This window comes from Treponema pedis, from assembly GCF_017161325.1.
Classification (GTDB): domain Bacteria; phylum Spirochaetota; class Spirochaetia; order Treponematales; family Treponemataceae; genus Treponema_B; species Treponema_B pedis.
Map to the genome: position 1 here is coordinate 57,672 of NZ_CP045670.1, position 57,671 is coordinate 115,342.

Consider the following 57,671-nt stretch of genomic DNA (forward strand, 5'->3'; position numbering starts at 1 on the left):
TAAAAGCCGAACTGTAATTTTGCGGTGAATATTTAATTATAATGTGTTTCTTTTTTGCAATCGGTACAACCTTATGAGGAATTTCGTTTTCAGTAAGCCAAGCTGAAATAAAACCGCATCGGTCCATTCCAAGTTTTAAAAATTCAATAAATGCGCCGGAATTTATTCTACCGATGTACCGAACAAAAGCGGCTGTTAAAGATTTTTCTTGAGTATTTTCGCTAAACATTTTAAACCTGTAAATCGATAATTAACAATTATCATAAATATAATATCCGCTTAAACACGCACTTTATCAAGCTGTCTTTTATCTACGGCTCAGCTGTTTTTAAAATCATAGTTAAAAGTTATAAATATGCGGCATGGATACCGCCAATTTTATACACTGTCTAGTTTGCTTGAAAATTTATTTTGCAAACCCGCATTATTATATGCCGTTTCTCAGCCTTGCAGATTATTTTTTAATCTCTAATGCCCGGTTACTAAAGAGTTTTACAGCTTTTCTATTTCCTCTTTAGTTAAACCGGTCGCTTGAATTATTTTTTGTACCGAATCGCCAAGCCGTTTTAGTATTTGAGCCGTTTCCAGTTTCGTTTGCCTCGCTCCGTCGGAAAAGCCTTCGCTTCTGCCTTGTGCTATACCTCTAGCAATTCCTGCCTGTATTCCAGCTCTTCGTGCGTCCATTTCAAATGCTTGTATATTCATATATTCACGCCTCCTCTCTTCATCGGTTTTAGTTTTGCTCACTTGTTCTTCCAACCGTTTTGTAAAATCCGTATCCGGACTTTTTCCATTCATATAGTTTAGAAACCCTTTCAGTTCAGTGTCTGCTTCTTTTTCAGCAGCCTTGCTGTTGACTATAATTTTGGTCGTTCCGTCTTGAAATATTTGACCTGTTTCACTGCATATTGGTTGAATTGTATAAAGCGGTAAGCCTTGATTTAGGTAGTCGAATGTGCAAAAAAAGATGATGAACGTATCCGGTAAGTCGTTGTAGTCGTTTCCTTTATTGAGTGAGCTTTCATCAATTGCACATTGATAGTAGCGCATTCTTACGGGAAGATTCTTTTGGTCGGTCGTCTGCATTTCGATGTCGTAAAGCTTACCCGTATCATCTTCTATCATTAAGTCGAGGCGGACGCTTTTTGAGCCGATTTTGTTGTCTACGGCTTTTTGGTGAATGATTTTTACGATGGTGCCGACCCTATTTTTTAGAATCATCGTTAAAAGTTCTTTACACAGTTCTTCGTCTTTCATTACCGTGCAGAACATAAAATCGTCCGCTATTGTCAGTTCGTCAAAGCTCTTACTCATCAGCCTGTCCCTCCTCACGGTTAAGTATAGCATAAGATACGGAGATTTAAAAGGGGGAGAGGCGAACCGTGTTGTAAGGGGAAGGTTCCCCTTAGACCCCTTCGGTTTTGTAGGGGGAAAGAGAGACACTTGTCAGACGCAAGTTTCCCTCTTTCCCCCTACGACCCCCTATCTCCTTTTCAACGCTGCCAAAGGGGTGTCCCCTTTGGAATCCCCGGTATTTAACCGTGTGATGTTCGATTAAAAAGGTACGTTACGTACCTTTTTGGGCTTCGAGTTTTCTTGCAGAAAACTCGCGCCGGGGCTGTTCCGGCGGACGTCCTGTCCGCTCCCGCTTAGGTTTTTCAGGCAAAGGCGCTGACGCGCTTTGCTTGTGTGTGAGGGGCGGTTTTGCCAATCGGTAAGGCGTGTTTGCTTTACCGATATCCTTTTCTCAATGTTCAATGTGTAATTTAATTACCAATTCCTTATTCCCTCTTTGCGTACTCTGCGTGCCTTGCGGTTTTGTTTTTAACCGCTAAGAGCGCAAAGTCCGCTAAGGTCTTTAAGGTGCTACTGTTTTCCTCTCCCCCTCGTTTCTCTTTGCGTGCTCTGCGAGCTTTGCGGTTGTATTTTAACCGCTAAGAGCGCAAAGTCCGCTAAGGTTTTCGGGGTACCGCTGTTTATAAGCCCCTATTCCCTCTTTGCGTGCTTTGCGGTTTTATTTTAATTGGTAATTAAATTACACATTGAACATTGAGAAAAGGATATCGGTAAAGCAAACACGCCTTACCGATTGGCAAAACCCTTATTCCCTCTTTCTCTCTGCGAGCTTTGCGGTTTTATTTAACTGCTAAGAGCGCAAAGGGTGCTAAGGCTTTTCAGGGTGTTGCCGTTTGTAAGCCACTCTGTTCTTCTTTGCGTGCTCTGCGAGCTTTGCGGTTTTATTTTAACCGCTAAGAGCGCAAAGACAGCTAAGGAGTTTCGGAGTGTCGTGTAAAATAAAACCGCAAAGCACGCAGAGCACGCAAAGAAGAAATAGAGAGCTTGCAAAGTTTTGCCAATCGGTAAGGCGTGTTTGCTTTACCGATATCCTTTTCTCAATGTTCAATGTGTAATTTAATTACCAATTACCCCTACTGATTGTCTTCCCATTTTATGGAGTAGTAAACATCTACATCGCCATTCTCGCTGCGGACTTCATATACAAAATCTTTTGTCTCATTTAAGTGTATCTCTTGGCTCTCAAACTTCAGACAATCCCTGTCATAGTCGTAAAAAATAGTTTTAGTTGTATCCGCAACAATGTCATCATCACTACTATGGTCTTCTTCCATTATCAAAAAGTAAATCGGCACCATCCTATCGCTGTCAAAAACTATGGCTTCTCCGCTTTTGTTTATGTTATATGTTGCTCCAGGTTTCTTAGGTTTCCACGAGTTATGATGGGTTAGAACATGTACCTCTCTATTATCAACTTTCAGTGTCCAATAATATTCGGCATCTGTAGTACCATCATGCTCTTCTATACTGATAATTTTATCAAAGGTAACCGTCAGTTTTCCTTTTACAAACTTTATGTCATTGCCTACCTTTTTATATCGCCAGTATTTGTTGCCGCTTTCAGGCGTTACCGTAAAGTTTTCTTTTTTAGCCTCAATTCCCGTTGCAAGTACTCTTCCGTCCGTGTAGCCGGCAGGCGTTATTTTTGCCGCAGGTTTATGAGTTAATGTGCCGGTTACCTCTATCTTTGTGCCGTCTGTAAGGTACACGTCGTTATTTTGGTCAACTTTTGCGCTGCCCGACATTTTAAAGGTACTGCCCGATGCTACGTGTACACCCTTGCCTTCGGTAGCGGTACAAGCTGTTATGGTGCCGCCTTGCATATTGAAGGTGCCGCCCGCTTCTACGTGTACGCCGCCGCCTGAGCCCGCCTTTCCGTTTTTAAGCGTTACTCCGTCTTTAAGGGTGAGCGTTTTGCCGTTGGGAATCTTAAAGATACCCGATTTTTGCGCTGCGTCGAGCGTAACGGTTCCCGATTTGGGCTTAACGGTGAGGTTTCTGCCGACGGTTATTTGCCCCGAATCAGCTCCGCCTGTTGCCGTTATATTTCCGCTTATGAGCAGAATAGAGGCGCCGTTCGGTTTTTCCGCTTCCGTTTTGAGTTTTTGCCAAGCGCCGCTGCCCCCTGCAATTTCAAGTTCGTTTGTAAACCTAACCGTTACGGTTTTATTTTCCTGTATGTTGGAAAGCGTTGCAGTAGTGCTGTTTGCAGGCGTTGCCGTTACACCGCTCCAGTTTTCAACTTCCCAGTCCGGATCGGGTGTTGCGGTAAAGGTAACGCTGCCGCCGTGCGTAACTTCAATGCTGCCGCTTGTTGTCGGAGCGTTTGAGCCGGCTTGAAGAGTTCCGCCAGCTCCGCCTTCTACGCTGAATGTTACGGTGTAGGTCTTCTTCTTAAACTTCACCGTTACGGTTTTATTTTCCTGTATGTTGGAAAGCGTTGCAGTAGTGCTGTTTGCAGGCGTTGCCGTTACACCGCTCCAGTTTTCAACTTCCCAGTCCGGATCGGGTGTTGCGGTAAAGGTAACGCTGCCGCCGTGCTGTACGGTAAAGTTTTGACCAGCGCCTCCGCTTGCTATTTTTTCGGAGCCGTTGTATGTACCTTGCAGCGTGCCTTGACCGCCGTCTACCTTAAACGTTACGACGTAGGTCTTTTTCTTAAACTTAACCTTTACGGTTTTATTTTCGGTTATGTTGTTAAGACTTGCGGTTGTCTCACCGGGATTACCGCCCGATATAGAACCGCTCGGAGAAACCGTCCAGCTTTCTACTTCGTAGCCTACACTCGGCATTGCGGTAAAGTTTACGGAAGCTCCATTCGAAACGGTTAAGGTTTCCATACTGCTTCCGCTTGCTATTTTTTCGGAGCCGTTGTATGTACCTTTGAGTGAGCCGCCCTGTCCGCCTTCTACGCTGAATGTAACGGTATGGTTTTTCTTTGTCAAATTTCCGCTGCTATCAACAAACCACTGTGTTGAGCCTTCAGGCGTTACCTTGAATTTGTCGTACTCCAAACCTACCGTCGAGCCGTCCAGCACCTGCCTGCCGTCCGTGTAGTATTGAGGCGTTATTTGAGCTGCGGGGTTTTCGGTAAGGTTGTCGTTTACGGTTATCTTGCTGTTTTCCGTCAGGTAAACATCATTATTTTGGTCAACCTTTGCGCTGCCCGACATCGTAAATGAAGGAGAAGTCGTGCCGGCTTTTATCAGGCAAACGCCTCTTCCCTTAGGAGTGCCGCCGGTAATCGAACAGCCTGAAACGGAACTGTTTTGTTTCATAGCAAATTTGCCGTTTCCAAACACATAGACTCCGCCGCCGCCTTCCTTTGCAGAACAATTTTGAATAAGAACGTTATCGAAAGCGTTATCTCCTCCCATAGTGAATTCCCCTCCGTTTGCAACGTAAACGCCGCCGCCGTTCTGGTTCGGAGCTTTACAGACGGTAATTTTTGAAACGCCTGTCAGCGTTACTTTTCCTTGACAATAAATGCCGCCGCCGGAATGGGAAGCTTCGCAGTTTGTTATAGTAACGTTCGTCATCGCCAGTGTTGCACCGCTATTAACAAATATACCGCCTCCGCTCGCTCCGGGACCGGCCTTGCCGTTTTGCAATGTCAAGTTTTCAAGAGTGAGTTTTTTACCCGAATCGACATTAAAGATACGCGACAGGTCATTTGCGTGGAGTACGGCGGTTCCCGATTGCGCTTTTATCGTAAGGTCTCTACTTATGCTTATTTCGCCGTTATCGCCCGGAGCACTCGTTGCCTTTATTGTTCCGTGTATAATAATGGTAGAAGGGCCGCTCGGCTTTTCCGCTTCTTCTTTTAACGTTTTCCAAGCATTGCCCTCGCTTCCGTTTATAGTTACCGTATCCGTAAGTTTAATGTAATAGGTTCTCACCTCACTGTCGGCAAAGCTATCCGCTGTCGCATAAAGAACAAGTTTATAAGTAGGCTCCTCAGAGCCTTCCCTTTGTAATGTTATATCAAGCGAAGAAGAGTTTCCAATAAGTGTTTCTTCACCGCCATTTAGTTTTTTAGTACCCTTTATTTTTGCACCGGGAGTATCCGATGTTGCTATAAGTGTTATGGTTTCGCCTGAACTTGTTCCGATTTCAAATGGAGTACTTTCGTTGTTTTCAAGAATTTCCTTACCGCCATACTTTAATTTAACCGGAGATGCCTTATTTAAAGGAGTGCCGACAGTAATTTCCGAGGAAGTTAAGCCCTTACTGTCTTTAAGGTATATCTTATACGATATTTTCTCTCCTCCTACTTGTACACTTGTTTTATAATATAAAACCCAGTTGCTTGTAGGCAGCTCTCCGCCGCCTTCAAGTTTTACCGTGTCGGAAGCGTTAATAAAAGAGTGGTCTTCAGGCTTGTTAAAACCGTTTTGTGTATCGTTTACCGAAAAATCATAATAACTGTCATCTATAAATATTTTTGAAAGGTCCTTGTGTAAAAGACCGCTTCCCGTATTTTTATTCATATCGGGTACTTCAATACAAATAACGTACTTACCATCTTTACTTTTGGCAAGTACCGCCTTGGGAGAAGGAGGCGGGGTGTTTGCTCTTAATGTAAAATCGTATGTTTTATTAAATTTTCTTCCGTCCGTGCTGTATAAGGTAATCGTAGGGCTTATCTCCTTACCCCATTCGTGTTTTTTTAAAAAGCCGCTTTTAAGGTTTAATTTTAAAGTGTTGCCGTCTATTTGGTTCAGGCTGTAATCGCTTAAACCGGCTCCTTCAGGTTGAGAAAAATAAACTATTTGTCTTGTTTCACCCGCAGAAGGCATTATAAATTCGAATTTTTTCGGATTTTGAAGAGTAAGGGTAATACTTAAGTCCGCTTCGGAGCTTATGCTGCGTAAAGCCCTGTTCGTCTATAAGAACGCTTGAGTCTATGTGCATAGAGCTTATATAGGCTTGGCTTGACCAATAGCTTAAATATTCTTCCAAACTTGCCTTATACTGTTTGCAAGCCGAAAAAAGAAAAAGCGTTCCCATAAATGCAAGAACCGCAGTTCTATTAAATAGTTTTGTTTTTTTCATTCGTTTACTCTCCTTATCCGCAAAATTGCGGGTTTTATTTGTAATAAAAGTATAGGAGCGAGGGTGTCGGCCTCTCTTTTCTCCTTTTGTTATTCTTTGCGAGCTTTGCGGTTTTGTTTTTAACCGCTCGGAGCGCAGAGGGCGCTAAGGATTTTTCGTGGTGCTGCCGTTTGTAAGCCCTTGTTCATCGTTCTTCTTTGTGTACTCTGCGTGCTCTGCGGTTTTGTTTTAACCGCTAAGAACGCAAAGACCGCTAAGGCTTTTCGTGGTGCCGCTGTTTGCAACCTCCTCTATTCCCTCTTTGCGTTCTTTGCGTGCTCTGCGGTTTGTTTTTATAACCGCTAAGAGCGCAAAGTACCGCTAAGATTTTCGGGGTGTCGTGTTTTACAAACCCTCATTCCTCTTTGCGTTGCTCTGCGTGCTCTGCGGTTTTGTTTTAACCGCTAAGAACGCAAAGACCGCTAAGGCTTTTCGTGGTGCCGCTGTTTGCAACCTCCTCTATTCCCTCTTTGCGTACTCTGCGAGCTTTGCGGTTGTATTTTAACCGCTAAGAGCGCAAAGACCGCTAAGATTTTGTTTTACGAACCCTTTGTTTTTCTTTGCGTTCTTTGCGTGCTCTGCGGTTTTGTTTAACCGGAATAATCGCCGGTTATCGATATCCATTTATCTCTTATGCAGTTTTTTACCGCTATTGTCCTTAAAGCGTTAAGTTTTTAAGGTGTCTTGCTCCGTAATCCTTTTAGGTCTCCTTTGCATGGGCTAAACTTTGCTCAACGCTTTGTACGGCTTCGCGGTTTTTTTGCATTAACTCATTATACATCAGTGTAAAACAAATTTACATAAAAAACACTGCAAAAAAGCAAAAAAGAACCTTGGTTACCTAAAAAAGAACTTTGGTTACCTTCAAAGTAACCTTGGTTACCCTACCGTTTTGCGGTCTTTTATAAAAGTTTAAAAAAATGTTCGTTTTTTATATTAAAACCTATTGACAGTGAACGCTATTTTTTGTATAACCGCTTATATGAAAAGACGGTATTTTCAAATTGTTCAGCTGATGAAAGAAAACGAAGATATTTCACAAAGAGATATTGCAAAAAATTTAAAGATTTCTTTAGCTTATGTAAATAAAATTCTTTTTGATATGGAGCAGGACGGGCTTTTATACACGGAAGGAGTCCCCGCTTTCGGGAAAAAGCGGCTTACTCAAAAAGCATTTGCGGTTTTTGCGGAATGCAAAGTGGATAATGCAATTATTATGGCCGCCGGCTTCGGTTCCCGCTTTGTTCCGCTTACATACGCTACTCCTAAAGGGCTTTTGGAAATCTTCGGTGAACGTATGATTGAGCGGCAAATTAAACAGCTTAAAGAAGCGGGTATAAACGATATTACGGTTGTTGTAGGCTACTTAAAAGATACGTTCGAATATTTAACCGATAAATACGGCGTTAAACTTCTTTTTAACCCCGATTTTAAATCTAAAAATAATCTTTCCACCCTTTACCATGCACGTAAATATTTAAAAAATACATATATCCTTTCAAGCGATAATTGGCTCCGTGAAAATATGTACCATTCTCATGAATACGATTCCTGGTACTCTTCCGTTAAAATTTTCGGTAAAACTAAGGAATGGGTATTACGTACGGGTTTACACGATAAAATCCTAACCGTAAAAGTAGGCGGGAAGGACAGTTGGGTTATGTACGGCCCTGTTTATTTTTCCAAAGAGTTTTCAAAAAAAATAGTGCCGCTTATCGAAGAAGCCTATAATTTGGAAGATACCGATGATTGGTATTGGGAAGACGTTTACAGGCGTAATTTAAAAACTCTTACAATGTTTGCAAATAAACAAAAAGCGGGACAGGTTTACGAATTCGAATCTCTTGATGAAATACGCCTGTTTGATTCCTCTTATCTTATTTCTTCTCATGATAAATGGCTTGAGCTCATTTCTTCCGTTTTTAAAAGGGGTGAACACAGTATTACTAATTTACAGCCTCTCCATTTCGGAATGACGAATAAATCGTTTTTGTTTCAAGTTGAAGGAGAAAAATATATTTTTAGAATCCCCGGTGAAGGCACGAATATGCTTATAAACCGTAAACATGAACATGCCGTTTACACTGCAATTGCTCCGTTAAAATTAAGCGATAAGATTATTTTTTTCGACTCCGAACGCGGCGTAAAAATTACAAAATTTATGGAAGGAGTACGCAATGCCGACCCCAATAACAGCTGCGATTTAAAACTTTGCATGCAGGCTGCGCGCACTCTTCATTCTTCAAATATAAAAGTCGAGCATGAGTTTAATTTTGAAGAACGTATAAATTATTACGAAAAACTTGCAAATGAAAAAAACGGAATTCTTTATAACGATTATCTTGAAGTGCGTGAAATGGTACGTGAAATTTCGGATTATTTAAAACGGCTCGAAAAATCCTTTGCCTTAACCCACATAGATTTGGTTCCGGATAATCTTTTAATTTCGGAAAACGAGGTTTATTTAATAGATTGGGAATATGCCGGTATGTGCGACCCTCTTGCCGATTTGGCTATGTTTTCAATTTATTCATATTACGAAAACGAACAAATAGAAAATTTAATGAATATTTATTTTGAACGCGAGCCTTCGGAAAACGAAAGGCTTAGGGTTTATTGTTATGTAGTATTAGGCGGTTTTTTATGGGCATTGTGGACAAGCTATAAACAGGCGCTGGGTATCGAATTCGGAGACTACGGTTTAAAGATGTACCGTTACGCAAAGGATTATTATAAAAAAAATTAAGCGGTTATTAAAGGAATAAAAATGAAAACGATGATTAAAAATAAGGAAATTGATTGGCTTATTACGGCAGTACCCCTTACCGTAATTATCGCCGTTGCGTTTTTTTTATTAAAACTGCCCGATTCTTCAATGAAAATAGTTGATTCTTTATGGTATGTATTTGTAAACAAATTCGGTTTTTTTTATATGCTGTTGGGGCTGGGGCTTGTAATTACGGCAATAGGTTTGGCATTTTCAAAATACGGTAAAATAAAATTGGGTAATATCGAAAAGCCTCGTTATTCTAATTTTGAATGGGGCTCTATGATTTTTACTTCCACAATGGCGGCGGATATTTTATATTGGTCGCTTATTGAATGGGCTTATTATTTTCGGGAAACTCCGTTCGGTATGAAAAATTTAACGTTTGCCGAAAAACAGGACTGGGCTTCCGCTTATCCTCTTTTTCACTGGGGAATAACGCCTTGGGCATTTTATATAGTACCTGCCGTAGCCTTTGGCTTTATGCTGCACGTACGCGGAAGGACAAAACAAAAACTTTCGGAAAGCTGCCGTCCTATTTTCGGGAAACATATAGATAGGGGGCTTGGGAAGCTGATTGACGTATTTTCGGTTATAGGGTTGCTTGCCGGAACGGCTACTACTTTTTCTTTGGCCACTCCTCTTTTATCGCTTGCGGTTTCAAGTCTTTTCGGTATCCCGGAAAGTAAAATTTTAACCCTTATAATTCTTTTAGTTATTGCGGCGGTTTATACGGCTGCAGTTTTGTTAGGTTTAAAAGGTATTTCCAGGCTTGCAAAAATATCAGTCATTTCTTTTTGTATTCTTTTAGGTTTGGTATTTATAGCTTCGCCTAAAATATACATTATAGAAACCGGTATTACGGGAATAGGTAAGGTCTTACAGAATTTTTTTTCCATGTCCACTTGGATGGACCCTTTAAGGATTTCAGGTTCGGAAGGTTCGGGCTTTCCTCAAAATTGGACGGTTTTTTACTGGGCTTATTGGATTGCATGGTTTGTTGCAACTCCGTTTTTTATCGGTACAATTTCTGAAGGAAGAACAATTAAAAATACGGTAATAGGCGGACTTCTTTGCGGTATTGCCGGTACTTATTGTTCGTTTATAATTTTAGGCAATTACGGACTTCATTTGCAGGTACAGGGTATTTTGGATTCCGCAGCGGCATTAAATAATGTTGAGCCTTCAAAGGTTATTTTGCAAATCCTTCAAACTCTTCCGTATTCCAAATTGGTATTGACTGTTTTAGTAGTTACTATGATTGCCTTTTATTCAAGTACATTTGACGCAATTACCCTTGTTATTGCTTCTTATTCTCAAACCAATCTTGAAAAAAATACGGAACCGAAAAAGGGCTTACGTGCATTTTGGTCTATAGTTTTTGTTTTATTGCCGGCAGCCTTAATTTTGACGGGCACAAGTTTAAACCAATTACAAAGTCTTTCGATTATTGCAGCCTTTCCTTTAGGAATAATTATTATTTTAATTACTCTAAGTCTTTTTAAAGAGTTAAAAAGCACGGAAAAAATATAGAAACTTTAAAAGCCTGCCGGTTAAACCGCAGTGATTTAACCGGCTTTTTAATTATTGAATATCTTCAAATATCGTTTGTTCCTGAACGTCTTTAGTTAAGGCTTCAAGCGCCCATTTAACCCGTGAATAGCGTAAGGCATGCTGTTCTTCTTTGGAAGTTGCAGGGTCGCCTAAGGGATAAGGTATGGAAATTGTAGGTACAATTTTGTTTGTTCCTACGGTAAGAGCTACGGGGACAAGGTTACACATTAGCACAATAGGAATACCTGCCCGTTCTATTTCTTTTACTATCGTTGCGCCGCAACGTGTACAAGTACCTCACGTAGAAACCATTATACAGCCTCCGACATTATCGGCTTTTAAATGCGGTATAATTTCCTCCGCCATACGTTTGGCTTCCGCCTGCGTGGTTCCTGTGCCCACCGTAGAATAAAAATAGTTATGCAGTCTTGCAAAAACCTTTTCTTTTTCCATTTCTTTTAAAACGTCCCAAGGCAAAACAACGTTAGGGTCCGCATCCGCCGCAGCAGGGTCAAAGCCTGCATGTATAGTTTTAAATTCTCCCGATTGTAATCTGTCCATTTGGCTGCAATCATATCTTCCCCAGCGGGTTGCAGAAGCGGATTGAATTCTATCCGGGTTGGTTACCGGAACAATACCGCCCGTGTTTAAAACGGCAATTGTTGCTGCGGATAAATCTTTTATAGGTGGTGCCGCAGGAACCCTGTCTTTTTTGCTTATAATCAATTCCGTTTGATATTCTTCACCATTTAATTTTTTTATAAGCATTTGAACACCGCGTACTGCCGCATTGGGCCCGTTTTTAAGAAATACTTGTTTTCTTATTCCGCGTGCAAAGTAGCCTTCGGCTTCGGCTCCGAGAGTTTCTTCACCCGATAAAATTTTATTTGCGTAAAGAGCCATAGCTTCGGTATCTTTTTTTACGGAGCCAGCTGAATGTCCGCCTTTAAAAATAGGCATATCCTTTTTAAACATTTCCACTCCGGGGTTTTCAATATGCATAGAGGTTATTACCGGCACCTTAAATTTTTCTTTAACCGCTTTGCAAACATTACCGCAGGCAACTCCGTAGCGTCCTGCCTGAAAGGCGGGGCCTGCAATAAAAATGTCGAAGTCCTTATTTTCCAAAAAACCTAAAATAGTGTTAATCGCTTTTTCCGTATTCGACCCCATATAATTATCGCCGCAAATAATTGTATGAGTTATTTCCGCTTTTAAGATTGAACCTATTGCCGCAGCGGGGCCGACTTTTCCCTCCCGTATTTCAGGAGGATAATCGGCCTTATCTTCTCCGCCTATCCCCGCAAAAAACTGATTTACATAATATATCGCTTTTTTCATAATAAATGCTCCTTTAGAATTCCTTCATAGTTTTAACCGACCAACCGCTTATGCCGTCTCCGCAAAACATTGCGTTATTTTCCATAAGTATTGAGCCGTCTTTCCGTACCGACGGGCCCAATACTTCATCATAAGCCCAGCCGCCTGAAAGTCCGTCCCTTCCCAAGGCTTCCAATTCTCCTATAACTTTTTCCGCAGGAGGCAGCTCTATTAAATCGCTTACATCTCCTGTAGATACCAAAGCATTTGCTTTTTCGTCCAAGACGACGAGGGGTTGACTTGCACCGTCCCTTCCTACACATTCGTTGGAAATACCTACGGTTTTAATACCGAGATTTTCCAATTCCACTATACACCTTATATAATCGGTATCGGGGTTTCCGTAACCTTCTTCGGTAACAATAGCCCCTTCGGCTCCTATCATTTTGGCAATTGACCCCATAATAAGGGCGGAACGTTCTTTTTGCTCAAGAGATACATTCAAGTTGCTTAAAATTACGCCTAAAAAGTTTATAGTTTTACCGTGTTCCTTATAAAGCTGTTTAATTATTTCAAAATTTTGAAAATCGTAAGTTGACCACTTGGACGAGCAAGGCATAAAGCTGCCTGAAATAATGCCTCCGTCAAAGATAACGTTGGGGTTTACCAAAGTGGGCACATAACGGTTTAAATCCCAGCCGTAAAATAAATCGTTATAGCCCATTTCTTCCATTTGGGATTGAGGCTGCATTACCAATACTACCCTTTTCAGTTTTTCGATTTCAGGGCTTCGGTTAAAAATAGGTTGGTAATCATAAATATCTTTTGTTTCAGGCGTTTGATTTTGTACGGTTTTTCCCAAGTATTCGGCAAAACGGTGAGCCGCATAACGTATAGCACGGTTTTTCTTTTGCTGCTCATGCCTTTCGTCCGCTTCATCGGTATCTATTACCAAACAGATATTTATTAAACTGCTGTACATGGAATACTTTGCGCCTTCTCCCCACATATCTATAAGTCCGTCTCCGAAACTGCCCCAGTGCATTCCCACTCCGAGTATGCTTACTCCTTTAAGAGCATGAACGGTTCCTTCTCCGGCACTTACCGTTTTTCCCGTTACACCCGGGAATAAGGGGCGTCCGTCAATTCTGCATCTTGGCTCCACAGCTTCCTTAATCGGGACAATTCTAACCTTTTCGCCGGGTCTGGCAATTTCAATATCGGCATTTGTTATGTGGCTGTCTTTTTTAATAAATGCTACAGCCTCATCTTTGTTGATTGTTAAAACCCCGTCTTTAAATGAGGTTTCCTTGCCGAAAACTGCATTTTTTACCTGAAAGTTACCTATTTCAAGTTTCATTTTTTACTCCTTCAAATTCTTTGAATCCGTTTTTAAAGCTTTTACTATTCCAATCATAGTTAATACCATTATAAGTGAAAACGGAAAGCCCGATACTATAGAAATAGTTTGAATCATTTTTAATCCGTTTTCAGTTGTAACCAATAAGATTAAAGATAAGGCGCTTATTGCGGTACCCCAAATAAATTTGGATAAATTTGAAGGTTCCGGTTTTCCTTCTTCCGAAATCATTCCCAATACAAAGGTTGCGGAATTTGCACTTGTAATAAAAAATGTAAATAAAAGTATAATAGCTATTATATTTAAAATATAACCTAAGGGTAATTCTTTTATTACGACAAAAAATGCCGTTGTAGTATCTTTTGCGGCGGTCTGTAAAATTTCGGGAACCGTACTAAAATCTATCCCTGCAAAAATTGAAAACCAAATGATGGAAACTATTGTAGGTACAAAAAGAACGCCGGCTGCAAATTCTTTAATGGTTCTTCCTTTGGAAATACGGGCGATAAAAATTGCGGTAAACGGAGCCCATGAAATCCACCATGCCCAGTAAAAAATCGTCCAGCCTCCGTACCATTCCATATTATCAAAGGCCCCTGAAGAAAAGGACTCTTTAATCAAATTTTGAAAATATAAACCTGTGCCTTCAACGAGGGTGTTTAAAATTCCTAAACTGGGGCCGAGTATAAAAGCTCCGATTAAAAGTACTATAACAAGGCGTAAATTTATATCGGAAATTAATTTTATTCCTTTGTTTACACCCGAAACCGCCGTCCAAATAAAAATTACCGTAATTCCGAAAACCAAAAGTATTTTTACAAATACGGTAGAAGGAAGTCCGAAAACGTAATTTAAACCGCTTGAAATTTGCTCCGTGCCCAAACCTAAAGAGGTTGCCATTCCTCCTATGGTTGCAAATACGGCAAGTCCGTCTACAATTTTTGCCATAATCGGAAACCATTTTTTTTCACCGCAAAGCGGAATAAAAACGCTGCTTATTAAGCAGGGGGATTTACGTTTATACTGCATATAACAAAGAGCCATACCTAATACACAATAATTTGCCCACGGGTGCAGGCACCAATGTAAAAATGATTTTGTAATCGCAAATTCTTTTGCAGCCGCTGTCATAGGCTGTGCATTTAAAGGATTCATATAATGTGCTAAGGGTTCTGCAATGCCGTAAAAAACAAGACCTATTCCCATACCGGCCGAAAATAACATGGCAAACCAGCTTAAATTGCTGTACTCGGGTTTTTCATTTTGATTACCTAATTTAATGTCCCTGTAAGGACTGAAAAATCCTATCCACACTATAAAGACAATAAACGACGTCATTATAAGCGTATATCCCCAGCCGAAATTAAGGGTAATAAAAGAGAACATTGTATTTCCCGCTTTTTCCAAATTTGTAGGAGAAAGTAAACCCGAGGCGACAATTAAAATGACAACCAGTAAGGGACACCAAAATACCGCATTGATTTTTTTCATAAAAACTCCTTTTTAATTTAAGAAAGGCATATCTAAAAATATCAATTTTTAGAAAGATTTACTTAATATATTATCCTACCCGTTTTTGTATTTTGTCAACCCCGATATGCCGTTTTTTTTGATTTTTTTTAAAAAAATATCAATTTAAATATAGTTTGTTAAATGTTGTTCGTACAAAACCGTAAAATCGATTTTTTTTATCTTTTCATATCAAATTTAAAAAATATTACTTCCGACGGATTTATTTTGTTTAAACTTATAATACGTAAAGGAGAAGTTTGTATGTTGGGACGGAAATTCGTAAAAAAAACAGCGGATTAAATTTTATCGGAATGCGGGTCAGTGTCCTGCTGACTTTACTAAAGGAAATATCGTAGTAAACAGGGGCTAAACCTTTTTCTTGCGCAGCAAATATACGAAAAAAGGCCCTCCTATTAACGCCATTAAAGAACCCACAGGAAGCTCCAGAGGCGATGCTATTGTGCGGGCAACCGTGTCCGCTATAAGCAAAAATATCCCCCCTGTAACTATGGAAAATGGAAGTACGTATTTATAATTAGGCCCCGTTATAAGCCGCACTATATGAGGAATTACCAATCCTACAAAACCGATAACTCCCGCAAGCGAGGTGGAAATTGCGGCTAAAAAAGCGGCGGTAAAAGAAATAAAAAGACGGCTCGTGTTTATGTTTAAACCTAAACTTAGGGCCTTTTCATCTCCGAATAAAAGCAAATTACTCGGCCTGATTGAAAGCATGGCCGCCGCCAAGCCTATAATGGAATACGGAAGAATTACTTTTACATCGTTTATGCTTCTTCCTGAAAGACTTCCCGAAAGCCAAAGCATTATATTTTGAATTTTATCGTTATTTAAAAGCGTAATAAGGTAAGAGGCTCCCGCTAAAAATGCGTTTACCGCAACGCCGGCCAAAATTAAGCGTACCGTTTTTATTCCGCTTTTCCATGCAAGAAGGTAAACCGTTACGGCCGCTCCCATAGCCCCTAAAAAAGCGAAAAGAGGGGCGGCTGTAACAAAGTTCGGAAAAACCAAGAGGGCGAGCAAAAGACCTAATTTCGCGCCGGCGGAAATTCCTATAATACCGGGGTCCGCAAGGGGGTTTTGAATTACCGCTTGAAACAGGGCTCCTGCAGCCGCAAGGTTTGCTCCTACAATGAGAGCTAAAATTACGCGCGGCAAACGTACTTCAAGAATAATTATTGCAAACCGTGAAACGCTTTTTTTTGCAAAAAGAATATCTTTAATTTCACTTAAAGGTATTTGCGTACTGCCTAAATAAATTCCTGCAAATATTGCCGCTGCAAAAAACACGGCTAATACAAAAGCAAAAATTACTATTTTTTTTTTGCCTATATTCTGCAATCATTATTCGGCGGCACCGTTATTTTCGCTGTTATCGTATATAAGTTCTTTTAAATTTTCTACGGCATTCATTATCTTTAAATTGCGCGAAGCGGTATAAAGATTACTGTCCAAATCGTAAATTTTATTTTCCCGAACGGCTTTAACTTTAGACCAAATTCCGCTGTTTGAAAATTCTTTACGTAAAGAATCTGCCGAGTCTTCAGGTTTAGTGTGCGTAAGTCTTATTATTATATCGGGTTGATGTTTTACAATTTCTTCTATATTTATAGGAACATAGGCCTTATCGAAGTTACCGATGTCGTTTGCGATATTATGAATTTTTAAAATTTCCATTAAACTTCCGGTATAGCAATTTTTTGTACCCATCATCAGTTTTTTAGGAGAGCCTAAAATCATTAAAACCTTAGGACTTTTTTTTCCGTTTATTGCACGTTTAATTTCCAGCGTTTTTGCTTCAATGGTTTGAATAACCCGTTCGGCTTCTTTTTGTTTTAACGTAATAGTTCCTATCTTTCTTATCGAATTTAAACACTCCGAATAAGAATCCAAATCGAAATACTCATGTTTTATATTTTGGTTTATAAAAATTTTATCAAGAGTCGGCTTTGAACCGAGAGAAGCTAAATATAAATCCGCATTTAACATTTTTACCGTTTCAATATCCGGCTTCATGGGATTTCCGATTTTTGTACACTTTTCATAAAGTTTGGGAAGACTATGGCGGCTTGTAGGTACCCCGATTACATTTTTATAACCCAGGTCGCTTAATATTTCCGCTATGGACATTGTTCCGGCAATGACGGAAGGGCTTCCGTCCGAAAGGGTTTTATCCGGCAATTCTTGCTTTCCCAAACCGGTCAATTTACCGATATTTTCCGAAAAAAAAACTGCCGTAAAAAACAGCACAAAAAATAAAGAAAGTTTATATTTACTCATATTTTGTATTCTATCAAAAACGGGGTAAAAAGGTCAAGGCTGTAATTACCGTTTTATTTTAAATTAAAAACCGTTTATCTATAAATTAAATTCAAGAAGTTTACAATTTTCTATTTCAAGAACTTCAAATTCGTTTTGAGTAAAACTTTTAAAATATGTACATAGCATAGCCGTCATTATCCCATGACATACAAGGAGAATACCTTCTTTAGTATCTTTGTGCTTTTTTAAAATATCTTCAACAACCGAATAAGCCCTGTGTGCAACATCTGCAAGGGACTCTCCTTTGGGAAACCGCATAAAGGGTTGTTTTAATATTTCTTCTACGGGAGAATTTTTCCAGTTTGCGCCTTCAAAGGTTCCGAAATTCATTTCTTTTAAAAGCTCATTAGTAATTGCCTTTACGCCTAAAGCCTTTTCAATGTAAGAAGAAGTTTCTTTTGCTCTTTTAAGCGGAGATACGTAAATGGTCTTTATATTGTATGTATTTTGATTTGCCGCAATATCGTAAGCCAGGGCTTGAGCCTGTTCGCGTCCCTTATCGGTGAGTTCCGCTTCCGAAATCCCGCATGCCAATTCTTTTACATTCCAATCGCTTTCTCCGTGCCGTGTTATAAAAAGTTTCATATTAAAAGGATTATACCGGTTTTGACGGTAAAAAACAAGAACTTGAATGTTATTACCGCAGGGGGCCTTATTTTTAATAACTTTTTTTTCTTTAAGCTTGCGGGTTGACTAATTTATAAAAGAAATATAAAATATAAGTATTGGAAGAGAACTGTGAAAAAAATAAAAAAAGTGTTTATATTAAGTGTATTGCTATTTCTTGCCTGTAAAAAACCGGTTTACCGATTAAAAATCGATAATCAATCCGACTGGGATATTGTTGTTAATATAACTAATCTGAAAGAGTTGGGAACATATCAAAAGTTTTCCAATTATTTAATTCCTAAAAAAGATATATGCTATTTTGATATTATGCATAACGGAACTTGTAAATTGCTTAGTGTTAACGGTGCAAAAATTCATTTCAGCGATAAAAGCAGTATGATTTTAACAAACGATGAACCTGTTGAAATAAAGGTAATAAATAAAACGGGTAAAAATTTTTTATTATATAATGTTCCGTTATTGCCCGTTTCCTTATGTGAGTATTATGTCAAGCACTATAGACCTAATTTTAGTAATGTTAATATCAGCGATTCTGATACTGAATCCAATCCTAAAGTATTAAAAATATACGGGTGGCAAATTAAGCAATGTAAAAATGAACGGGAATTAAATTCTTTGGCAATAGGTTTTAAGGCAAACATACCGAATATTAAATTCAGTTTTAAAACGGAAAATAACAGCATATATTTAATATGCTATTAGCCCGATTTGCGTTAAATTTTATTTACTTTAAGTATTAAATAGGGCGTTAATTTATACTTTTGGAAGTATTTTAGAAAGTTATGCGGAACCGTTTTTAAAACTGGGCAATACCGGAATCGAACCAGTGACCCCAAGCGTGTCATGCTTGTACTCTAACCAACTGAGCTAATTGCCCTAAACTCAACGAAAAGCAATAATACTCTATTTTCCTCTTTACGTCAAGCCCTTTTTTTGGTATATTATAAATACCGGATATAATTCGGAATAAAAATAATTTAGGAGTATAACATGAATAAAGAAATCAGTTTTTTCCTGTGTCAAAAGGGAACTGCAACCGTAATAGGGCTTGATTGCTGTAAAGATACTCAAGTATCATGCTGCGGTGAAACGCTTTCTGCAGTAAAAGTAGGCAGTGTGGACGCCGCAAAAGAAAAACACGTTCCCGTAGTTGAAGTAAACGGAAATACGGTAACCGTAAAAATAGGCTCCGTAGCCCACCCGATGACTCCCGAACACTATATAGCATGGGTTTGCTTAAAAACGGAAAAGGGGCTTCAATTTAAAGAGCTTCCCGTAGACGGGGCTCCGGAAGTACAGTTTGCAATTACTTCGGACGATAAAGTAATAGAAGCTTACGAATTTTGCAACCTTCACGGTGTTTGGTCGGGAAAATAAGATTTACGCTTTGCGGGATTGCAGGCGGGTACCGCTTATTAAAAAGATAGCCGTATTTCGCCGCTCCGTACAAGTTTAAGTTTTTAGATTTTTATTTACAAGATAAAAACTTTATGAGGAGAGGTCCGAAAGGGTCTCTCCCTTTTATAAATTTATAATAATATTTAATTAAAAATGAAAGAAATAGACTCCTTTTTTTTAAGGCATAATTTTAATCCTCATATCGAATTGGAAAAAGCCGTTCCTCTGCTTATTGAAGATATGCAAAACGGATTAAAAGCCGATTTTAAAACCTCATCGTCAATGGATATGATTCCTCTTTGGAAAAGCGTACCGAATGAAATACCGAAAAATAAAAGCGTTATTATAATTGATGCAGGCGGGACAAATTTCAGGACAGCCCTTGTACGCTTCGATAAAACCGGGCAAGCCGATATCTCTTCTTTTTTTAAGTACAAAATGCCGGCTCTGGATAAGGAGATGAACAATGAAGAATTCTTTGACGCAATTGCAGATTATTTGGAACCGTTAAAGGATAAGGCTGAAACCGTTTCATTTTGTTTTTCATTTGCAATTAAAATTTTCCCTGACGGAGGCGGAGAAGCTATAAAGCTTTCAAAGGAAATTAAACTTCCTAAAATTACCGAATGTAAAATTAACGAGGGGTTACATCAAGCTCTTTTACGCAAGGGGTGGACGAGCGTTAAAAAAGTAATAATGGTAAACGACACGGCAGCCGTTTTGCTTTCGGGAATTATTCCGCAGGAAGGCGGTAAAATGTGTTATGATTCTTTTATAGGCTTTGTTTTGGGTACAGGGTTAAATTCCTGTTATATTGAATACGGTAATATAGAAAAAATAAAAGATACGCCGTTTTACGGAAAACCTCAAATGGTGGTATGCGAATCCGGGAAAAGTTGTAAAATTAAGCAAAGCGAATTCGATAAAGAACTCTCGGAAACTTCAAATTTAAAAGATGAATATTTTTTGGAAAGAATGTGTTCCGGCCGTTATGTGGGACAGGTTTGCTCAATTGCTTTGCGTACTGCGGCGCGGTTCGGTATTTTTTCCGAAAAAGCGAATAAGGATATGATAAATTTACCCGATTTTACAACGGAAGAAATTTCGGTATTTTTAAAAGAGCAAAACAATGAAAAAAATATTTTTTCAAGTTTTATTTTAAAAAACGGAATTTCTTTAGACTATATAAAAATTTATTATATTTGTAATGCCTTTTTTGAAAGAGCGGCGAGACTTTCTGCTGCGGTTTTTGCGGCTGCGGCAATTAAAACAGGTAAAGGCAAATCGCCTGAAAAGCCTCTTTGTATTATGGGTAACGGTTCCGTTTTTTCACACGGATTTTTAATGAAAGAAAGAATTTTTAAATTTTTATATGAATTTTTAACTGAAAAAACGGGTGTTCATTTTGTACTAAAAACTTCGGATAATTCCGTAAGTTTGGGTACCGCTATTGCAGGAATTTAAGGTTTTAATTTTATGGATAATAATTTACGTTTAAACAAAAGTTTCTTTGATAAAGAATTTTTAAAAATGCTGTTTACTATTGCTTTGCCTATTATATTACAAAATCTTCTTAATTCTTTTGTAAATATTTTAGATATGGTAATGATAGGAAGGCTGGGCACGGTTGAAATCGCGGCAGTGGGATTGGGTAATCAGCTTTTCTTTTTGCTTAATCTTATTTTATACGGCACGGCTTCAGGCGGAATGGTTTTTACGGCACAATTTTGGGGTAAAAAAGATTTGGAAGGTTTACGTAAAACATTCGGTCTTTCTTTAACTACGGCTCTTTTTTTCAGTACCGTGTTTACTCTTGTTTGTATGTTGGCGCCTGAGCAAATTTTATCTCTTTACTCTAAAGATACGGCTGTAATTAAAGTGGGGGCAAGATATTTAAAAATCGTAAGCGCCTGTTTTATTCCGTTTTCAATCAGCTTTATTTTTATCTTTACATTACGTGCAATAGAGCAGGTTAAGGCGGCTGTAACCGTTACAATTATTTCGTTAAGCGTTAATTTGGTTCTAAATGCAATATTGATTTTCGGTCTTTTCGGATTTCCTGCACTGGGTGTTGAGGGTGCCGCCGTTGCAACCGTTGCTGCAAGAGCTACGGAACTTGTATTCTTTTTTATTATTACAAAAAAGAAAAAATATCCCATACTTGGAAAATTTAAAGAACATTTTTTATTCAGCGGTAAATTTTTATGGACGTTTTTTTTAATCGTATTGCCGGTTATTTTTAACGAATCCTTGTGGTCCCTCGGAATGACATTTCACCACAAGATATTTGCAGGCTTGAATACTTTTTCCTATGCAGCTTTCAGTATCACAAATACGGTATCGCAGCTTACTTGGGTGGTTTTTATCGGACTCGGAAACGGAATAAGTGTTTTAATAGGTAAAAAAATCGGTGAGGGTAATTATGAAGCTGCAAAATCTTATGCTTTAAAAATCGCTTTTTTCGCTCCGTTTTCGGCAATTTTCGTGGGAGCAATGTTAATTCCCATTTCATTTATTATTCCGTATATTTTTAATGTTGAAAAAGATGTTTTAATTTATTCAAAATATTTTTTGGCAATACTTGCAATGTGCTATCCTTTAAAAGCTTTTAATATGAGTATGTTGGTAGGTGTTATACGTGCAGGCGGAGATACTAAATTCGGTGTAGTTTATGATACTCTTTTTCTGTGGATTATATCTGTTCCTCTTGCGTTTTATTTATCGGTATACACCGCTTTTCCTTCATGGTTTATTTATCTTTGTCTCTTTGCAGATGAACCCATTAAGGCTTCTATAGGTTTATTACGATTAAAATCCGGAAAGTGGCTTCATAGGATAGTTTAACAGTAAACGCCCATGACAGCTGTTATGCATAGGAAAAAAATTACTTAAAATTAAATTTCCGCTTCGGAAAAATAATAAAAACTTTTCCCATCTCATATCTTAATGAATACCGAGTGTTAAGCAGTTTAAAACCGATAACATTACGGTAAATTCATGTAATCAAATATAAAAATATTGTCGGTTTTTATATAGTTGCGGTTTTAAATGAATAGTAGATATGCTTGAAACTAAATGACTATATTGTCCGATTACGTTTTTGATAAAACTTAAAAAACTCAATTAAAATCGGAATAGAAGACTTGACAGGCGGAAAAAGATATGTAAAAATTATATAAAATTGTAGAGTGATAAATTACGGCTATAGTTTACAGGAAAGTAGATAAAATTATTTGGAAAAAACACCTTAGTTCCGTTTGTGTTTAAATTAAGTGGTAATTATAGGAATAATCTTCAAAAGCAGAGGTTAAGTGGATAAGGATGTATTAATCCGGTAAAAACAGTTTAAAAGATTTAAATTTTTAACATAAATATAAAAAATTTAATTGAAACAATAATGGAAGTCTTGACAAGTAAAAAAAGATATGAGAGAATTGGAGAAAAGGGCGAGGGAATAAGTTACGGCTATACCTTGTTTGGAGAGGGAAGGAGCGGAGGAAACTGCACCGGGAATAGATAAGTTACCGTTTAGATTTACAGGGAAAGAGTTTGACGAAGAAACGGGGTTGTATTATTATGGAGCTAGGTACTTAGACCCGAAATACAGTAGGTGGCTGTCAGGTGACCCTGCACTGAATGATTACATACCTAAAGCTCCGATAGACGATGAGGCCAAAAAGCACAACGAGAATTTACCTGGAATGGGTGGCATATACAACACTGTAAACTTGCACGTGTACCACTATGCAGGGAATAATCCGATTAAGTATATTGACCCTGATGGAAGAGAAGATGGTTTTCCTAAAAATTTTAAAGAAACAGTTATATATTTGCAAGGGAAAGTTAATCCAAAGGAAGTTGAAAATTTTCAGTTAAATAGATTGTTGGATATTGCTAAAGGATTTAAAGATACTGATATAGCAAAACTACCTGAGCAATCTAGTACTGAAGGTAAAAAATTATATGCAGCAGCTAGTGGAGATTGTTGTTTTAGTCGTGCTCAATTAATGGATTCTGTATTGTTTAATGAAGGCTTTTCTGTTGATTATGCTTATACAGAAGAGCCTCGAGGATATAATTTTCATATTGCTCCACTAATCTCAGTCGGAAATAATAAATATGTAGTTGATACTATTGAGACTCTAGGAGGAAAACCGGAGTGGTATTGTATGAAGATTGGGTAAAGAAACAAAATCCTAAAGATGCTATGATTTTATCTGGAAATAGGAATGGAATATTTATACCAAATCCTATTATTGAGGCTTGGTACAATGCTAGTGAAAAAACTGAGTCGATTAATGATTATGCGGCAAATCGGATAGAGCATTATTATAAAACAGGAGAAATTGAATAAAAATGAAGAATTTTTTTTTAATTTGTTTTTTTATTTTAATAATTATGGAAGTTAATGCAATGTTTTCTGGAATTATTTTTTGGGATATATCTATTAAAGATTTTGATGTTGAAAAATTAGATAAGAATGATATTGTTATGTGTTTAAAAGAGAAAATAAATATAATTTATACAATAGAGGAAACAAAAATATTATCATATTTTTATGATAAGCATTGTATGGAAGTTAATTGTGATGTTAACCTCGAAGATTTGAAAGCTAATATGAAGGGATTTAATGACTTATTATTTTCATTTGTTGTTGATGATATGATTGTTTTTACTGGTATAAATAGAATTGGAAGGCCGCCATTAGCTGCAAAAAATATGTATGATGATAAATTTATTAAAATTATTTGAAGTTAGATATATAAATAAATATTATTTAGTTTTTTCTAATATTCCATATTCAGTATTATATAGTATTAAAAGTGGAGTTGATTCTGATGATGGTAAAATTAAAAAAGAATATACTATATTACATAATTTCTTTATTAAGAGAAAAAAATTAAGAATGTATTTCTCGGAAAATTAGTACTAAAGTAAAAAGTTCTATTATTCAAAATTATGATAATAAAAATATATGTAACGCAGAGGCGGATAAATTTATTAAATAAAGGTGAGTAAATGAAAGCATTCCCTTGTTTTTATTCACAAACCAACTATCTCCTCCTCCGGACAGCGATTGAAGCAGTACATGCCGTGAGGCAAAGTCGAACTTCCATGCAAATCCTTTTTGCGGTGTGTATAAGCAAAAAACAAGCTCTGACCGGAGAGAAGAGTCTTGCCTATGAAGACAAGTGCAGCAAAAAGATTGGAGCGGTATTGATGCAGCAAGTCGATAGGCGCAGCTTCGAAGCAAGCGCGGTGCTCAATTTTGTTTTCTTCATAATACTAAAAAACAAAATTGAGCAGTCCGCCGCTCAAAGCTGCCTAGGCACCTTTGAGCTTCGAGTTTTGCCATTCGGCAAAACATCGGGGATTAAAGTTTTAAATTTACTAAACAAGCCTACTGACAGGAGCTTTTGGAAATAGACATGATGGATGCAAGGAGCGAGAAAAAATTAACCGCAGGCGTACTTTATGGACGTTGAGGATTAATTTTTTTGAAGCGCCGCCGCAGACGGCGTGTATATTTTCAAAAGAGATGATACATGCAAATAACTACGGCGATAACGAAGAACAAAAGGAAAAACGTTACTACTACCATAGTGACCACTTAGGCAGTGCACAGTTTGTAACCGACTGGAGAGGGAAGCAATACGAGCATATAGAGTACACGCCTTATGGGGAACTATGGACTTACAAGTCAAAAACAGCAAAGCTGTTTTTGACGACATATAATAATTTCCTTGCAAAGTAGCCCGAAGGGCTGATAGAAGAGACTGCACCGGGGATTGATAAGTTACCGTTCAGGTTTACAGGTAAGGAACTGGATGAGGAGACGGGGCTGTATTATTATGGTGCAAGGTACCTTGATCCGAAGTATAGTAGGTGGTTAAGCGGTGATCCGGCGTTAAATGATTATATACCCAAAGCTCCGATAGACGATGAAGCGAAGAAACACAATGAAAACCTACCCGGAATGGGAGGCATATACAACACTGTAAACTTACATGTGTACCATTATGCAGGCAATAACCCGGTGAAGTATATTGACCAGGATGGGAGGGAAGATGGTTTTCCTAAAAATTTTAAAGAAACAGTTATATATTTGCAAGGGAAAGTTAATCCAAAGGAAGTTGAAAATTTTCAGTTAAATAGATTGTTGGATATTGCTAAAGGATTTAAAGATACTGATATAGCAAAACTACCTGAGCAAGAAAGCGGGTGGAATTTATATAAAGATGATTATGGCGATTGTTGCTTTGATAGAGTTCAACTTATTGCCTCTATTTTGATAAGCGAAGGGTTTTCTGTTTCTTATATTAAAACAATTAAACCGAAGGGATTTAACTTTCATATAGCTGCCTTGGTTAGGATTGGATATAAAAGTTATGTTGTTGATACAATAAAAATATATACAGGAGCAACAGGTATTACCTCACCAGAAAACTGGCTTAAAAAACAAAGTCCTAAAGATTATGAAATTATTCCAGCAAGTAAGAATGCTAAATTAATTCCAAATAAGCATATTAAATTTTGGTATGATAAAAGCGCTTTACCTGATGAAAACTATGATGATTTTGCAGCTAGACAAATAGAGTATTATATAAAGACAGGAGATGTTGAATTATGAAATATATTTTTTATGTAGTTTTTTTATTTATTATGATGGAGTGTTCAGCAATGTTTTCAGGTATTATTTTTTGGGATGATACAATTACTGATAAAGATTTGATTAATTTAGATAAAACTGATGTCGAAAAAATTATTACTGCTAATGAAAATATTATTTATATGATATCTGATAAAAATATAGTTTGTTATTATCATGTTATGAAGATTATTGCGCTTGATAAATCAGTTAATATTGCATATTTGGATTCTAAAATGGGTAAGCATAATAATTTGTTATTCTCTTTTGTTGCAGATAATATAATTATTTTTAGTGGTATAAATAGAATACAAAAACCTCCTAGGGCAGCTCTTCAACCTTATGATGAAAAATTTATTAAACTATTTGATGTTTATTTTAAAAATGAGTACTCAGGGTGTAATTATTTAATGTTTTCTGATGCTTCATATTATCCGGATATTTTTGATTGTATAGATGGGATTGAGGGTACAGTTATATATTCGAGAAAAGAAGAATATGATAAACTATATCAGTATTTTTCTGAGAGAAAAAAAATAAGAGAAGTCGATTATTTTGTTAATATTTCTAATATGCGAATATACTACAGGAAATCATTGTAATACAGTATTGATCGGAGATAGAGGAAAGGAGAGGAAAGTGTCGAATGCAAAATTTGTTAATGATACTGGGCAAATAGTCTACAAAAAAGATGAATCGGGAGAAACGCATTATAGTTACGGGGAACTTAATGAAGTAATAAAAGAAAGCCGAACAATAAACCGCTATGAAGCCGGGAGCGGGAAACAGTCTGCAAGTTTTGAATATGAAGCGGATTACTTAGGACGAATGCAAAAGATGAAATACCCCGACGGAGAAACCGTAAGTTACACATACGATGCAGGCGGACAATTAAGAGGAGTGAGCGGAGAAAAAACTTCGTCAAAAGGAAAAGCCGAATACTCTTATGTAGATAAAATCCTTTATGACGAACACGCACAAAGGGTGTACATACGTTACGGAAACGGAGTGGAAACAAGATACAAGTACGATGAAAAGCGGCGTTGGCTTGATACAATAGAAACTGAAAACAAACAAAGTCAAGACGTTTTTCAAAAAATAAAGTACTCATTTGACCCTGTAGGAAACGTCCTCGGTTACACGAATGATGCAAGCACTTATGAGACAACTCAAGCGTACAAATACGATAACCTATATCAACTTATAAGTGTAGAAGGAGAGAGTAAACAATACAAGGGGAAAAAATACTTCGGAATGAGTCCTGTAAACATAGCAAAGTACAAACAGGAGTTTAACTTCGACATCATAGGAAATATGATGAATAAAATGAGCACGACTAATTTATCGGGAAGTAGGGGAAATGCATATAAGAAAGCCGACCTAGATTACAACCTAGATTATGAATATGACAGTAAATATGCGCACAGGTTAATAAGAGCGGGGAACAGGTATTATCGTTATGACGGTAACGGAAACATAACGGCGGAAAAAGACGGACCCTTTAGTGAAGAGGAAGAGTTTATATTTACCTATAACTATGATAAAGAAAGCGGAGTATACTCAACCGATTACGGCTTCGGTCTTGACGCCCCTAAAGAAACGGAACAGACGAACCCGCAAGATCTTTTTTCTTACAGGCGGAACTATATGTGGAATGAGCGTAACCTGTTAACCAAATCGAGCGATAAAAACTACACGGTACACTACCGCTACGGTGAAGACAGGCAGAGAGCGTTAAAGTATACTGAAGAAGGAAGAAGTGAAACGCTATACTTTAACAATTTCTTTACGATACATATTCCGATATATGATAAAGATAACCCGCAAGGGTTAAGGGTGCATAAACATATCTTTGTCGGTAACAGCCGCCTTGTAACAGCGATGACCCACACGGATAACAGTGGAGACAATGAAGAGCAAAAGGAAAAGAGATACTACTATCACAGCGACCACTTAGGAAGTGCACAATTCGTAACGGACTGGAAAGGCAGACAGTATGAGCATATAGAGTATACACCTTACGGAGAGCTATGGATAGAAGAAGTTGCTGCGGGAATTGATAAACTGCCGTTTAGGTTTACCGGCAAGGAGATGGATGAAGAAACGGGCCTGTACTATTACGGTGCGAGATACCTTGACCCGAAGTATTCGAGGTGGTTGAGTGGGGATCCGGCGCTGGGAGAGTATATACCGCAAGCTCCCATTGACGATGAAGCGAAGAAACACAACGAGAATTTACCCGGTATGGGTGGTGTGTTTAATGTTGTAAACTTGCATGTATTTAATTATGGTAATAATAATCCAATAAAATACAATGACCCTACCGGTGAAGTCCCATTTATGGCGGTTACAGGTATTATTGGTGCTGGTATTGGAGCTCTATATGGTGCCTATAAGTCATATACGGAAACTGGAACAGTAGACTGGAAAGAGGTAGGTAAGCATGCATTAATTGGAGGCGTCATTGGCCTTGGTGCCGGTGCAGCCAGTGCAGCGTATTTGACAGGCTCTGCTACTGCGTCTGTAAAAATGGTATATGTGGGTACCAAATTGTTTATTTCATCTTTAGGAACGACTGGGTATACAAGTTTTGAGGCTTTTAAAAGAGTACATGGGCGCGCTGGTGATGGAAAAGCTTGGCATCATATTGTTGAGCAAACAGCTAGAAATGTAAAAAATTTTGGAGAACATATGATCCATAATGCAAAAAATATTGTAAAAATTGGACATGGTTCAGCTAGCTTACATAGTAAACTTAGTGGATTTTATTCTTCCATACAAAGTTTTACAGGTGGTAAAACTGTGAGAGAATGGCTTTCGACTCAATCTTATAAGGATCAATATCAATTTGGTTTACAAAAATTAACTGAATTTGCAAAAGAATTAAATGTTAAAATAGAATTTGTGGAGTAGAAAATGAATGCAGAAGAGTATATAAAATTACAAAAAGCCATTATAACCCATGCAAAAGAAAGTTGGGGGGGGGATTATAAGAAAGCTAACAAATGTTTTAAAACATATACGAGAAGAATTTGTGAATTAATCAATGCAGAAGGGATAAATATTATTTATGATTTATTAAAATCTGATAATCTTGCAATTGTAAGCGTTGCTGCATATTTTTTATTGCCAATTAACTCTAAAGTTGCTCTTGAAGCTTATAAAAAAGTTTTGGGGGCTAAACATGATGGAATAGCTAGTAATGCTAAAATAACATTGAATGAGTGGAAGAAAGGACGGTTATCTTTTCCATTGCTAAAAGATGGTAAAATAATATACACTACAAAAGATGTATATAAAGCAAAAATATTTTATCCAAAATGATTTAACTCAGAAATGTAAGCAAGAAAAAGAATAAGAAAGGTGTGAATAACAAATAAGTAATAATGGAGAAATACAAAAAGTATATAAAAATGAAGATGAATAAAATAATGATTTTTTTATATTTTGGCATATTCTGTTTCGGTTGTAAACACATAGGAATTGTAAGAATGAAAATTTTACTGGAGTTAGATAATAACTTGATGTATGATTTAATAAATCTTTATGCTAAAAGCTGTGACAAAGAAACAGGGAAGATAGTCATTTCAAAAGAAAAGCTTATTAATCTTGAACTGCAAATGAAAACTTTTATCGAAATTAATTTAGCGAATATTAAAAATTATTATGTATGTAAAAAGAAGACCGAAACTATTTATATGCATATTTTGAAATTACGAATGGAGAGTTAAATTTAAAACAAGAAGAAAGGTATTATTTAATTGGGGAACCTCAAAATCCTAATACAATAAAAACTGGCCAGCAAATAGGTTATGTAAAAGAACCAGCTTTAAATATTGAACATGAATTAGCATTATTAGTAAATAATTATTCATTTTATAAAGAATTTGGAATGGCATTGATGCAAAAAGATAAAAGTTTTTTTTATTGATGTGGATAAGTATAGTTTTTTGATTAACTATTATTTAAAGGTTTTTAGAACAGAATTTGAAGTTGCCGATTATTACTCAATATCGTTCCCCAATTAACGATTAACGGAATCAAAAGGGGGTATCGTGATAATAAATAATGTTAATTATTATTTAATGTAGATGTGGAGATTTAAAACTGCTGATATATATATAATAATTATTAAGAGAAAATGAAAACTAATTATTTATTCACAACCGAACTATCTCATTCGGACAGCGATTGCAAGGGAGCAAAAGCAATTTATAAAAATTGCTTTTGCTGTACATCTTTCCGCAGTAATTTCTGCGGAAAGATACCGAAGCGACAGCGAAGCCCTGAAAAGCGCGGTGCTCAATTTTGTTTTCTTCGTAATGCTAAAAAACAAAATTGAGCAGTCTGCCGCTCAAAGCTGCTTACGCAAAAAGCTATCACTATCTGAAATCCTCACTGACAGGGCTTTTGAAAATAGGCGGAGCAGATACAAGGAGTTAGGCAAAAAAGTACCGCAGGCGTATCGGGTATACGTCGAGGACACTTTTTTGCCGTACGACGCAGTAATTGCCCGCATATTTTCAAAAGATGACGTATACGGTGCAGACTACGGCTTCGGTCTTGACGCCCCTAAAGAAACGGAACAGACGAACCCGCAAGATCTTTTTTCTTACAGGCGGAACTATATGTGGAATGAGCGTAACCTGTTAACCAAATCGAGCGATAAAAACTACACGGTACACTACCGCTACGGTGAAGACAGGCAGAGAGCGTTAAAGTATACTGAAGAAGGAAGAAGTGAAACGCTATACTTTAACAATTTCTTTACGATACATATTCCGATATATGATAAAGATAACCCGCAAGGGTTAAGGGTGCATAAACATATCTTTGTCGGTAACAGCCGCCTTGTAACAGCGATGACCCACACGGATAACAGTGGAGACAATGAAGAGCAAAAGGAAAAGAGATACTACTATCACAGCGACCACTTAGGAAGTGCACAATTCGTAACGGACTGGAAAGGCAGACAGTATGAGCATATAGAGTATACACCTTACGGAGAGCTATGGATAGAAGAAGTTGCTGCGGGAATTGATAAACTGCCGTTTAGGTTTACCGGCAAGGAGATGGATGAAGAAACGGGCCTGTACTATTACGGTGCGAGATACCTTGACCCGAAGTATTCGAGGTGGTTGAGTGGGGATCCGGCGCTGGGAGAGTATATACCGCAAGCTCCCATTGACGATGAAGCGAAGAAACACAACGAGAATTTACCCGGTATGGGTGGTGTGTTTAATGTTGTAAACTTGCATGTGTACCATTATGCAGGGAATAATCCGGTTAAGTATACCGATCCGGATGGAAGGGATATAATTTTATTGAATAGGTCATATGGTGCTTATAAAGAAGGTCATAATGCTGTGTTAATTGGAAATGATAAAACTGGCGGATGGTTGTATTTTTCTAAAGATGGTAAAAATTTAACTGGATCAATTAACAAGGCAGAATATTTTCCTACACTTGAAAGTTTTATTGAGCATAATAAAAAATTAGATACAGATGAACAATATGATAGGGCTTATCAAGTAAAAACAAGTGCAATGAATGACTCAAGAATGATAGCAGAAGGTCTTGACATTTACGATAAAAAATACTCACTTGATGAAAAAAGAAATGAAATAACCTTAGAAGTAATATCTCAAAACTGTGCAGATTTATGTGCAGACATTGGTAAGAAAGGAGGTGTTAATATATCAAAACCTAAACATTCTCGTTTCCCTGTTGGGACTTTTACAAAACCTAATTTCCAATATGAAGATTTTAAAAAAAATAATAAAGGAGAGGAAATTCAAATAAAATGATAAAAATTTCAATAACGAATTTTATATACAGTAAAATAGCTTTTATGCTTATTCTAATGATTTTTTATATTATCACCTCGGTTAAGGATAATAAATATTTTTTGCAAGTTGTATTTGTTCCAATAATAGTTGTTTTATTTATATTTTTAAATATACAAAAAATTGGATTGTACTTTTTTTTAACTTTATTAATAGTATTTTTTATATCGCATTTTTTAGGCTGTTTAATTGGTTTTTTTATTGAGATAGGATATTTTTTTATTGTTGAAATGTTAAGTGTTATTTTTTATTCTATTTTTCTATTCAATGGTATAATTATATTTATAATATCATATGCTGTTACTGTATTTATTTATAAGATAATACGGTGGGTAATTTAGATTTAATTTATGAAAGTAGTAGTTAGATGTTTATTAAAAGAACCCAACTATCTTTTTCGGACAGCGATTGCAAGGGAGCAAAAGCAATTTACAAAAATTGCTTTTGCTGTACATCTTTCCGCAGTAATTCCTGCGGAAAGATACCGAAGCGATAGCGGAGCCCTGAAAAGCGCGGTGCTCAATTTTATTTTCTTCATGATAATAATAAACAAAATGCAGCAGTCCGCCGCTCAAAGCTGCTTAGGCAAAAAGCTATCACTATCTGAAATCCCGACTGACAGGACTTTTGGAAATAGGTGGAGCAGATACAAGGAGCCTAGTAAAAATAAAGCGGAGGCGTATCTGGTATACGTCGAGCTCATTTTGCGTAGCGACGCAGGAGATGCCCGCATATTTTCAAAAGAGATGACGCATACGGAAAACCAAGGTGACAACGAAGAGCAAAAAGCAAAGCGTTACTACTATCATTCAGACCACTTAGGAAGTGCACAATTCGTAACGGACTGGAGAGGGAAGCAATACGAACATATTGAATACACACCCTATGGAGAACTGTGGATTGAAGAGACTGCACCGGGAATAGATAAATTACCGTTCAGGTTTACAGGGAAAGAGCTTGACGAAGAGACGGGGCTGTACTACTATGGGGCGAGGTACTTAGATCCGAAGTATTCAAGGTGGCTGTCAGGAGATCCGGCATTAAATGATTACATACCGCAAGCACCGGTAAATGACGAGGCAAAGAAGCATAATGAAAATTTGCCGGGTATGGGTGGGGTGTTTAATACCGTCAATCTGTATGTGTATCATTATGCGGGAAATAATCCGGTTAAGTATACTGACCCGGATGGAAGATTATTGATTAATAACGTTTCTGAGAATTCAGCTTCTGCAAGAGAATATGAACGCAATCATAATTTAAGATATATTGCTTTTCTTATTAAAACCTTAGATGCAAAAGGGAATGCACAAATCCCAATTGGAAATATAGATATTATCTTAGAGAAAGGCCTTAATAAATCTTTAACGCTAGCAAATGCTGTTAAAAATAATCCCAATTATGTGGTAGATGTAAAAGCAATAGCCTCGGAGACCAAAAATGGTAATTACCAAATTGATATTGATGTTTTAGTTTTCCATTATGGTGCAGATGGAAAACTAGTCTGTGATGTAAACAACTCCGGAACCATTGCTTTTGCAGATTCTTCAGAACTTGGTGTATTTGGTCCAAATAGTTCTATAGATCAAAAACTTGTTAATCAAAAAGCAAATGAAGTAATAAATACTGTCTTGCATATTTCTAATGCTAACCTTGTTGGGGATAAATAATGAAAAGGAAAAGTTTATATGTAATAATTATTGCACTTTTTTTTGTAGGCTGTTCAAAACAAAATCTGAAAACTGTCAATTTATCAAATGATTGTAAATTAAATTATACTATAGATGGAAATAGGGTCGTTAATATAGAGATAATTCAATCTGGTGAAAAAATTATATTATATTTGCCGAAACAAAATGAAATGCTATTTTCACTTTCAGATTCTGATAAAAAATGTAATGTAATTCTTTCTGACGATTTTTATACAGTGGAAATTTCAAACGGACCGAATAATATTTGTAGACTGAATAAAAATTGCAATAACAGTTCTTTTGATTTTATTGTTAATGATGATTACAGAACAGTAGTACAATATGATATTAATAATAAAATTTCAGAACATTATGAAATATTGGAGAATAAAGAATATTTCTACAGAGTCGGAGAAGAAGGACTTTTACAAAAATGATTTGTTTGTTATATAGAAAGACAGGCTCCTGATATGGGGTTTACAAAAGAAATAAAAAGAATGGTAAGCGAAACCAAAGTAAACGAAGAAAAGCGGAGGGATATATGTTGATACAATCATTGGTAGCAGTAATATAGGGAGAAGTCTTGTAGAAGATTTGTCACCATCTGAATTGGATTTGATGTCTTCAGCATTGAAAATGGGACAATGATTTTTGATGCAGATATCAAAGGTAATCGTGTTGATATTATCTGGAATGGAAAAAATAACATTGTGTTGCCATGAGTAGAAAGTAAATGTTTATATTACCTGAATTTGCAAATAAATATATGAATACTCTTTTGGAATTACTAAAAAAACTGGATCTAGAACATAAAATAATTAGTTCTCCTTTTTGTGAAAATGAATATATTATACAGATATATGATCCTTTAAATAAAAAAAATTTAATGTTAGAAAATTATGGTGAATCACAATTTAGACATGAGGATAATAAAATTGTAAGTTATAATTTTATGGAAGTAAAAAATATCGTAACTAGCTTGAATATCCATACAAATAATATAGAAATGCATGAAAAAAAGCTTAACGATATTATATTATCATTTTTTCATGAAGATATACAAATCTTTAAAGAAATGCTTGATAAAAGTGATATTATAGAACATAGAATGACAAAATACTAAGTTTTATAATCATAAAACAAATAGGTTTACAGGGAGAAAATAATATTTGTCAAAGAATATAAAGAAAAACTATGAAAACAAAGCTTTACTTTTATTCACAACCTACCTATCTCCCCTGGACAGCGATTGCAAGGGAGCAAAAGCAATTTATAAAAATTGCTTTTGCCGTACATCTTTCCGCAGTAATTTCTGCGGAAAGATACCGAAGCGATAGCGGAGCCCTGAAAAGCGCGGTGTTCAATTTTGTTTTCTTCGTAATGCTAAAAAACAAAATTGAGCAGTCCGCCAAAACAAAACTATTATTAAACAATCCTACTGACAGGACTTTTGGAAATAGGTGGAGCAGATACAAGGAGCCTAGTAAAAATAAAGCGGAGGCGTATCTGGTATACGTCGAGCATTTATTTTTGCGTAGCGACGCAGGAGATGCCCGCATATTTTCAAAAGAAGAAGATGTATACGGAATAGATTACGGCTTCGGTCTTGACGCCCCTAAAGAAACGGAACAGACAAACCCGCAAGACCTTTTTTCTTACAGGCGGAACTATACATGGGACGAGCGTAACCTGTTAACCAAATCGAGCGATAAAAACTACACGGTACACTATCGCTACGGTGAAGACGGGAAGAGAGCGTTAAAGTATACTGAAGAAGGAAGAAGTGAAACGCTATACTTTAACAATTTCTTTACGATACATATTCCGATATACGACAAAGATAACCCGCAAGGGTTAAGGGTGCATAAACATATCTTTGTCGGTAACAGCCGCCTTGTAACAGCGATGACCCACACGGATAACAGTGGAGACAATGAAGAGCAAAAGGAAAAGAGATACTACTATCACAGTGACCACTTAGGAAGTGCACAGTTCGTAACAGACTGGAAAGGCAGACAGTACGAGCATATAGAGTATACGCCGTACGGAGAACTCTGGATTGAAGAAGTTGCTGCGGGATTGGACAAACTGCCGTTCAGGTTTACGGGGAAAGAGCTGGATGAGGAGACAGGACTGTATTACTACGGAGCTAGATACCTTGACCCGAAATATTCGAGGTGGCTGTCAGGTGATCCGGCTTTAGGGGAGTATATTCCTTCTTCGGGAACGGATCCGTCCAAACTTGCAGGAATGGGTGGCGTGTTTAACGTTGTAAACTTACACGTGTATCATTATGCGGGGAATAACCCTATTAAGTATGTGGATCCAGATGGGAGATCTACATGGATAGATCAAGATGGTCTAGTTAGAAATGTGATTAATGATGGAGATTTGAATATCTATCAATGGAGCGGGAATGGCGTTTATGAAAATATTGAAGGACCATTGTCAAAAGAGAGTGTTATTGATAATGAAAATCCATGGAAAGTAGTTGGTGAAACTCTGTTTTGGGATGCCTTTATTAGCCCCGATACCAATAAACCAGTTGGTAAATTGATCTTAGGAGAATCTATAGATGCTTATATTGATGATCTACATGCAAAAGCGGAATCATATGGAAAAGATAAGACCTTCAGGTTATCTCTTCCTAATAAAGAATTTGATATAAAAACACAATACCCTGGCCATGAAGGTTTTTCATATCATGGTTTTTTATTTCACGGTAAATATGTAACATTACGAGAAGCTGGCAATATTTTAGCAGGAATGAATGCTGCTCTTTTTGGTATGGAATTTGATGATTTTCAAAAAGGTGCTGGGGCATTACATGCTAAAGGCCTTTGGGGAGTTGGTATGTATAAGGTGTTTGGAAGTGTGTATGGTCCTGCTCCTAAGTATGGAGAAAATGACTATCAGTATACGCGAAGTTTATATGGATATAATATCATCCTAAGGTCAAAATAAAAGAAGGTGGAATAATGAAAAGGATTGTTTTTTTATTTATTATAAGTGTGTTTTTATTTTTTATATTTATAGCATATTGTATATATACAAAAAATATTTTTGATTCTGCAAGACAGATAGTCTTATTTAATCATAATAAAAATATTCTTGTACTGTCTTACCAAGAACCTCTTTTATATTATGGCTCAGGAAATAAAATTTTATATATTTATAATAATTTTTATATATTGATCGGTAAATGCCGGTATGGAGAATTTCCATTAAAAATAGGAGATATAAATAATCATGATATTGAGCTTCTGATCGAAATACCGTTTTCAAGTGCTTCCTGGGGGTCATATAAAGAATATACAATTGATTTTATTAAAAAAAATAAAAAGATAGGAAAGTATGATATTAAATATAAAATTATTACTAAAGATGAAATCATATATATCAAAAATGAAGATATTACTGTATATGATTTGCGAAATGATTTATTGGAAAATTGAACATTGTTCTGAGTAATTATTTGATAAGTCAAGATATATGGATTTAAATAAATTAAAGGACTTATTTAAATGAAGATTAGTTATTTATTCAACCAACCTAACCATATCACCACTCGGACAGCGATTGCAAGGGAGCAAAAGCAATTTACAAAAATTGCTTTTGCTGTACATCTTTCCGCAGTAATTCCTGCGGAAAGATACCGAAGCGATAGCGGAGCCCTGAAAAGCGCGGTGCTCAATTTTATTTTCTTCATGATAATAATAAACAAAATGCAGCAGTCCGCCGCTCAAAGCTGCTTAGGCACCTTTGAGCTTCGAGTTTTGCCATTCGGCAAAACATCGGGGACTAAACTTTTAAATTTACTAAACCGCCCGACTGACAGGACTTTTGGAAATAGGTGGAGCAGATACAAGGAGCCTAGTAAAAATAAAGCGGAGGCGTATCTGGTATACGTCGAGCTCATTTTGCGTAGCGACGCAGGAGATGCCCGCATATTTTCAAAAGAGATGACGCATACGGAAAACCAAGGTGACAACGAAGAGCAAAAAGCAAAGCGTTACTACTATCATTCAGACCACTTAGGAAGTGCACAATTCGTAACGGACTGGAGAGGGAAGCAATACGAACATATTGAATACACACCCTATGGAGAACTGTGGATTGAAGAGACTGCACCGGGAATAGATAAATTACCGTTCAGGTTTACAGGGAAAGAGCTTGACGAAGAGACGGGGCTGTACTACTATGGGGCGAGGTACTTAGATCCGAAGTATTCAAGGTGGTTTACCGGCGACCCGGCTCTAAATGGCTACATACCGCAAGCACCGGTAAATGACGAGGCAAAGAAGCATAATGAAAATTTGCCGGGTATGGGTGGGGTGTTTAATACCGTCAATCTGTATGTGTATCATTATGCGGGAAATAATCCGGTTAAGTATGTGGATCCTACGGGCCGTACGACAGAAGATGGGGCTGAAGTTACTGTTATAATTTATTACAATAGAGAAGAGCAAATAGAATTTAAAAAAGCGGCTGAAACCGCAGCTAAGTCTTATTCAAATCAAGATAATACCTATTTGATTGGGGTTTATACTGCCGATGAGTTTAAATCTCAATGGAGTTGGCTGAATGTTTATTTTGAAGTAAATAATATAGAAGTTGACAATATGGAGATTTTTTGTCATGGAGATGCTGAGAATTTATACTTTAAAGGAAGTAATTTATCTGTCGGTGATGTAAGTTTTTTAGATGATTTTTCTTTTTCAAAAAATGCTCAAATGATACTACATTCCTGTAACAGTGGGACTTCTGATTCTGGAATATCACAAGCTTTTGCAAATAAGGAAAATATTACAGTATCTGGACAAACCGGATATGCTAACTTTTCCTCTGAATTTGAAAAATTTAGATTTATTTTTTTTGCTTCTTCAATTTATTTGGAAGCTTATAACAGAACAAAAAATAATCCTAAGGGAGATGGTGCAAGACTTCCAAGAAGGAATTATCGAAAGGAGTAAATTATGACTATTTTTTTTAGACTATTAGGCATATTATATATTTTAGGATGTTTAGTATTATTCTTTTATTGCTTTGTATTTACAGGTTTATCAAATCATTCATCATATAATATAACCTATCATATTATATGTTATGGATTGTTGGGATTTATACTAGGACTTATGTTAATTTTTTTCAGTTCAGAAAGAAAATTTGGCATTCTTTTATTTTTATTTGCAATTATAATTTTAATTTTTGCAGGTGTTTCTAATGTTTTTAACATCATGATCAGTTATGATGAATGGCTTAGGCGTGGAATGCCTGAAAAATATACATTTTTATTTTCAAAATGAATATTTTGTAAAAAAGACTGGAATAATATTAAAAATGAAAACTAATTATTTATTAGAACATTTTAACTATCTCACCTTACGAACATCGATTGGAGCGGAAAGCGCGATGCCGATACTTGTTTACTTTTATATTACAATGATGGACAAGTATCGGCAGTCCGCCGCTGAAAGCTGCTTACGCACCTTTCAGCTTCGAGTTTTGCCATTCGGCAAAACATCGGGGGTTAAATTTTTAAATTTACTAAACAGCCCTACTGACAGGACTTTTGAAAATAGGCGAGGTAAGTACAAGGAGACAGGCAAAAAAGTACCGCAGGCGTATCTGGTATACGTCGAGGACACTTTTTTGCCGTGCGACGCAGTAATTGTCCGCCGTTTCAAATGAGATGACACATACGGATAATCAGGGGGACAATGATGAGCAAAAGGAAAAGAGATACTACTATCACAGTGACCACTTAGGCAGTGCTCAATTCGTAACTGACTGGAGAGGCAGACAGTAAGAGCACATCGAATGCATACCTTACGTGGAACTGTGGACTTACAAGTCAAAAACAGCAAAGCTGTTTTTGATGACGTATAATAATTTCCTTGCAAAGTAGCCCGCAGGGTTGACAGAAGAGGCTGCACCGGGAATAGATAGGTTACCGTTCAGGTTTACAGGTAAGGAACTTGACGAAGAGATGGGCCTGTATTATTATGGTGCAAGGTACTTGGATCCGAAATATTCGAGGTGGTTAAGTGGGGACCCTGCCTTAGGTGATTATATACCGCAAGCACCGGTAAATGACGAGGCTAAAAAGCACAACGAGAACTTACCCGGAATGGGCGGTGTGTTTAATGTTGTAAACTTGCATGTTTACCATTATGCAGGAAATAATCCCATTAAATATATTGACCCAACCGGAGAAATTCCTACTCCATATGAAGCTGCTATAATGGCGGAACATATTTATAATGGCAAGATTGGGGACGTTGTAGAGGGAGGATGGATACTAAATAATATATATCTATTAAATCAAGATGGCGGTAGTGGTGCTATAGGAGTATATTCTCGTCTTGTTATTGATGAAAAAGGTTATCCTACAGATGTTGAATATGCTTTAGTTAATCGAGGAACTTCACCAACAAACCCTGAGGATTGGAGGCAAAACATTGATCAGTTTTTCGGAGATTCTTCTGATGCTGCTATGTCAATAAGTATAGCAATTGACTTTGTTCAAAATCATATATATTCAGAAGTTACAATGGTAGGACATTCAAAAGGGGGTGCTGAAGCAATATTGAATGCATTAAAAACTGGAAAAAATGCAATAGTATTTAATCCTGCAAAACCTACATTGAGTGGGTTATCTAAAAGTGGAAATTCTTTACAAGCATTTGTTGTTACAGGAGATATTTTACATGGAATGCAAGGTAGCCTTCCTGATATAATTGACACAACATATCTTTCAAGACAATATAAGGGAAAAGAAAGATATTCGCACTCTCATGGCTATGATATAAGACATGAAATTTTTCCACATTCAATGGAAGCAGTAATTCAAGCATTAAAAGAATAAGGAGGCTTCTTCTATGAAATATAATACTTCAAAAATTACTTTTATTTTATTATGTTTATTTATATGTTTTATTGTTATTTTTAATCCTGTAACGATATATACGGTGGGCTGGCTAAGTGTAAAAATAATAGGTTCAATGGAAAATTTATTTACTTCTGCTGATCCGTCCATATCGATAAATATTTTTAAGGACACTCCTGCGTGGGAATTGGCAAAAGCCGTTAATTCGCAAAATATAAAAAAAATAAATCAGATTTGTTCTGAGCACAAAGAATTGATAAATTATCGTGAGCCGCTTTACGGTACATCTCTGCTATATTGGGCCATTGGAAGCAGTAAGTATAATTCGGCAGAAATATTGCTTAAAAACGGAGCTGATCCTGATCTTATACGGAGAGCATCAAATACTACACCATTACATTTAGCTGTCGGCAGACGGTGGGGTTACAAAAATATAGATGTGAATGAAAATATCAAATATACGGAGTTATTATTAAAATATGGTGCAGATCCTAATATTCCATATTTGGGAGAATCTTATGATGACATAACCGTATTAATGAATGCAATATTTGCAGGAGATAGCAAATTATTAGTAGAGCTTCTGATTAATAACGGAGCCGATATCAATGCACGGCAGAATACCGGTACTACTGCTGCAAGCCTTGCTTTACAATTGAAAAGATATGCTGTCGCTCATTATCTTATAGTAGAATGCCATGCTGATATAACTGAAGCATGTTATGACCCTATGATGGATAATAATTTGTATATATCACGACAAAAAAAAGTATATCCTGTAAATATCTTACGCGATTATTGTTGGGTATTTCCGTTAGATAGCAAAGAATATAAATTAAAACAAGATATAATCACTGAATTTAAAAGACAGGGTGTTGATTATTATGCAACTCCTATTTCCGATAGTGTGAGGTATCATATAAAATATACTTATCCGGATAATTATGAGGAAATGCTTGAAAAATTTTAAATATAAAAATAATATAAATTATAAAATAAAAATATGCTTATTGAATATATACGCCGAGGATATTTGATGAAAACTAGGTGTTTATTAAAAAAGTCTAACTATCTCTTTTGGACAGCTATTGAAGCAGTACATGCAGTGAGGCAAAGCCGAACTTCCAGCCCAATCCTTTTTGCAGTATGTTTAAGTAAAAAGCAAGCTCTGACCGGAGGCAAAGTCTTGCCTATGAAGACAAGTGCAGCAAAAAGATTGGAGCGGTATTGGTGCAGCAAGCCTATAGGCGCAGCTTCGAAGCAAGCGCGGTGCCACATCAAAAACCGTACATCCTTGTACAGTTTTTGATAATAAGTTTTGCATACGCAAAACTTATACGCTCAAAATCACCGCCGTCCGTGTCGGAGAGAAATTGTAAAAACAAAATTGAGCAGTCCGCCGCTCAAAGCTGCCTAGGCACCTTTGAGCTTCGAGTTTTACCATTCGGCAAAACATCGGAGATTCAAGTTTTAAATTTACTAAACCGCCCCACTTATAGGACTTTTGAAAATAGACATGTTGGATGCAAGGAGCGAGAAAAAATTAACCGCAGGCGTACTTTATGTACGTTGAGGATTAATTTTTTTGAAGCGACGCCGCAGACGGCGTGTATATTTTCAAAAGAGATGACGCATACGGATAACCATGGAGATAATGATGAGCAAAAGGAAAAGAGATACTACTACCACAGTGACCATTTGGGAAGTGCACAATTCGTAACGGATTGGAGAGGGAAGCAATACGAACACATTGAATACACACCCTATGGAGAGCTCTGGGTATAAGAGACTGCACCGGGAATAGATAAGTTACCGTTTAGATTTACGGGGAAAGAGCTTGACGAAGAAACGGGGCTGTACTACTATGGGGCGAGGTACTTAGACCCGAAATACAGTAGGTGGCTGTCGGGAGATCCGGCGCTAAACGATTACATACCTAAAGCACCGATAGACGATGAGGCAAAAAAACATAACGAGAATCTACCGGGTATGGGTGGGGTATTTAACATTGTAAACTTGCATGTGTATCACTACGCGGGGAATAATCCGGTGAAATATATTGATCCGGATGGAAGGGCTACCCATACGCTAACAGACGCACAATGGGCAATTGTTGAAGATGCCAAAAATAGAACTGTAAGTAATTTGGATAAAATTATCGAAACATTGAATAACTGCGGTAACGACAAGTCAAAACTTGACCCTAAAATTTTGGAGTCGGCACAAACTTATCTGCATTCGGAGTTTGGAACTTTGCCATTGGATTTGCCGCTGCTAGCTGATATGTTAAATGAATTAAAAGAACATATAAACTCTCTCACTCGTGATGATTTTAGATATGATGATGCAACCAGTTCATATGCATATACTTTTATGTTCACTGATGATGTTTGGTTAGGCGACCTTTTTTTTGCAGCACCTGATACAGGTGCTTTTGATACAAAAGAGGGTACATTATTACATGAAGCAACACATTATTTTTGGGGATTGGGAACTTTTGACTGGACATATAGCAAAAAAGAAGGAAAAGAATTGCCCGATGAAGGATTCTTAAAGACGAAACAAACAAATGCAAATAACTGGGAGTATTTTTATGAAAGTTTGGTTGAATAAATGTGTTGTCATTGTTTTTGTATATATTATTTTTTTTACCAGTTGCTGTGTAAATGAAAAAAATATGTATTACGTTACATCCGAGCAACTAATTACTGAGTTTAGAAATAATTTTAACCAGGCTGTAGAAAAATATAAAGATTCTATTATTATTGTTGAGGGAACGGTTTCTGCAATTGATTACCCTAAGGATGGTTTTTTTCTTGATGAGTGCATTATGTGTTTAGGCGGAACAGGATATGACAGTAAAAAAAGATTGGGTGATTCTGTCGATTGCAAAATGAAAAATAGAGAATCCAAAACTTATATTGATGCTAAAATCACCATCAAAGGTGAATTTGAAAAGGCGAATCTTTTACTAAATGAGTTATATGTTGCGTTAAAAAATTGTGAAATAAAAAAACGGAGGTAAGCTAAATAATGTAAGAAAAAACTATGAAAACAAAACTTTGCATTTATTCCCAACCCAACTATCTCCTCTTTCGGACAGTGATTGGAAGCGGCAGCGGAGCCCTGAAAAGCGCAGTGCTCCATCAAAAACCGTACATCCTTGTACCTTTTTCATCTCAGAGTTTTGCGTACGCAAAACTCTCAAGGCTAAAACCGCCGCCGTCCATGGCGGGGGCTGGTATACGTCGAGCTCGTTTTACGTAGCGACGCAGGAGATGCCCGCATATTTTCAAAAGAGGAGACGGGGCTGTATTATTATGGCGCGAGATATCTTGACCCAAAGTACAGTAGGTGGCTGTCAGGCGACCCTGCACTAAGCGACTACATACCGCAAGCACCGGTAAATGACGAAGCAAAGAAGCATAATGAAAACCTGCCGGGTATGGGAGGCATGTTTAACGTTGTAAACTTGCATGTATATCACTATGGGGGGAATAATCCGATTAAGTATATTGATCCGGATGGTGAGGCTTCAATTCTTATGCGACAGATAGATGCTGGATTAAATGCAAAATATGATTTAGGACATGTTCTTGGGAAATATTTTGATTTTGCAAAACATTCATTAATTGATTATGGCACTTTAAAATCATTTAGAGATTCTGGTGGACTAATTCATCAACTAGGAAAAAAATTAGGAATAGTAAATAGAGAAGTAACAAAAAATGATCAATATATTATAAAATATACAAATATGGATGATGATATTACTAAACAAGCTGTTGAAAATGTTTTGGATATGGAAAGGTTTGGAGGTAGACTAAAAGATGGAAAACATGATAATGAAAGTGCAAAACAAAAATATAAAATTCTTATAAATGATTGTAATGCATTTACAAGAGCTGTATTTAAAGAATACAAAAAACTATGGAAAGAGAATTGGAAAAAAGAGAATAAGTCTACTAGTAGATATCAAGCATGGAAAGCTTGGAGAAAACATTATAAAGAAATTTCTGCCAGGCGCAATGAAGAAATTCAAATTAAACATTAAAAGAAGATATTGTAACATGAAAAAAATATTATTTTTTGTAATTTTACTATTCTATTTTAACATATCGCATCTATTTTGCTATGGTTGTGTTGAAAAAGAAATGGATGATGATAATAAAAAACAAGTAGAAAATTTTATGTCAAATTTTTATACAAGAATCTTTGAGTTATCTGCTGAAGAATATGAAGATATTTTTTATAAAAAATTAGTGTCTATTTCTTTTTGTTATGATGATGTTAATGGGGATGGCGCTGCGTTTAAAAAATTTTTAGATTGCACTTCTTTACCTGACGATAAAAAAACTAATGAAATAGAACAACCTTTAGAGCAAAGTTTTTTATTTGGTAATGGAAAGAATGTTCAGAAATTTATAAAACAGTTTGAAAATATTGATATGTTTATAGAAAAAAATAAAGCAAAAATAGTATGGTTTTCAGGATTTGATGTAGGAATTGCAGCTTTTGATATTCCTAATAAAAATTGCTGTAGCTTTGATCAAGACTTACTTTTGATAATTAACAAAGAAAGGTTTAATATAAAGGCAACTGCTCTATTATATGTTGATGAAAAAAATATTTTTTTGGCATATATTTTTTTTGAAATAAAAAACTTGGAGACAAAATTAAAAACTACTTGATAAAATTTTAAAGGTAAATAGAAAAAACAATGAAAACAAAGCTTTATTTGTATTCACACTCTAACTATCTCACTCCACGGACAGCGATTGAATCGAAAATCCTTTTTGCGGTGTGTATAAGCAAAAAGCAAGCTCTAATCGGAGGGAAGAGCCTTGCCTGTGAAGACAAATGCAGCAAAAAGATTGGAGCGGTATTGGTGCAGCAAGCCGATAGGCGCAGCTTCGAAGCAAGAGCGGTGCTCAATTTTGTTTTCTTCATAATACTAAAAAACAAAATTGAGCAGTCCGCCGCTCAAAGATGCTTACGCACCTTTGAACTTCGAGTATTCGATAAAACATCGAGGATTAAACCTTTAAATTTACTGAATGCCCTCACTGACAGGACTTTTGAAAATAGACATGTTGGATGCAAGGAGCGAGAAAAAATTAACCGCAGGCGTACTTTATGTACGTTGAGGATTAATTTTTTTGAAGCGACGCCGCAGACGGCGTGTATATTTTCAAAAGAGATGACACATACGGATAACCATGGAGATAATGATGAGCAAAAGGAAAAGAGATACTACTATCACAGTGACCACCTTGGAAGTGCACAATTCGTAACTGACTGGAAAGGCAGACAGTACGAACACATTGAATACACACCTTACGGTGAGTTATGGGTAGAAGAGACTGCACCGGGGATTGATAAGTTACCGTTCAGGTTTACAGGTAAGGAACTGGATGAGGAGACGGGGCTGTATTATTATGGTGCAAGGTACCTTGATCCGAAGTATAGTAGGTGGTTAAGCGGTGATCCGGCGTTAAATGATTATATACCCAAAGCTCCGATAGACGATGAAGCGAAGAAACACAATGAAAACCTACCCGGAATGGGAGGCATATACAACACTGTAAACTTACATGTGTACCATTATGCAGGCAATAACCCGGTGAAGTATATTGACCAGGATGGGAGAACGATTAAAGTAACTATAACTAACAAGAGGGTAGATAGTCTTTCTAAAAAATTTATAGCTGCTCATAATTTAATTGGTTCTGGTGTTATGTATATTATTGGCACAAATGGTAATCTTGCAAAAACTTCTACGTATTTAGTTACCGTTACAGATGATAAGACTAATACTACTTCCTACTATGAAGTCACGCGAAATGCGCCAGCAGCTGGTGATTTGAACAATTTAGCTTTTAATCCTAAAGAAGCTGTTGGGAAATACTATGGTATGTTACGTGATACCGGAAATGGTGTAGGAGAAGTGCTGGAGCTTTGGAATGGTAAATCCGGAACAGATAGAAACATACGCGCAGATATTACTGGAGACGGAGAACCTGATTTTATACAGATTCATGTTGGTGGTGAATATATAAACACCAAGGACAAGAAACCACGTATCGGTGGGTCGCTAGGCTGCTTTGGATTGAATGGTAGAGATAGTGGTAATGCCGGACGCGATAAATTTATGAAAGATATCCGCCAACGGCTGAATAATAGCGGAGGTAGAATTGAAATATATATTCAGAAATTGGACAACTAAAACAATAAAGTTTGTAATACCATTATTAATTTTAACTTGTTGTACAAAGACCGTCAACTACGAAAACATAATGCAAAAGCAAATTAAAATGTTATCTACTGATGTTATAGCACAATTGGAAAAAGAAAAAGTAATAATAAATGCTTATGATCTTGTTTTTGTTGATGTGACAATGATTGAAGGTGTACATGTTTCCAATGTTATTATTTCTGATTCAATTGTTAGTAATGCGGAAAAAAGATTTATTATTGCACACTTAATAAGAAATATTCTGATAGACGGCGCTATAATTTATGATTACGATGAAGATGGGAATAACTTTACTATGAAACCCTATATTGAAGTAAGTCCTAATTTTATATATGAAAATAGAAATTCTATTTGTGATGTTATTTATTATCTTGTTCATAAAGATTATTTTAATTTTTATGGAAAGCCAGGGGGATGGTTTGATAAATTTTTTTCATCGCCTTTATTGGAAGTGATTTCAGATGATTTAAAGCATCTAAAATTAACTCTAAAAAAAGAGAATGCTTTTAGTGCTGCTCCTTTTGTTGAAATAGACATTAAACAAGTTCTAGCAAGCCTAAATAGTAAAGATAAAGAAATGTATCTAAGATATTTTAATTTAAATAAAGTGAATACATCACTATCTAAATTGGAAGCTTTAAATGGTAGCGGTGCATATGCTTATAATATTTCAGCATATTATGCATTTTTGCAAATTGATACTATTAATGAATGCCTCTGGGGTGAAATAGCTGCTGAAAACAATAATGATGTTGCGCAGAATGATTATGCCCGTATACTCGAAGCTACAACAACGGAGACAGGAAAGATTCGTAGTTTATACTGGCTTTTTAAAGCTTTAAAGAATGGAAATTATGATGCATGGAAAAAAATAGAAAACCAACATCTCAATCTTGAAAGTTCTTATCCCGTATTACAGGAGGATATTTATAAAAAACAAGATACTGATATTTCTGAATATGAAATAGAACTCTTAATCGACTATGCATTGAGGGGAGGAAAAAAAGAGGCTTACTTTTTGTATGAATATTATAAAAATTATAAAAAAAATGAAAAAGAAGCTCTATCTTGGTTAAGGATTGGAGCACAAAATGATAATACTCGATGTCAATATGAATACGGACAACATTTTCTTAAGAGCAATAAAGAAGAAGATAGAATACGGGGGCGTTTTTGGATAAAGAAAGCTGCAAAGACAGGAAGTGCAGAAGCCAAAAAACTACTAAAAGAAATAGGAGAAAATGAAAACTAGGTGTTTATTAAAAAAGTCTAACTATCTCTTTTGGACAGCTATTGAAGCAGTACATGCAGTGAGGCAAAGCCGAACTTCCAGCCCAATCCTTTTTGCAGTATGTTTAAGTAAAAAGCAAGCTCTGACCGGAGGGAAGAGTCTTGCCTGTGAAGACAAATCCAGCAAAAAGATTGGAGCGGTATTGGTGCAGCAAGCCGATAGGCGCAGCTTCGAAGCAAGCGCGGTGTCATCAACATCCGTACTTCCTTGTACGGATGTTGATAGCAAGTTTTGCTTATGCAAAACTTGCAAGCTTGAACTGCCGCTGTCCATGGCGGAGGTGATACTTGTTTACTTTTATATTACAATGATGGACAAGTATCGGCAGTCCGCCGCTGAAAGCTGCTTACGCACCTTTCAGCTTCGAGTTTTGCCATTCGGCAAAACATCGGGGGTTAAATTTTTAAATTTACTAAACAGCCCTACTGACAGGACTTTTGAAAATAGGCGAGGTAAGTACAAGGAGACAGGCAAAAAAGTACCGCAGGCGTATCGGGTATACGTCGAGGACACTTTTTTGCCGTGCGACGCAGTAATTGCCTGCATATTTTCAAAAGAGGAGACGGGGCTGTATTATTATGGAGCTAGGTATCTTGACCCAAAGTGCAGTAGGTGGCTGTCAGGCGCCCCTGCACTGAATGATTACATACCGCAAGCGCCTATTGATGACGAAGCGAAAAAACACAACGAGAACCTGCCGGGTATGGGCGGTATATACAACACGGTAAACTTGCATGTGTATCACTATGCGGGGAATAATCCGATTAAGTATATTGACCCGGATGACAGAGATATAATTTTGTTGAATCAATCAGTGGCTTTAGATATTGGAAGATTTAGTTTTGGTCACAATGCTGTTCTTGTGGAGAACGATAAAGATGGATGGGGCTATTATTCAAAAGAGAATCCATTAAGTAATGTAAGGATTGATGCTGCAACATTAGCTGATTTCATAAAAGAAAATAAAAAATTACTTAGTAAGTATGATAAAGGCTGGAGAGTTACAACAGATTCAAATACAGATAAAAAAATGAAAGCTTATGGTGATAAAAATTATTCAAAAATTACTCTGTAAGCGAAAAAAAGTAATGGATAGTAAAATTGAACTATACTTATATCTTATGAAAAATAACTTAAAATTTCCTGATGCTAATGAAAATTCTTCTGAAAACTGTGTTGATTTGACTGCGGGGATTATAAGTGCTGGTGATTTAAAGATAGAAAAACCAAAAGTAAATCATCGTCCTTTTGTTGGTGAACATACTGATCCAAATAAGCAGTATAAGCAGTTTATACGAGATAACCCTTCTGGTGAAAAATTTATTGCAGATTGAATATAATAGAAGGAGTATTTCGATGAAACAAATTTTTATAAAATATTATAAAAGTTATCAGTTTTGGATATATATATCAGTATTATTATTTCATATAGGTATTATAAAACCAATAGCACCTCCATTTAAACAAATTTTTCAATATGCTATATTTGAAGTCATTAGTAAGTATTTTTATTTTTCACTTATAATAATCATAGTTATAAGTATTTTTATGGGTGCTGTTTTTATTATTTTTAATGAGTTTTCTTTTAAGGAAAAAATATTATATTTAAATAAAATATTTTTTGTTATAACACTTGTAATCAATTTTATAAATCATCTGTTATGGGTGCTTTATGCATGTATGTATGGTTATAAATATTTGCCTTTTGTCCATATAATAATTAATAATTTTTATTATATAATATGCATAGGATTATGCAATACATTCACAATATGCATTTATTATATTATTAAAATATTTTGTATACATGATCGGTTATAGATATATAAATGAGGATAATATGAAAATAATTATTGGTATATTTCTATTGGTTGTGTTATGCGTTATAGTAGTTTATGGGTTTATAAATGGGGGGTTGTTTGCAGGTATTTTATATCCTAAAACAGGATTTGCTTTTTATTGCTTGGATGCAAATCCCTCATCAGTGGTTGACCAAAGATTAGCGTTTGGAGATAAACATCCTCAGGTCTTTAAATTATATTTTAGCCCGCCAGGAAATATTCTTACTTTACGGGTGGTCAAAACAGCTATCCAGGTTGACTTATTTGTAAAAAAGCCATATACAATATTGAAAATAAATGAAATGAGAGTTTCGTTTAATGAAGAGTATATTGGGCTGGTTTGGGATCGGACAATCTTCTATCGATGCTGGATTGATGTTAGGGGAGTGGGGCAACCTTTTTAGAGGTATTGCAAAAGATATTGCAGGAGTTAGGCGAGGCTATCAATGGAGCCGGAAAAGATATAAAACTTATAAGAACTAGAAAAGTCACGCTTAAAAAATATGCTGAACAACGGGGACCTATAATAGTATTTGGTGTAAAGGAAAGAGTTAAAGAAACAACCGAATTATCTTATATTAATAAAGATGGAAAAGAAATAAGAGAATTGATAAAAGAGGAGATATGGGATGAATATTGATAAAAAATATATAATACTATGTTTAAATTTTTTTTTATTTATTTCGTGTATAAAAAAAGATATTGATATAGAACAATTACAATTTAACTCAGATATATATAAGTCATTAAAAGCTAAAATAATGAGTAACTATATTTTATTTTCAGATAATAAAGTAGTTGCATATGGTTTTAGAGAAAAAAAAGAATATATAGCAGATGCACAAAATATGGAAATAGGTATAAACTCAGAATCTTGGTCGTATGATGAATTGAATGCCTTAGAAAGGAAACGTATTTTATTTAGACTGTATATAGATACTGATATGCTATCTCCCTTTTATGGTAAAATAATTGAAGTTGGATTAACGAGCAGTATTACTGCAGATTATCAAACTTCTGATTTTTTTTGTATAGGAGAATTTTCTTCTAGAAATATTTTAAAAAACCAATATAATTATCATTATGTAGGATGCGAATTTATATTTGGTGAAAAAGAATATATTGGGTTTGTGTTTATTGAAGGGGCTATATATTTAGAGAATGTAAATAAACTTGATGCTAGGCTAGGTGATATAACTTTTTACGATAAAATAAAAAGTTATCGGTAATAAATTGAAAAGTATAAATCATTTATCGGAAGATAAATTAATGTAAAACCATGAAAACAAAACTTTGCATTTATTCACATTACAACTATCTCTTTCGGATAGCTAATGGAAATGTAGCAAATGGAACTTTAGAAGTATCAAATTCAAGTAGCGGAGCTTCTAGTACTGGATTAAATTCTGTTGACAGAAGTTCTGGTTCTTCGTCTTATGGAGTAGGTAGTACAGCTAATGTATCATTGGCTCCTATTTATGATTTATTAGCAGAATGATGAGATGACTATGAAAAAATTAATGATTAGATTTACCTTATTAACTATTTTAAGTATTTGTTTATGGAGTTGTTTATCACAAATGGTTTTAGAGTATAATGATATTGATAATTTTGAAATAACAGAGTGTAGAAATGGTAATGAACTTTCAATAAAAATATCGGGACTGTGTATGCACAGTAATTATGTAATCAAAAAAATTGATTTACAGAAAAAAAATGATGAGTTGAAAATAAAGATTAAAATTTCAATTTTTAAGAAAAAAAATGATACAGGAAGATTTTTATATGAACTAAAAATTGCTGATGATGTAAAGAAAATTTTTTTTGGAAATGATGAAGTTGAAATATGGCATAAAAGAAACTATAAACCCAAAACTTAGTATTTATTCACAGCCTAACTATCTCTTTCGGACAGTAATTGAAGCAGTACATGCAGTGAGGCAAAGCCGAACTTCCAGGCAAATCCTTTTTGCGGTGTGCTTAAGCAAAAAGCAAGCTCTGACCGGAGGGAAGAGCCTTGCCTGTGAAGACAAATGCAGCAAAAAGATTGGAGCGGTATCGGTGCAGCAAGCCGATAGGTGCAGCTTCGAAGCAAGCTCGATGTCGGTATTTGTGTACCTTTGCATTATATTTATTGTGCACAAATACATGCAGTCCACTAAAGGAAAGTTATTACTAAACACCCCACTGACAAAACTTTTGAAAATAGGCGAGGTAAATACAAGGAGTTAGCCAAAGCTGAAAAAGATGACCCCTTTAGTGAAGATAAAGACTTTATATTTACATATAACTATGATAAAGAAAGCGGAATATACTCAACGGATTACGGCTTCGGTCTTGACGCCCCTAAAGAAACGGAGCAAACAAACCCGCAAGACCTTTTTGCCTACAGACGTAACTATACATGGACTTACAAGTCAAAAACTGCCATGCTGTTTTTGGCGATGTATAATAATTTCCTTTCAGGTTTACAGGTAAAGAGCTTGACGAAGAAACGGGGCTATACTATTATGGGGCTAGATACTTAGACCCGAAATATTCGAAGTGGTTAAGTGGAGACCCGGCTCTAAATGGCTACATACCGCAAGCACCGGTAAATGACGAGGCAAAGAAGCATAATGAAAATTTGCCGGGTATGGGTGGGGTGTTTAATACCGTCAATCTGTATGTGTATCATTATGCGGGAAATAATCCGGTTAAGTATACTGACCCGGATGGAAGAGATATAATATATCTTAATGGTCAGAGTACTGTTGTAGACAATGGTCATGGAGTAATGTTGATTGGCAACGATAAAGATGGTAATAAACTATTAGGATTTACATTATTATTAGGCCCTACCGATGAAATTTTTCCATTGACATCTCCAAATAGATTATATGATACACTTAACTCGGTATATGGTGAGTCTTTTACTTCACGATTAGCTTCCGGAATAAAAAATAAATTTGGCGTATTATCAAGAATGCTGATGGATTCTGTTTTTCCAAAGAGGTAAGTTAAATGAAACAAAAACAAATTATAGTTATACTTTATATTATTATATCAGTTATGATTATTATTCCTGTCGGGATTTTTATTCAGCGGTTGTTTTTTGAATCAGGAATACAATTAAATTTTAAGCCACAAAATCAACAAGAGGTTTCAAGTGAATATATTTATGACTTTGATAAATCGGAATATATATTTGCATCTACACAAAATGAGTGGTTTGAAATATCTAAAAAGGGGAAATGGTATGATGTACGGTTTAATGGAGGAGATGTAGATACAGATATTATCCAACAATTTATTGCAGCTGGGCAATATAATGAAGACGGTAAAGAGATGACTTTGTCCGCAGATTCAATTACTATTACTGATAATGGTTTTGTTGTGATATCAGGGAACCGGTGTATCTGCTATCTTGATGTTATAAATAAAAAAATAATTAAAGTTATTCCATTAGAATATACAAAGACTGTTGCAGTAAATGTAGGAGGCTGTGATATTCTCTTTTTTGACGGCGGTAATTTATACAAATATGAATTTAATACGGACACTAAAGTCTTGTTATACGAAACAAAAGTTTATAAATTCGAGATATCCAGCAAGGATTTATATAAAAATTCTCCATTCCCTTATAATAAAGAAGATGAAGATGAATATATTTTTAAGCGTAATGCAACTGTGGAATATCCTTATCCTTACGCTCGACCTGTTCACATTGCATATTCAAAAAAATATAATAGTATATATTATAAAACTCAAATTTTCTTGTATGATAAATTAGAAACAGCAGTTATGTCCATGTCATTAGATGATTTTAAGATTTATGTAGTCTGTTTGAATGGTGAATTTAATACAGATTATGACGGTAATGTTTTTTATACACAAAAAAACGCTTTATTCCGCCATGATGGAAATACAAGAAAATCCGAAAAAATTTTTGAACATGATGAAATAATCAGCTGGTTTAAAGTTTTTGATGACACAATATTTTTTTATGCAAAAAAGTTCACCGAATATAAAGGGTGTAAAGTTTCCTGAATTTAGAGTGTATCATCAGAATAAGGTAAAATATGTAAAAATAAATGCTAATGTTTATAGAAACTGTTGGGATATAATAAAGAAACACTAATGGTAATACCAATTGCGAGTATATATGAATATTATAAAAATATAGGTAATAGATAAAACTATGAAAACCTTTCCGGAATGGGGAGGGGGGGGGGGTATACAACACGGTAAACTTGCATGTTTACCACTACGCAGGGAATAATCCGGTGAAGTATACTGACCCGGATAGGGAAAGTGTGTGGGCAGAAATCGATTCTGAAATTAAATCCATATATAGATAAATTATATAATGACAGTCCTACATTAAAAAAACATTATGACAATTTACTGATTGAAAAAATACCTAATGGTTAAAAAATTTTATTAATCATTACTGCTGATGTAGGGAAATATGTTGTGAATACTGTTACGAATAATGCTCCGGTGGTATTTGAAGCGGATACAGAATCGCTTGATGATAAAGGTAATCGTGTGAATAAAAAAATGCAAGCTACTGCCGATATGGTAATGACTATTAATATTAATATAGATTTAGATTGTGTATATAATAAAGATTTACCATTAGTGGATATTATATCTGAATAGGTGGTTCATGTATCTGATATAACAAAAGTTGGCTTGGAAAAATAGAATAAAATTGCTGGAGAGGAAAATAAATTATCTTATAAAGAGTGTCCGAGAGAAATAAGTGCTAAAAATCAAGTTAAAATAATTTTATCGGAACTTAGGGATAAAAGGAAGTGATAAAGTGAAAAAACAATTATTTAGTTTTAGTATAATATTTTTATATCTTATTAATACTTATTGTTTAGAAATCGATATTATTGATATAAATGAATTTGAAAATACATATCATATGGTAGATAGACTAAAGACTGACTTTTTAGATTATCATTTTGACTATGAACGGGATAAAATTGTTGAATTTAAAAATAGAGTAGAAATAAAAATTCTCCAAATTCGAAATGAAAAAAAGAAGATATATATTGCTGTTTATAATGATAATATTGAATTGTCCAAGTTAAATATTTATTGTGCTATTATGAGATTTAATTCTTTCGGCTTTCTTGAATTTTATGAATTATGTAAATTTTCTGAAGAAAAAATTAAAGATATGTATCCTACAACTGTCATCTATGCGCAAAGAGGCGATGATTTACTATCTTATAATATCACTGATAAAACATTACAAGAGTTAAAAACCCTTTCTTTGAATGGTGCGAAGCATGCTCCTTTTTATTTATATGAATATTATACCTATAAGAATAGTAAAAGTGCTTGGTATTGGCTGCAGATAGGGGCACAGAATGGCAATGAAAAGTGTCAATATGAATATGGTAAATATCTTCTTGCAAAAGGTGATAAAGATAGTAAAATAAGGGGGTTGTTTTGGATAAAAAAAGCAGTATTTAATGCAAGTAAAGAAGCATATCAATTATTAAAACAAATAGAAGAAAATGGACGCTAGTTATTTATTGGAACAATAAAAACATCTTCTCTCCCGGATAGTGATTGGAGCTGTGCATGCCGTGAGGCAAAGCTGAACTTTAAATCAAATCCTTTTTGCGGTGTGTTTAAGCAAATGCGGTTTTTGGAGCGGCTGAGTTAAATGCTTGCATAAGAATACCGGCTGAAGAAAACTTAGCGGTGAAATATATTGATTCGGATGGGCGAAGTAGTAGCAATGTTTGGGCTGAAATTAAAAATGCTATAACTCCAGCGATAAATTTTGATTTCGGCGCTGATTATTATAATTTATCTGTGCAACTATATAATGAAGGTAACTATATTGAAGGATTTCTATATAGTGTTGATTTTCTATAGAGATATAATGAAAAATTAATGGAGATGAAATGATAACTTATATTAAAAAGAAATGGCCTGTTTTTTTTGTGGGATTACCTATAAGTGTGATATTATTTCCATGGCTGATTTTTTATTTGTCGTCGTCATTAAATGAATTTAATCTTGAAAATAAATTAATTTTAAAAGCAAATCTGGAAATAAATACAATTTTAATTGATAGGGGGTCAGTAGGAGGTTCTTATTCTACTTATTGTTTTAAAGCAGAAACAGGAAAGAAATATCGTGCTGCTTTATCTCCTCCTTTAATCAGGGGTAAAATTCCAAAACGTGGAGACCAAGTTCAAATATTAGTACATCCGGAACTTGATTCATGTTTAATAAAAAGTATCAAAGATGAGCAAATTTTTTCATATAAGGCTGTATTAATTGCATATCTTGTAATTGCTTGGCTATGTTTTATTCTTGTTGAATTTATGCTTGTCATAATTTTTCTTGATATGTTCGGTAAAATTAAAAATAAATAAATGGAGGAAAAGCAGTTCAGTGGAAGTCATGCCATATAATGAGATATAGAAGAAATTAAAATTATTACTGTTAGGACAAAGTCTAAACACCCAATAGTTTCTTTTTTGCTTATTATTGATATAAAGCTATGATTTTAATAAAAAGTGGTATATATTGAAGTGCAAGGAATAGAAATGAAAGTTATTACTTATTTTAATCTTAAATTTTTCATACAATTAAGGAAAAAAAATGAAAAGCAGTTATTACTATTCACCGCCTAACCATCTCACCACTCGGACAGCGATTGAAGCGGAAAGCGCGGTGCCTGCACTTGTGTACTTTTACATAATTATGATAGTACACATGGGTATTGCTTCTGTTATTTTTCAAGAAAAATATCATGGTATTTTTGCGGATGCAAAAAATTTGATAGCACTAATTTATGCCGGTGGAGTTCACTATGATAGTCCTGGTACTAAAAGTTATGGTTTGGCTGAAATGCAAATTAAATTAGCCGGCGAATTACTTGGAATAGACTCCAATGTAACTGATGGAAAAGCAAAAATTTATGAAGCTTTATTAAATGATGAGACCTCGATAGGGTTGCTAAAAGAAATGTTAATTATCAATTTGCGATAAAAGTTGCTTTAGAAGGAAGTCTGTTTTTAATTCCTTATTCAGATAAAATGTTACATTTAAAATAAGGAAATAGTTATAGGGTAAAATATGAGAAAATTATTGTTAAGAGTGAAAAATTTAAATAGTCAAACACAAAGAGTGTTATTTGTATTAGCTATTGTGGGTGTTATGGTTTCTTCGTTTTTTTTTGATAGTTCTGTTCTTATTACATCTCAAAGCTCCAAGGATTATTTGGACTATACAACTAATTATCAAAATGGGGGTGAAGATGATATAGCTATTGGCATAAGTAAGTTTTTATTTTTATTTGCCTTAATTATAACAGCATTGACGGAAAAATTTAATTGGGTTGTAATAATTTTACACCTAATTACTTTAGGATTGGAGTTGTTTTTATTATTTACAGTTAGGCTTACCGGAATGGTTAGCTATTGGCATACTATTATTTATAATAATAGCGTATCAATTTTTTTCTTTTTTATGTTTTTACTTCTTTATATTGTAATGCTTTTATTATATATAATAAAACTCATAAATACTAAAGTATTAATATGATCTGCAATTTACTCAATGCTATTATGCTATGCAATATGATGACATTACTAAAAACGATGAAAATAAAATTTTACATTTATTCACAGCTTAACTATTTCTTTCGGACAGCGAATAAGGAGGTTTATATGAAAATATTTTTTAAGATATGTTTTATAATTATTACGATAATGTCTGCTGCTGCTCAATACACTGATATGAACTTTGAATATATTGAAGGAAATAATTTAAAAAAACTTTATGTGTCTTCAAATACGATAACAGAACAGCTGGAGTGGCAAGTAAATATTAAACCTTCATTATATTTTCATATCCAA

51 protein-coding genes, 1 tRNA gene and 8 pseudogenes (2 of these 60 cut by a window edge) are annotated in these 57,671 nt (G+C 35.7%); 49 read left to right on the plus strand and 11 right to left on the minus strand.

Annotated elements, in window-relative coordinates; genetic code table 11:
- From DYQ05_RS00230 to DYQ05_RS00245, 4 genes are all read right to left on the minus strand, one after another.
- Positions 1-229, minus strand: partial view of a M28 family peptidase gene (locus DYQ05_RS00230; protein WP_029410715.1) — the start only. Its footprint begins 740 nt before the window's first position; the window shows 229 of its 969 coding nt (coding positions 1-229); the start codon lies at positions 227-229; its stop codon lies off the left edge, out of view.
- Between the two features lie 263 nt (positions 230-492).
- Positions 493-1,314 carry an Rpn family recombination-promoting nuclease/putative transposase gene (locus DYQ05_RS00235; RefSeq protein WP_024470688.1) on the minus strand — a complete coding sequence of 274 codons (822 nt, stop codon included), beginning with the start codon at positions 1,312-1,314 and terminating at the stop codon, positions 493-495.
- Between the two features lie 1,115 nt (positions 1,315-2,429).
- Positions 2,430-6,155 (minus strand): InlB B-repeat-containing protein, encoded by a 3,726-nt coding sequence (locus DYQ05_RS00240; RefSeq protein WP_206183618.1) that lies wholly within the window; start codon positions 6,153-6,155, stop codon positions 2,430-2,432.
- On the minus strand, positions 6,139-6,411 hold the full coding sequence (locus DYQ05_RS00245) for a hypothetical protein (protein ID WP_206183619.1): 273 nt from the start codon (positions 6,409-6,411) through the stop codon (positions 6,139-6,141). Before DYQ05_RS00245 ends, DYQ05_RS00240 begins: the two co-directional genes overlap by 17 nt.
- 1,021 nt (positions 6,412-7,432) lie before the next feature.
- Here DYQ05_RS00245 and DYQ05_RS00250 point away from each other — a divergent pair.
- On the plus strand, positions 7,433-9,196 hold the full coding sequence (locus DYQ05_RS00250) for a phosphotransferase (RefSeq protein ID WP_206183620.1): 1,764 nt from the start codon (positions 7,433-7,435) through the stop codon (positions 9,194-9,196).
- Between the two features lie 21 nt (positions 9,197-9,217).
- On the plus strand, positions 9,218-10,750 hold the full coding sequence (locus DYQ05_RS00255) for a BCCT family transporter (protein WP_206183621.1): 1,533 nt from the start codon (positions 9,218-9,220) through the stop codon (positions 10,748-10,750).
- A gap of 51 nt (positions 10,751-10,801) precedes the next feature.
- Here the strand turns inward: DYQ05_RS00255 and DYQ05_RS00265 are convergent, their stop codons facing one another.
- From DYQ05_RS00265 to DYQ05_RS00290, 6 genes are all read right to left on the minus strand, one after another.
- A complete protein-coding gene (locus DYQ05_RS00265) occupies positions 10,802-12,112 on the minus strand; it encodes a glycine/betaine/sarcosine/D-proline family reductase selenoprotein B (protein ID WP_252723417.1) in 1,311 nt (436 codons plus the stop codon).
- Positions 12,113-12,125: 13 nt separating this feature from the next.
- The gene (locus tag DYQ05_RS00270; protein ID WP_024469507.1) at positions 12,126-13,451 is read right to left on the minus strand and encodes a glycine/sarcosine/betaine reductase component B subunit; all 1,326 of its coding nucleotides are present in this window, start codon (positions 13,449-13,451) and stop codon (positions 12,126-12,128) included.
- A 3-nt stretch (positions 13,452-13,454) separates the two neighbouring features.
- A complete protein-coding gene (locus DYQ05_RS00275) occupies positions 13,455-14,942 on the minus strand; it encodes a BCCT family transporter (RefSeq protein WP_206183623.1) in 1,488 nt (495 codons plus the stop codon).
- Positions 14,943-15,329: 387 nt separating this feature from the next.
- Entirely contained in the window at positions 15,330-16,322 is a 993-nt protein-coding gene (locus DYQ05_RS00280; protein WP_206183624.1) for a FecCD family ABC transporter permease, read from the minus strand.
- A gap of 3 nt (positions 16,323-16,325) precedes the next feature.
- Positions 16,326-17,261: an ABC transporter substrate-binding protein gene (locus DYQ05_RS00285; protein ID WP_029410672.1), complete on the minus strand. Its 936-nt coding sequence runs from the start codon at positions 17,259-17,261 to the stop codon at positions 16,326-16,328.
- 78 nt (positions 17,262-17,339) lie between these two features.
- Positions 17,340-17,888, minus strand: coding sequence for a histidine phosphatase family protein (locus DYQ05_RS00290; protein WP_206183625.1), 549 nt, complete (start codon positions 17,886-17,888; stop codon positions 17,340-17,342).
- Between the two features lie 153 nt (positions 17,889-18,041).
- Here DYQ05_RS00290 and DYQ05_RS00295 point away from each other — a divergent pair, with 153 nt between their 5' ends.
- On the plus strand, positions 18,042-18,635 hold the full coding sequence (locus tag DYQ05_RS00295; RefSeq protein ID WP_206183626.1) for a hypothetical protein: 594 nt from the start codon (positions 18,042-18,044) through the stop codon (positions 18,633-18,635).
- A gap of 101 nt (positions 18,636-18,736) precedes the next feature.
- Here the strand turns inward: DYQ05_RS00295 and DYQ05_RS00300 are convergent.
- Positions 18,737-18,810 (minus strand) — tRNA-Val (locus tag DYQ05_RS00300).
- A 113-nt stretch (positions 18,811-18,923) separates the two neighbouring features.
- Between DYQ05_RS00300 and DYQ05_RS00305 the strand changes: the two genes are divergently transcribed.
- The 46 genes and pseudogenes from DYQ05_RS00305 to DYQ05_RS00530 all read left to right on the plus strand — a co-directional run.
- Positions 18,924-19,310, plus strand: a complete 387-nt coding sequence (locus tag DYQ05_RS00305) for a desulfoferrodoxin family protein (protein WP_020963874.1) — start codon at positions 18,924-18,926, stop codon at positions 19,308-19,310.
- 174 nt (positions 19,311-19,484) lie between these two features.
- Positions 19,485-20,795, plus strand: a complete 1,311-nt coding sequence (locus DYQ05_RS00310) for a hexokinase family protein (protein WP_029410675.1) — start codon at positions 19,485-19,487, stop codon at positions 20,793-20,795.
- 12 nt (positions 20,796-20,807) lie between these two features.
- Positions 20,808-22,175 (plus strand): MATE family efflux transporter, encoded by a 1,368-nt coding sequence (locus DYQ05_RS00315; protein WP_024467918.1) that lies wholly within the window; start codon positions 20,808-20,810, stop codon positions 22,173-22,175.
- A gap of 650 nt (positions 22,176-22,825) precedes the next feature.
- Positions 22,826-23,119: pseudogene (locus tag DYQ05_RS14545) on the plus strand (RHS repeat-associated core domain-containing protein); the annotation flags it as partial.
- A 371-nt stretch (positions 23,120-23,490) separates the two neighbouring features.
- Positions 23,491-23,685 (plus strand): hypothetical protein, encoded by a 195-nt coding sequence (locus DYQ05_RS00325; protein ID WP_020963878.1) that lies wholly within the window; start codon positions 23,491-23,493, stop codon positions 23,683-23,685.
- A 2-nt stretch (positions 23,686-23,687) separates the two neighbouring features.
- On the plus strand, positions 23,688-24,083 hold the full coding sequence (locus tag DYQ05_RS00330; RefSeq protein WP_252723419.1) for a hypothetical protein: 396 nt from the start codon (positions 23,688-23,690) through the stop codon (positions 24,081-24,083).
- A gap of 267 nt (positions 24,084-24,350) precedes the next feature.
- Positions 24,351-25,395 (plus strand): annotated as a pseudogene (locus tag DYQ05_RS14550) (RHS repeat domain-containing protein); the annotation flags it as partial.
- The gene (locus DYQ05_RS13325; protein WP_252723572.1) at positions 25,369-25,962 is read left to right on the plus strand and encodes a hypothetical protein; all 594 of its coding nucleotides are present in this window, start codon (positions 25,369-25,371) and stop codon (positions 25,960-25,962) included. The pseudogene DYQ05_RS14550 and the gene DYQ05_RS13325, both read left to right, overlap by 27 nt.
- Positions 25,959-26,582, plus strand: coding sequence for a hypothetical protein (locus tag DYQ05_RS00345; protein ID WP_020963883.1), 624 nt, complete (start codon positions 25,959-25,961; stop codon positions 26,580-26,582). Before DYQ05_RS13325 ends, DYQ05_RS00345 begins: the two co-directional genes overlap by 4 nt.
- A 37-nt stretch (positions 26,583-26,619) precedes the next feature.
- Positions 26,620-28,893 (plus strand): RHS repeat-associated core domain-containing protein, encoded by a 2,274-nt coding sequence (locus DYQ05_RS00350; protein WP_252723421.1) that lies wholly within the window; start codon positions 26,620-26,622, stop codon positions 28,891-28,893.
- 3 nt (positions 28,894-28,896) lie between these two features.
- Positions 28,897-29,304 (plus strand): hypothetical protein, encoded by a 408-nt coding sequence (locus tag DYQ05_RS00355; RefSeq protein ID WP_024466107.1) that lies wholly within the window; start codon positions 28,897-28,899, stop codon positions 29,302-29,304.
- A gap of 167 nt (positions 29,305-29,471) precedes the next feature.
- Positions 29,472-29,711, plus strand: a complete 240-nt coding sequence (locus tag DYQ05_RS00360) for a hypothetical protein (RefSeq protein ID WP_144299174.1) — start codon at positions 29,472-29,474, stop codon at positions 29,709-29,711.
- A gap of 567 nt (positions 29,712-30,278) precedes the next feature.
- Positions 30,279-31,787, plus strand: a complete 1,509-nt coding sequence (locus DYQ05_RS14260) for an RHS repeat domain-containing protein (protein WP_290121749.1) — start codon at positions 30,279-30,281, stop codon at positions 31,785-31,787.
- A gap of 782 nt (positions 31,788-32,569) precedes the next feature.
- Positions 32,570-33,034, plus strand: a pseudogene (locus DYQ05_RS14555) (RHS repeat domain-containing protein); the annotation flags it as partial.
- A gap of 461 nt (positions 33,035-33,495) precedes the next feature.
- Positions 33,496-33,954, plus strand: a complete 459-nt coding sequence (locus DYQ05_RS00375) for a hypothetical protein (RefSeq protein WP_020963888.1) — start codon at positions 33,496-33,498, stop codon at positions 33,952-33,954.
- 296 nt (positions 33,955-34,250) lie between these two features.
- Positions 34,251-34,640 carry a hypothetical protein gene (locus DYQ05_RS00380; RefSeq protein ID WP_194077421.1) on the plus strand — a complete coding sequence of 130 codons (390 nt, stop codon included), beginning with the start codon at positions 34,251-34,253 and terminating at the stop codon, positions 34,638-34,640.
- Between the two features lie 71 nt (positions 34,641-34,711).
- Complete coding sequence (locus DYQ05_RS13340) at positions 34,712-36,481, plus strand: RHS repeat domain-containing protein (RefSeq protein ID WP_252723423.1); 1,770 nt, start codon at positions 34,712-34,714, stop codon at positions 36,479-36,481.
- A gap of 14 nt (positions 36,482-36,495) precedes the next feature.
- Entirely contained in the window at positions 36,496-36,972 is a 477-nt protein-coding gene (locus DYQ05_RS00395) for a hypothetical protein (protein WP_020963891.1), read from the plus strand.
- Between the two features lie 69 nt (positions 36,973-37,041).
- On the plus strand, positions 37,042-38,490 hold the full coding sequence (locus DYQ05_RS14265; RefSeq protein WP_206183627.1) for an RHS repeat domain-containing protein: 1,449 nt from the start codon (positions 37,042-37,044) through the stop codon (positions 38,488-38,490).
- Positions 38,491-38,493: 3 nt separating this feature from the next.
- Positions 38,494-38,823: a hypothetical protein gene (locus tag DYQ05_RS00405; RefSeq protein WP_024466144.1), complete on the plus strand. Its 330-nt coding sequence runs from the start codon at positions 38,494-38,496 to the stop codon at positions 38,821-38,823.
- Between the two features lie 34 nt (positions 38,824-38,857).
- Positions 38,858-39,208, plus strand: coding sequence for a hypothetical protein (locus tag DYQ05_RS13350; RefSeq protein WP_252723424.1), 351 nt, complete (start codon positions 38,858-38,860; stop codon positions 39,206-39,208).
- 1 nt (position 39,209) lies between these two features.
- Positions 39,210-39,734: pseudogene (locus DYQ05_RS14560) on the plus strand (RHS repeat domain-containing protein); the annotation flags it as partial.
- On the plus strand, positions 39,735-40,385 hold the full coding sequence (locus tag DYQ05_RS14710) for a Tle-like phospholipase domain-containing protein (protein ID WP_493666647.1): 651 nt from the start codon (positions 39,735-39,737) through the stop codon (positions 40,383-40,385).
- Positions 40,386-40,398: 13 nt separating this feature from the next.
- Positions 40,399-41,376: an ankyrin repeat domain-containing protein gene (locus DYQ05_RS00415; RefSeq protein WP_020963894.1), complete on the plus strand. Its 978-nt coding sequence runs from the start codon at positions 40,399-40,401 to the stop codon at positions 41,374-41,376.
- 66 nt (positions 41,377-41,442) lie between these two features.
- On the plus strand, positions 41,443-41,715 hold the full coding sequence (locus DYQ05_RS00420) for a hypothetical protein (protein ID WP_252723426.1): 273 nt from the start codon (positions 41,443-41,445) through the stop codon (positions 41,713-41,715).
- A 317-nt stretch (positions 41,716-42,032) separates the two neighbouring features.
- Positions 42,033-42,480: pseudogene (locus tag DYQ05_RS14415) on the plus strand (RHS repeat domain-containing protein); the annotation flags it as partial.
- On the plus strand, positions 42,456-43,019 hold the full coding sequence (locus tag DYQ05_RS00430) for a M35 family metallo-endopeptidase (RefSeq protein WP_206184161.1): 564 nt from the start codon (positions 42,456-42,458) through the stop codon (positions 43,017-43,019). The pseudogene DYQ05_RS14415 and the gene DYQ05_RS00430, both read left to right, overlap by 25 nt.
- Positions 43,000-43,431 carry an OB-fold protein gene (locus DYQ05_RS00435; protein ID WP_024466081.1) on the plus strand — a complete coding sequence of 144 codons (432 nt, stop codon included), beginning with the start codon at positions 43,000-43,002 and terminating at the stop codon, positions 43,429-43,431. Before DYQ05_RS00430 ends, DYQ05_RS00435 begins: the two co-directional genes overlap by 20 nt.
- 273 nt (positions 43,432-43,704) lie before the next feature.
- Positions 43,705-43,938, plus strand: a pseudogene (locus DYQ05_RS14565) (RHS repeat-associated core domain-containing protein); the annotation flags it as partial.
- 538 nt (positions 43,939-44,476) lie between these two features.
- A complete protein-coding gene (locus tag DYQ05_RS00445) occupies positions 44,477-45,097 on the plus strand; it encodes a hypothetical protein (RefSeq protein WP_152513916.1) in 621 nt (206 codons plus the stop codon).
- Between the two features lie 29 nt (positions 45,098-45,126).
- Positions 45,127-46,632, plus strand: coding sequence for an RHS repeat domain-containing protein (locus DYQ05_RS14270; protein WP_290121750.1), 1,506 nt, complete (start codon positions 45,127-45,129; stop codon positions 46,630-46,632).
- 70 nt (positions 46,633-46,702) lie between these two features.
- On the plus strand, positions 46,703-47,914 hold the full coding sequence (locus DYQ05_RS00455; protein WP_206183628.1) for a sel1 repeat family protein: 1,212 nt from the start codon (positions 46,703-46,705) through the stop codon (positions 47,912-47,914).
- 595 nt (positions 47,915-48,509) lie between these two features.
- Positions 48,510-48,752: pseudogene (locus DYQ05_RS14570) on the plus strand (RHS repeat-associated core domain-containing protein); the annotation flags it as partial.
- 289 nt (positions 48,753-49,041) lie between these two features.
- Positions 49,042-49,287 carry a hypothetical protein gene (locus DYQ05_RS00470; RefSeq protein WP_024466039.1) on the plus strand — a complete coding sequence of 82 codons (246 nt, stop codon included), beginning with the start codon at positions 49,042-49,044 and terminating at the stop codon, positions 49,285-49,287.
- A gap of 506 nt (positions 49,288-49,793) precedes the next feature.
- Positions 49,794-50,198 carry a hypothetical protein gene (locus DYQ05_RS00475; protein ID WP_024466038.1) on the plus strand — a complete coding sequence of 135 codons (405 nt, stop codon included), beginning with the start codon at positions 49,794-49,796 and terminating at the stop codon, positions 50,196-50,198.
- Positions 50,199-50,203: 5 nt separating this feature from the next.
- Complete coding sequence (locus DYQ05_RS00480) at positions 50,204-50,434, plus strand: hypothetical protein (RefSeq protein ID WP_029410810.1); 231 nt, start codon at positions 50,204-50,206, stop codon at positions 50,432-50,434.
- Positions 50,424-51,023, plus strand: a complete 600-nt coding sequence (locus tag DYQ05_RS00485) for a hypothetical protein (protein WP_024470314.1) — start codon at positions 50,424-50,426, stop codon at positions 51,021-51,023. The genes DYQ05_RS00480 and DYQ05_RS00485 overlap by 11 nt, the downstream gene beginning before the upstream one ends.
- Before the next feature lie 279 nt (positions 51,024-51,302).
- Positions 51,303-51,674 (plus strand): hypothetical protein, encoded by a 372-nt coding sequence (locus DYQ05_RS00490; protein WP_206183629.1) that lies wholly within the window; start codon positions 51,303-51,305, stop codon positions 51,672-51,674.
- A gap of 357 nt (positions 51,675-52,031) precedes the next feature.
- A pseudogene (locus DYQ05_RS14575) lies at positions 52,032-52,525 on the plus strand (RHS repeat-associated core domain-containing protein); the annotation flags it as partial.
- A 272-nt stretch (positions 52,526-52,797) separates the two neighbouring features.
- Positions 52,798-53,823, plus strand: a complete 1,026-nt coding sequence (locus tag DYQ05_RS00500) for a hypothetical protein (protein ID WP_252723431.1) — start codon at positions 52,798-52,800, stop codon at positions 53,821-53,823.
- A gap of 426 nt (positions 53,824-54,249) precedes the next feature.
- Complete coding sequence (locus tag DYQ05_RS00505) at positions 54,250-54,438, plus strand: hypothetical protein (RefSeq protein ID WP_024470498.1); 189 nt, start codon at positions 54,250-54,252, stop codon at positions 54,436-54,438.
- A 163-nt stretch (positions 54,439-54,601) separates the two neighbouring features.
- The gene (locus tag DYQ05_RS00510) at positions 54,602-55,321 is read left to right on the plus strand and encodes an SEL1-like repeat protein (protein WP_020963909.1); all 720 of its coding nucleotides are present in this window, start codon (positions 54,602-54,604) and stop codon (positions 55,319-55,321) included.
- A gap of 385 nt (positions 55,322-55,706) precedes the next feature.
- Positions 55,707-56,183, plus strand: coding sequence for a hypothetical protein (locus DYQ05_RS00515; protein ID WP_206183630.1), 477 nt, complete (start codon positions 55,707-55,709; stop codon positions 56,181-56,183).
- Between the two features lie 229 nt (positions 56,184-56,412).
- Positions 56,413-56,802: a hypothetical protein gene (locus DYQ05_RS00520; RefSeq protein WP_024470305.1), complete on the plus strand. Its 390-nt coding sequence runs from the start codon at positions 56,413-56,415 to the stop codon at positions 56,800-56,802.
- Between the two features lie 87 nt (positions 56,803-56,889).
- Complete coding sequence (locus DYQ05_RS00525) at positions 56,890-57,357, plus strand: hypothetical protein (RefSeq protein WP_024468211.1); 468 nt, start codon at positions 56,890-56,892, stop codon at positions 57,355-57,357.
- A 125-nt stretch (positions 57,358-57,482) separates the two neighbouring features.
- A protein-coding gene (locus tag DYQ05_RS00530; protein WP_206183631.1) for a hypothetical protein crosses the window boundary here: on the plus strand, positions 57,483-57,671 show its beginning. The gene runs 783 nt beyond the window's last position; 189 of the gene's 972 nt are visible here — the first part of the coding sequence; its start codon is at positions 57,483-57,485; the stop codon falls past the right edge of the window.

Bases quoted from the DNA above. Each gene is read 5' to 3' on its own strand.
- DYQ05_RS00235 (WP_024470688.1), bottom strand. From the start codon at position 1,314: ATGAGTAAGAGCTTTGACGAACTGACAATAGCGGACGATTTTATGTTC.
- DYQ05_RS00240 (WP_206183618.1), bottom strand. From the start codon at position 6,155: ATGCCTTCTGCGGGTGAAACAAGACAAATAGTTTATTTTTCTCAACCT.
- DYQ05_RS00245 (WP_206183619.1), bottom strand. From the start codon at position 6,411: ATGAAAAAAACAAAACTATTTAATAGAACTGCGGTTCTTGCATTTATG.
- DYQ05_RS00250 (WP_206183620.1), top strand. From the start codon at position 7,433: ATGAAAAGACGGTATTTTCAAATTGTTCAGCTGATGAAAGAAAACGAA.
- DYQ05_RS00255 (WP_206183621.1), top strand. From the start codon at position 9,218: ATGAAAACGATGATTAAAAATAAGGAAATTGATTGGCTTATTACGGCA.
- DYQ05_RS00270 (WP_024469507.1), bottom strand. From the start codon at position 13,451: ATGAAACTTGAAATAGGTAACTTTCAGGTAAAAAATGCAGTTTTCGGC.
- DYQ05_RS00275 (WP_206183623.1), bottom strand. From the start codon at position 14,942: ATGAAAAAAATCAATGCGGTATTTTGGTGTCCCTTACTGGTTGTCATT.
- DYQ05_RS00285 (WP_029410672.1), bottom strand. From the start codon at position 17,261: ATGAGTAAATATAAACTTTCTTTATTTTTTGTGCTGTTTTTTACGGCA.
- DYQ05_RS00290 (WP_206183625.1), bottom strand. From the start codon at position 17,888: ATGAAACTTTTTATAACACGGCACGGAGAAAGCGATTGGAATGTAAAA.
- DYQ05_RS00305 (WP_020963874.1), top strand. From the start codon at position 18,924: ATGAATAAAGAAATCAGTTTTTTCCTGTGTCAAAAGGGAACTGCAACC.
- DYQ05_RS00310 (WP_029410675.1), top strand. From the start codon at position 19,485: ATGAAAGAAATAGACTCCTTTTTTTTAAGGCATAATTTTAATCCTCAT.
- DYQ05_RS00315 (WP_024467918.1), top strand. From the start codon at position 20,808: ATGGATAATAATTTACGTTTAAACAAAAGTTTCTTTGATAAAGAATTT.
- DYQ05_RS00330 (WP_252723419.1), top strand. From the start codon at position 23,688: ATGAAGAATTTTTTTTTAATTTGTTTTTTTATTTTAATAATTATGGAA.
- DYQ05_RS00345 (WP_020963883.1), top strand. From the start codon at position 25,959: ATGAAATATATTTTTTATGTAGTTTTTTTATTTATTATGATGGAGTGT.
- DYQ05_RS00355 (WP_024466107.1), top strand. From the start codon at position 28,897: ATGAATGCAGAAGAGTATATAAAATTACAAAAAGCCATTATAACCCAT.
- DYQ05_RS00360 (WP_144299174.1), top strand. From the start codon at position 29,472: ATGAAAATTTTACTGGAGTTAGATAATAACTTGATGTATGATTTAATA.
- DYQ05_RS00375 (WP_020963888.1), top strand. From the start codon at position 33,496: ATGAAAAGGAAAAGTTTATATGTAATAATTATTGCACTTTTTTTTGTA.
- DYQ05_RS00380 (WP_194077421.1), top strand. From the start codon at position 34,251: ATGTTTATATTACCTGAATTTGCAAATAAATATATGAATACTCTTTTG.
- DYQ05_RS13340 (WP_252723423.1), top strand. From the start codon at position 34,712: ATGAAAACAAAGCTTTACTTTTATTCACAACCTACCTATCTCCCCTGG.
- DYQ05_RS00395 (WP_020963891.1), top strand. From the start codon at position 36,496: ATGAAAAGGATTGTTTTTTTATTTATTATAAGTGTGTTTTTATTTTTT.
- DYQ05_RS14265 (WP_206183627.1), top strand. From the start codon at position 37,042: ATGAAGATTAGTTATTTATTCAACCAACCTAACCATATCACCACTCGG.
- DYQ05_RS00405 (WP_024466144.1), top strand. From the start codon at position 38,494: ATGACTATTTTTTTTAGACTATTAGGCATATTATATATTTTAGGATGT.
- DYQ05_RS13350 (WP_252723424.1), top strand. From the start codon at position 38,858: ATGAAAACTAATTATTTATTAGAACATTTTAACTATCTCACCTTACGA.
- DYQ05_RS00415 (WP_020963894.1), top strand. From the start codon at position 40,399: ATGAAATATAATACTTCAAAAATTACTTTTATTTTATTATGTTTATTT.
- DYQ05_RS00420 (WP_252723426.1), top strand. From the start codon at position 41,443: ATGAAAACTAGGTGTTTATTAAAAAAGTCTAACTATCTCTTTTGGACA.
- DYQ05_RS00435 (WP_024466081.1), top strand. From the start codon at position 43,000: ATGAAAGTTTGGTTGAATAAATGTGTTGTCATTGTTTTTGTATATATT.
- DYQ05_RS00445 (WP_152513916.1), top strand. From the start codon at position 44,477: ATGAAAAAAATATTATTTTTTGTAATTTTACTATTCTATTTTAACATA.
- DYQ05_RS14270 (WP_290121750.1), top strand. From the start codon at position 45,127: ATGAAAACAAAGCTTTATTTGTATTCACACTCTAACTATCTCACTCCA.
- DYQ05_RS00455 (WP_206183628.1), top strand. From the start codon at position 46,703: ATGCAAAAGCAAATTAAAATGTTATCTACTGATGTTATAGCACAATTG.
- DYQ05_RS00470 (WP_024466039.1), top strand. From the start codon at position 49,042: ATGGATAGTAAAATTGAACTATACTTATATCTTATGAAAAATAACTTA.
- DYQ05_RS00475 (WP_024466038.1), top strand. From the start codon at position 49,794: ATGAAAATAATTATTGGTATATTTCTATTGGTTGTGTTATGCGTTATA.
- DYQ05_RS00485 (WP_024470314.1), top strand. From the start codon at position 50,424: ATGAATATTGATAAAAAATATATAATACTATGTTTAAATTTTTTTTTA.
- DYQ05_RS00490 (WP_206183629.1), top strand. From the start codon at position 51,303: ATGAAAAAATTAATGATTAGATTTACCTTATTAACTATTTTAAGTATT.
- DYQ05_RS00500 (WP_252723431.1), top strand. From the start codon at position 52,798: ATGAAACAAAAACAAATTATAGTTATACTTTATATTATTATATCAGTT.
- DYQ05_RS00515 (WP_206183630.1), top strand. From the start codon at position 55,707: ATGATAACTTATATTAAAAAGAAATGGCCTGTTTTTTTTGTGGGATTA.
- DYQ05_RS00520 (WP_024470305.1), top strand. From the start codon at position 56,413: ATGAAAAGCAGTTATTACTATTCACCGCCTAACCATCTCACCACTCGG.
- DYQ05_RS00525 (WP_024468211.1), top strand. From the start codon at position 56,890: ATGAGAAAATTATTGTTAAGAGTGAAAAATTTAAATAGTCAAACACAA.